Here is a 56,560-nt window from a genome sequence, read left to right on the forward strand (position 1 = left end):
GAACCCTCCGAACAGGATGTTCGGAGGGCGCGAGCACCTGGGGTGCCCTTCTCTTTGGTCACTTTCTCTTGGGCAAGCAAGAGAAAGTGACCCGGCCGCCGGCAGGCGGACGGAACATCCGGCGCGTAGCGCCGGCCAGATCGCGAGAAGCCGCAAGCGCACGAAACCCCGGCGCGCAGCGCCGGCCAAATCGCGACAAACCCGCAGGCAGGCGGAACTCCCGCCTGAAAGGCCAGCCAGATGAAGCCGCAGACGCACGGAACACCCGACGCGCAGCGCCGGCAGGTCGCGACAAACCCGCACGCCGCAGAGGCTATTCGCGCAGCACGCAGCGGGCGCGTTCTTCCAGCGCGGCCAGGTCGAGGATCTCGACCTCGCGCCGATCGACGCGGATCAGGCCTTCGTCCTGGAAACGGCGGAACACGCGGCTGACCGTCTCGGCCGCCAGCCGCAGGTAGTTGGCGATGTCGGTGCGCGCCATGGTCAGCGCGAAACGGGTCGGCGAGAAGCCGCGCACGGCGTAGCGGCGCGAGAAGGTGATCAGGAACGCGGCCATGCGCTCGTCGGCGCTGTAGTCGCCGGCCAGCAGGGCGGCCTTGCCGATGTCCTGGCTGAGCAGGCGGAACAGCAGGGTCTGCAGGCCGGGCATGCGCTGGGCCAGCGTCGCCATCATCGGGAACGAGAAGCGGCAGAGCGTGACCGTGTCCAGCGCCACCGCGTTGCAGGGGTACTTGGCCTGGTGGATGGCGTTCAGGCCGATCACCTCGCCGGGCAGGAAGAAGCCCAGCACCTGCTCGCGGCCGGCCGGATCGGTGACGTAGGTCTTGACCGTGCCGGCGCGCACGGCCGCGATCGCGTTGAACGGCTCGCCCTCGCGGAACACGTGCTCGCCGTCGTGGAACGGGCCGACGTGTTCGACCAGGCAGTGCAGCTCGCGCAGGGCGCTCTTGTCGTAGCCCTGCGCCAGGCACACCGCCGAGAACGCGCAGGTGCTGCAGAAGCGGAACTCGTCGCCGTCGTCGGCGATCGGGTTCGGGCGCGGGCTCACGCGCGGGTTCACGCGAGCGGGCGCGGGTCGCTTGAGTTCGTTCATCGCTCGGCCGTGGGGCGCCGGCTCAGATCGCCCGGGAATAGCGGGCGGGCTGTGCCTGCGGCCGCTGCAGGTACCTGTCGAAACACATCGCGATGATACGCAGCAGCAGGCGGCCGCGCGAGGTGGCGTCGATGTAGCGCGGACCGATCGCGACCAGGCCGTCGGCCACCAGCGGTTCGAGCTGGGCCAGGGCTTCGGCGAAATAGATATTGAAATCGATGTTGTGGCGATCCTCGGTCAGCGCCTTGTCGATGCGCCCCTGGCACATCAGCTGCTGGATCACGTCGGCGCGCAGCAGATCGTCGGAGTTCAGCCGCAGGCCACGCCAGACCGGCAGGTGGCCGGCGTCGAGCGCGGCCTCCCAGCTTGGCAGGTCGCGGTGGTTCTGGCTGAAGCAGTCGCCGATGGCGCTGATCGCGCTCACGCCCATGCCGATCAGGTCGGTGTCGGCATGGGTGGTGTAGCCCATGAAGTTGCGTTGCAGGCCGCCACGTTGCTGGGCGATCGACAGGTCGTCCTCGGGCAGCGCGAAGTGGTCCATGCCGATGTAGCGGTAGCCGGCAGCCGAAAGCTTCTCGATCGCGAGCTGCAGCAGGCCGAGCTTGTCCTCGGGCGAGGGCAGCAGCTCGGCGTCGATCTGCCGCTGCGGCTTGAACAGCTCGGGCAGGTGCGCGTAGCTGTACACCGCCAGACGGTCCGGACGCATGGCGATGACGGTGTCCAGGGTGCGGGCGAAGCCCTCGCGGGTCTGCTTGGGCAGGCCGTAGATCAGGTCGATGTTGACCGAGCGGAAGCCATGCGCGCGGCAGGCGTCCACCACCGCCTGGGTTTCCTCGACGCTCTGGATGCGGTTGACCGCTTTCTGAACCTCGGGGTCGAAATCCTGCACGCCGAGGCTGGCGCGGTTGAAGCCGAGCTTCGCCAGCGCGGCGATGCCGTCGGCATCGACATGGCGCGGATCCAGCTCGATCGAGAAATCGCGCTGCGCGGAGCCGGACAGGTGGAACTGCCGCGCCAGACAGTGCATCAGGTCGCCGAGCTGGCCGGGGCTGAGGAAATTGGGCGTGCCGCCGCCCAGGTGCAGCTGGATCACGTCGCGGTCGCGGTCGAACAGCGGCGCGACGCGCTCGACCTCGCGCAGCAGCCGCAGCAGGTAGGCCTCGCCCTTGGCGGTGTCGCGGGTGATCACGCGGTTGCAGCCGCAGTAGAAGCACGGGCTGTGGCAGTAGGGGATGTGCAGGTACAGCGAGAGCCGGCGCGGGATCGGGTCCTCGTTGCTGCGCTGGGCGCAGGTGCGGAACTCGGCCTCGCCGAAATCCAGTCCGAACTGCGGCGCGGTCGGGTAGGAGGTGTAGCGCGGGCCGGGCCGGTCATAGCGGCGCAGCAGCTCGGCGTCGAAGGGCGGAATCGTGTTCATGGGGCGCAGTCTGGCGGCGGCCTTGGCCGGGCGCCTTGACACGCATCAATTCCGGGCGAACCATCCAGGACGCGGGTACGCGGTGTATCGCGGCGACCATGCGTCCGGTTTCCGGTGGTCCTTTCCGGGAGTCCGGCATCGCAGGGGAGGTCGTATGGCAGAGGCGAAACCGTGAGCGGGGGCGAGGCCGGTGCAACCAGGCTCACGGCCTCGCTGGCCGCGCGGGCCCGTCGCGGCCTCTTGCTGATCGGCCTGCTGGCGGTCCTGCTTTCCGGCGTCCACCTGCTGTGGACCCACTACCAGCTGCGGTTGGCCGCCATGGCCGGGACCCTGGCGATGGTCGCCGAACTGAGCGCCGAGCATGTCGACGACACGCTGCAGCATCATCTGGCGGCGGTGGCGGTGCTGGGGGCCCTGGCGCCGGTGGAGTCGGACTGGCCGCGCTACCTCGGCGAGGTGCGGACGCGCTTCCCGGCCTTCGTGACGATGCTGGTGGCCGACGCCCGCGGCGATGTGCTGGCCAGCGTGCCGGCGCTGCCTGCAGGTTCGCGGCAGAACGTGGCCGACCGCGCCTACTTCAGCGAGCCGATGCGCCACGGTCGCCCGTACGTCTCCGATGTGTTTCGCGGGCGCGGACATGGCAACGAGCCGATCGTCGCGGTCAGCGCGCCGCTGTTCGATGCCGAGGGCCGCATGGCCGGTGTCGTCGAGGGCTCCATGCTCAGCGACGACGTGGTGCGGATCCGTACCGGGCTGATGGCGCGCGGCGACCTCGCGCTGTTGCTGCTCGATGGCGCCGGCCAGGTGGTGCATGCCAGCGCCGGACTGCCGTTCGCGCCGCTGGACCGCCTGCCGCCGGACCGTCTGCGAACCGTGCTGGAGCAGGCCGACGGGCGGACCCTGCACCGTCTCGCCGGCCTGTACGCGGATGGTGCCAGCGGGCTGCTGGTGGCGACGGTCACGCCCCTGGGCTGGCGCATCGCCGTGATCGTGCCGGAGGCGAGGCTGCGCGGCGAACTGCTGCTCGATCTGTTCAAACTGCTGCTACCGGCGCTGCTCGCCGTGGTGGCGGTGTGGTGGGTGTCGGCGCGGGTGGCGCGGCGCTTCGTCGATCCGCTGCGCGAAGTGATCGCCCGCCTGCGGCTGTTCGCCTTCCACGCCGACCCGCAGCCGATCCGGCTGGCCGGCGCGCCGCGCGAGCTGGCCGAGCTGGCCGAAGCCTTCAATCACCTGATCGACCGGCTCGGCCGCGCCTTCCGCGACGTCAATCAGGCGCTGGCGGTGCAGAAGCGGCTGCGCGAGCAGCTGGAGCGGGTCGTCGCCGAGCGCGAGCAGGAAATCGCCCGCCGCACCGAGGAGCTGCGGCTCGCCGTGGACGCGCTGCGCGAGGACAGCCTGACCGATGCCCTGACCGGGGTCGGCAACTACCGCGGCTACCGGCTGGCGCTGGACCGCCTGTGGGCACAGGCGCTGGAGCGCGGCATGCCGCTGGCGGCGCTGGTGATCGATATCGACTACTTCAAGTTCTACAACGACAGCCTCGGCCACCCCGAGGGCGACCAGTGCCTGCGGGCGGTGGCGGCGATCCTGCGCGACCTCGCCCGGCGCGAGCGCGCCGAGCTCGGCCGCAGCGGCGGCGAGGAGTTCGTGCTGCTGTTGCCGGACCGTGACAGCGCCGCCGCCGCGCGGGTGGCGGAGCAGGTCCGCCGTGCCGTCGAGACGGCGGCGATGCCGCATCCTGACTCGCCGTCCGGTCGGGTCACGGTGAGCGTCGGCTATGCCAGCCGGGGGCCCGGCGACGAGAGGGGAGCCGAAGCGCTGATCGCCGCCGCCGACCAGGCGCTGTACCGGGCCAAGCGCGAGGGCCGCAACCGGATCGCCGGCGCCGCTTGAGGTCACCGCCGCATGCGTGTCGCCGTCGGATTTGAAAGCGGCGTGGTGTACCCGGACAATGCGCGGCCTCCCTTCCCACCGCATCCGCCGCAGGAGTCCGTGATGAGCATCCTCCGCATGACCGACCTCGACCTTTCCGGCAAGCGCGTGCTGATCCGCCAGGACCTGAACGTGCCGGTGAAGGACGGCCGGGTGACGTCCGACCAGCGCATCCTCGCCTCGATCCCGACGCTGAAGGCCGCGCTGGAGCAGGGCGCGGCGGTGATGGTGATGTCGCACCTGGGGCGGCCGAAGGAGGGCCAGTGGAGCGCCGAGGACTCGCTGGCGCCGGTGGCGCGGCGGCTGGGCGAGCTGCTCGGCCGCGAGGTGCCGCTGCTGCGCGATTACCTCGACGGCGTGGAGGTGGCGCCCGGCCAGCTCGTGCTGCTGGAGAACTGCCGCATGAACGTCGGCGAGGGCAAGGACGACGAAGCGCTGGCGCGGAAGTACGCCGCGCTGTGCGACGTGTTCGTGATGGACGCCTTCGGCACCGCGCATCGCGCGCAGGCATCCACCCATGGCGTGATCCGCTTCGCCGCCATCGCCTGTGGCGGCCCGCTGCTGATGGCCGAACTGGACGCGCTGGCCAAGGCGCTTGAGAACCCGGCGCGGCCGCTGATCGCGATCGTCGGTGGGGCCAAGGTCTCGACCAAGCTGGAGCTGCTGTCGAGCCTGCTGTCGAAGGTGGACCAGCTGATCGTCGGCGGCGGCATCGCCAACACCTTCATCGCCGCGGCCGGTCATCCGGTCGGCAAGTCGCTGTACGAGGCCGACCTGGTCGAGACCGCGCGGCAGATCCTGGCCGACGCCCGGGCGCGCGGCGCCGACATCCCGATCCCGTCCGACGTGGTGGTGGCGCCGGAATTCAGCGCCAGCGCGCCGGCGACGGTGAAGCAGGTCGAGGAGGTCGGCCCCGACGACCTGATCCTCGACATCGGCCCGCAGACCGCGCAGCGCTATGCGCAGATGATCCGCGCCGCCGGCACCGTGGTGTGGAACGGCCCGGTCGGCGTGTTCGAGTTCGACGCCTTCGGCAAGGGCACCGAGACGCTGGCGCATGCCATCGCCGAATCCGGCGCGTTCTCCATCGCCGGCGGTGGCGACACCCTGGCGGCGGTGGACAAGTACGGCGTGGCCGACGGCATCTCCTACATCTCCACCGGCGGCGGCGCCTTCCTCGAATTCTGCGAGGGCAAGAAGCTGCCCGCGGTCGCCGCCCTCGAGGCGCGCGGCTGAGTGCGGCAGGCGCGGCGTGAGCCGCGAGCGGCAATGCCTTGGCTTGTCCGGTCGCGGCCTGCCGCGCGCCTGCGGGGGCCGGAGGCGGTGACGGGTATGCTGCGCCGGTCTCCTCACACGGAACGGGCATGACGCGGGCCGGCGCCGGCCCGGCCCTGCTGGGACTGTTCGTCGTCTCCGGCGTCGCCGGGCTGATCTACCAGTCGATCTGGTCGCACTACCTGGGGCTGACGCTGGGCCACGCCGCCCATGCGCAGACACTGGTGCTGGCGATCTTCATGGGCGGCATGGCGCTGGGCGCCTGGCTGGCCAGCCGCTGGGGCGGGCGCTGGCGCGATCTGGTGCTGGCCTATGCGGTGGTCGAGGCGGTCATCGGCGTCGCCGGGCTGGGCTTCCATCCGCTGTTTCTGGGCTACACCGCGTTCTCGCAGCACACCGTGCTGCCGGCGCTGTCCGGCGGTGGGGTGACGGCCTGGCAGTGGCTCAGCGCGACGGCGCTGATCCTGCCGCAGTGCGTGCTGCTCGGCGCGACTTTCCCGCTGCTCAGTGCCGGCTGGTTGCGGCTGGCGCCGGCGCAGGCCGGACGGGTGCTGGGCGGCCTGTATTTCGCCAACAGCCTGGGCGCGGCGCTGGGCGCGCTGGCGGCGACCTTTGTGTTGTTGCCGCGGATCGGCATGCCCGGCGCGGTGCAGGTCGCCGGCGGGCTGAACCTCGCTGTCGCGGCGGGCGCGGCGCTGCTGGCATGGTCGCTGCGCCGCGCCGCTACGCGCGGGGGCGGCGCAAGCCGTGACCAGTGCGATCCAGACGGCGATGCGGACAGTGCGCGCTCCGGACCCCGTCCCCTCGCCCCTTCGCCGGCGGCAAATGGGCAGCCGTCGGCGGCAGCGCTTTCGCGGCTGGTGCTGTGGGCCACCGCCCTCTCCGGTGCCGCCTCGTTCGTCTACGAGATCGTCTGGGTGCGCCTGCTGCATCAGGCGCTGGGCACCACGCTGCACGCGTTCGAATTGATGCTGGCCGCGTTCATCCTCGGCCTGGCCTGCGGGGCGTGGTGGGTGCGCGGCCACGGCGGACGGATCGCCGATGCATTGCGTTATGCGGGCATCGCGCAGGTGGCGATGGGCGTGGCGGCCTTGCTGTCCACACCGGTATTCGCGCAGAGCTTCGTCTGGGTCGGCTGGCTGGTCGGCGCGCTGCCGCGCGATGACGGTGGCTATGCGCTGTTCAACCTCGGCAGCGCGGCGATCGCGCTGGCGGTGATGTTCCCGGCGGCGTTTTTCGCCGGCATGACCCTGCCGTTGTTCACCCTGGCGCTGCTGCGCCGCGGCATCGGCGAAGCGGCGATCGGGCGGGTGTACGCGGCCAATACGCTGGGCGCGATCGTCGGTGTGTTCGCCTGCGTGCACCTGCTGGTGCCGTGGCTTGGCCTGCATGGCGCGCTGGTCTTGGCGGCGCTGGTGGACGCGGGGCTGGGGCTGGTGCTGCTGCGCATCGCCGGCCCCGTGCGGCTGCTGCGCCCGACGCTGGCGGTCCTGGCCGCGCTCGCCATCGCCTTCACGCTCGGCCGTCCCGACCCGCTGGCGCAGTTGTCGGGCGTGTTCCGCACCGGCCAGGCGCGCGCCGACGCCGAGGCGCGGGTGGCCTACCTGCGCGACGGCAAGACCGCGACGGTGGCGGTGGCGGTGTACCCTTCCGGCGCGGCGATGATCGCCACCAACGGCAAGCCCGATGCCAGCCTGATGCTGCGGCTGGAGGACGCGCCGATGCCGGACGAGATCACCATGCTGATGGCCGGCGCGCTGCCGCTGGCCCTGCATCCGGCGCCGCGCGAGGTGGCGGTGATCGGCTGGGGTTCGGGTCTGACCACGCACACCCTGCTGGGCAGCCCCTTGCCCGTGCGTGTCGAATCGATCGAGATCGAGCGGGCGATGGTGGAGGGCGCGCGCGTGTTCGGCGCACGGGTCGCGCGGGCCTACGACGATCCGCGTTCGGTGCTGCGCATCGACGACGCCCGCACGCATTTCGTCGCCGGACGGCGGCGCTACGACGCCATCGTCTCCGAGCCCTCCAACCCGTGGGTGAGCGGGGTCGCGCACCTGTTCACCGAGGAGTTCTACGCGCTGCTTCACCGGCATCTGGCCGAACAGGGCGTGCTGGTGCAGTGGTTGCAGTCGTACGAGATCGACGATGCGCTGCTGGCGCGGATGGTGACGGCGCTGCTCACGCGCTTTCCGCAGGCCGAGGTCTACCTGACCAACGACTACGATCTGCTGCTGGTCGCCCGGCGCGACGGCGGCGTGGCGGCGCTCGACCTCGGGCGGCTCGACCATGCGCCCTTGCGCGAGGAGCTGGCGCGGGTCGGGCTGGCCGGCGAGGCCGACTATCGCCTGCGACGGATCGGCGGGCCACGCGTGCTGGCGACCTTCTCGCGGCTGATGGGCGGCGCCGGGCATTCGGACTTCCATCCGGTGGTGGCGCTGGACGCGCCGCGCACGCGCTTCCTCGGCAGCCGTTCGGAATTCCTGCAGTACCTGGTGGACAACGGCCTGCCGGTGCTGGACCTGCTCGATGGTCGGGTGCCGCCGGCACGCGCCGAAGGCGTGAGCCAGGTCGAGCCGAGCCGTTTCGCCTATGCGCATCGCATCGCCGCCGAGGTCACCGCGATCCTGGAAGGCGGCGAGACCAGCGGTTGGCTGCGCGAACGCCTGCCGCTGCAGGCGCAGACGGTCCAGCGCCTGCTTGCGCAGTCGGCGCGGCCGCTGGACGAGGACGGGCTCGGGGCATGGAGCGCGGATGCGGCTGCCATCGCCAAGCTCACGCTCGGGCTGCTGCCGGCGGCCGATCATGCCGCCAGTTGGGTCGAACCACGCTGGCTGGCGGAAGGTCAGCCGCGCCTGATCGGCGAACTGATGGCCGCCTGGTCCGCCGCCGCCCGGCGCGCACCGGCGGCGATGTTCGATGCCGCGGTGGCGGTGCTGGAGTCGCGCGACGCGCGGCTGCCGGTGGAGGTGCGCGAACAGATGCTGGTGATCGCCCAGCTCGGTGCGCTGGGGCTGGGCGACGCCGACGCTGTGACACTGCTGGAGACGCGCTACGGTGACTACGTGCCGCGCACGCGCAACTTCGACGGCATCCGCCATTTCCTGCGTGTCTGGGCGGCAGGCTGACGGCGCAAGCCGCGACCGGAATGCAGCAGCGGAGATTCAGCCACGGATCTGTGCGGACAAGCGCGGATGGAGCCAGGTCAAAGTCTTGTCCGCGGCCGAACGCTGTTGCCGTTCGCGGGTATCCGGTCGCGACTGAAGCCGCTGCTGCGGAGAAAGCCGCGGCGCGGGCTCGGAGCCTGTGAAAAATTCGCCCGCCGTCGCGAGACCGTCGCCGGGCGTTCGTGGCAAGGTCCGCTGCGTGAAATTCTGGGGAGTTGGGTGAACCCAATGACTCAGAATTTCACGTGGCGGGCCGCCGCCACGGGCGGCCGGAGGCGGTCGCAGTAGGCGGGCGATTTTTTTCACAGGCTCTCAGTCGATGTCCAGCTTCTTGAGCTTGTAGCGCAGCGCGCGGAAGGTGATGCCCAGGTGCGCGGCGGTCTTGGTCTTGTTGTAGCGGTTGGCTTCGAGCGCCTTGATGATCGCCTCGCGCTCGATCTGTTCCAGCGCGTCCGGTAGCGGGGCGCTGTCGGCCGGCAGCCTCGCCGGTTCGACCACCGGACGCGGGGCGGCGACCGGCCCGCCCTGCTCGCCGCCGGGCTGCGGCGGCGTTTCCGGCAGGTGCAGGTCGGCGGCGGTGATGCGATTGCCGTCGCACAGAGCCACGGCGCGTTCGAGGATGTTCTCCAGTTCGCGCACGTTGCCGGGGAAGGGATAGCGGCGCAGCGCGTCGAGGGCGTCGTCGCTCAGCGTGGGCACGGCCTGGCCGAGCGCCTCGGTCAGCCGGCGCAGGATGTGTCCGGCCAGGGCCGGGATGTCCTCGCCGCGGCGGCGCAGTGGCGGCACCGGCAGCTCGATGACGTTGATGCGGTAGTACAGGTCGTGGCGGAACTTGCCCTGCTCGACCAGCGCGGCGAGGTTCTTGTGGGTGGCCGAGAGGATGCGCACGTCCACCGGCACCTCGGTCGCGGCCCCGACCGGGCGCACCGATTTCTCCTGGATCACGCGCAGCAGCTTGACCTGCATGTGCAGCGGCAGTTCGGCGACCTCGTCGAGGAACAGGGTGCCCCCCTGCGCGGCCTGGAACAGCCCCCCGCTGTCGGCATGGGCGCCGGTGAAGCTGCCCTTCTTGTGGCCGAAGAACTCGCTCTCCATCAGTTCGGTGGGGATCGCGCCGCAGTTCACCGGAACGAAGGGGCCGCCGGCGCGCGGGCCCTGCTCGTGGATCAGCCGGGCCACCAGCTCCTTGCCGACGCCGGATTCGCCGCTGATGTAGATCGGCGCCTGGCTGCGGGCGAGCTTGGCGATGGTCAGGCGCAGCTGCTGCATGACCGGCGAGTCGCCGATCAGCCGCTGCGCCGATGGCGCGGCCACGCGGCGCTGCTCGTTGAGCTGCAGGGCGTGCTGAACCAGCCGGCGCAGCACGGCCAGGTCGACCGGCTTGGTGACGAAATCGAAGGCGCCGGCCTTGAGCGCGCTCACCGCGGCCTCGACGCTGCCGAAGGCGGTGATCATCGCCACCGGCGTGTCCGGGTAGCGGCCGGCGATGTGCTCGACCAGTTCCTGGCCGTTGCCGTCGGGCAGGCGCATGTCGGTCAGGCACAGGTCGTAACGATCCTGGGCGAGCAGCGCACGGGCACTGGCGAGATCGGCGGCGGTGTCGACCCGAAGGCCCATGCGGCCCAGCGTGAGCACGAGCAGTTCGCGGATGTCCCGCTCATCGTCCACGACCAGTGCGCTGCGCAGATTGCCCATGCCGTTCCGGAAAGGAGGGACCGCCGCTCACCTTAGCTCAAGCCATGCAGGCGGCCAAGACATGCCGGCGCATGCCGCCCCGAGTGCGGTGCGACCCCGGCCTGCACCTTCGCTCCGCTCCCAGCCGGCAGCGATTCGAACGCTGCCGGGTCGCAGCAGGCCAGGGGTCGAGCCCAGCCCCACTTCGTCCACGATGCACCATGCGGCTGTCGCTTCAGGCGTCGGCCTTCAACGCCAGCGTCAGCTCGTGGTCGTCCAGGCTGGTCGCCAGCAGCGCCAGCAACAGCAGTGCGAACCCCATGACGATCGCTGCGGCGATGGTCGTGATGCCCAGCAGTTGCGGCCAGGGCAGGTCAGGCCAGAGCCGGCCCAGCAGGGGCGGGATCAGTGCGGCGGCCAGCACGGGGGCCAGCAGCAGGCTGCGGCCCAGGTGGCGTCGGGCCAGGTCGCGGACGATGCGCAGGCGGCCGGCGCCGAGTGCCCGCATCACCGCGATGTCGCGACGGTATTCGAGCAGCAGGTGCGAGCCGGCGTTGAGCAGCACCAGCGCCGCCAGGGGCAGCGCCAGCAGCAGCACCGCATACAGCGCCTGCCGGCGCAGGCGCTGCTCGGACAGTGCCCGTTCCAGTTCCGAGCGCAGGCCGCCCTGGGGGCGGATCTGCCAGTCCGGCGCCACCGTTTGCAGCGCGGCCGTCAGCCGTTGCCCGAGCTCGGCCTGGCCGGCGCCGAAGACCATCACGGCCATCAGATCGCTCACCCGCTGCAAGGGCAGATAGACCACCGGAATCGGGCCATGCCGCGGATCCAGGTAATGCGCGTCGTCAACGACCCCAAGGATGCGGAACGATTTGGACACGCCGGGAAAGCTGGCATCGGCCAGCGTGATGCGCTCGCCCACGACCTGTTCGCGCCCGAACAGTTGCCGCGCCTGGCTGCGGTTGACGATCACGCCATCATCGCGGTCGGCCTGGGTCTGGAAGCCGTGGCCATGCAGCAGACGGATGCCCAGGCGGCGGAAGTAGTTGTCGGAGACGGCGTTCAACACGACCGGATGCAGACCTCGGCTGAGGGCGTCCGGCGCGTTGCCGCGCTCCAGGTTGATGATGCGGCCGACACTCAGGGGCGAGGACGAGGCCAACACCACCTGGTCCGGATTGATGCCGGGCGACAAGGCCGCCAGTAGCGCCGCGATCTCGGTGTCGGCGCTTTGCTGGGACAGGCGGCGTTCCAGACCGGCACGATTCGATTCGGTCCGGTACTCCAGGATCTGGGCCTCACCGAGATCGAAGCCCAGGCCGACCCGGGCCCAGTGGCTGATCTGCCAATGACCGGCCAGCGCAGCCGCCATGATTTGCGCGATCAGCAGCAGCGCCGCCACGATCACCAGCGCGCGCAGGCGCCGCTCGCTGCCGGGCAGCCGGTTGCGGGGCAGGTCCCGGCGCCACAGCGAGGGCGCTCCCAAAAGCGGCAGCAGCAGCAGGACCAGCAGCAGGAGCAGCACGATTCCGCCCTGCTTGAGCAGCGAGTGCAGCAGCAGGGCCGGGGTGAGCCCGGCGTCCTGCAGCAGGGAGCCCAGCCACAGGTCGCTGCGCGCCAGCAACAGGGCGGCGGCGGCGGCCGTGATCGCCACCCAGAGCGTCAGCTCGCGGCCGCCTTCCACCAGGACGCGCCGCAGGGTGAAGGCGGGCGATTCGCCCAGACAGCGCCGCAGCGCCAGTTCCGGGCGCCGCCGTGACCAGTGCAGCCAGCGATCGAGCAGATAGGCGCAGACCACCAGCACCGCCAGCAGGCTGCTGCCCAGCTGCAGCGCGGCCACCATGGCACTGAGCCGTTGCCGTGCGCGCGGGTCCAGACTGGCGCCGTGGGCCAGCTGCACCAGTCCCTGACGGGCATGCCACAGGCCGCGCCGCGCCGCATCGGCATTGAGCCGGTCCTGGAGCGCCGTCAGGGTGTCGTCGCCGACGGCGATCGCCACGAAGCTCTGGGCCCGTGACAGCGCATGGCTGGCCTCCTGGTCGGCCGGCAGCAGGATGTCGGGCCAGTCCGGCCATGCCAGCCAGGCTTGCTCCTCGACGCCGAGCCGGGCGCCGACGAAGCCGGGGGCGGTGACGCCGATCAGTCGCAGGTTCAGCGCAGCACGGTCCGTGCCGCGGGCGAAGCCGTCGGAGATCAGCGTGCTGCCGATCGGCGGCGCGCCGAGCCGTTGCCAGAGCGCATGGCTGAGCACGATCTCGCGCCGCGCTGCGCGGGTAGTGCCGAAGTCCGGCGCCTGAAACAGCTCGCCGACCTGTGGCCGCACCCCCAAGAGCTGGAAGTAGGGGCCGCTGACCAGTGCGGCGAGGGCCTGGGACACGGCGTGCTCGCCGTGGCGGAGGTCGATCCGCGCGCCGACGCTGCCGATGGCGCGCGCGGCCAGCGGATTGTCCTGGAACAGGGCATCCAGCAGGGCGCGGGAGCGGCCGTCGTTCTGCAGCGGTGAGGGTGGGCGCCACCGGATCTCCAGCGCCGCCAGTGCGCTGGGCGGGTTGGTGCCGGGCGGCACCGGGCGCTGGATCGCCTGCTGCAGGGCCGCGGCCAGGACCAGCCCGAGCAGGCCGAGCACGAAGCACAGCCGGGTGCTCAGGCCGGCCAGCCGAAGCGCAAGGGGGCGTCGCATCAGGGATGGGATGGATGTCGCCTGGGGCTGCCGGCTCAGGATCCGTATTCCAGCTCGACTTCGAGAATTTCGGCCTCGACCTCAAACGCCTGCAGCCGCTCGGCCATCCGCGCCGCGGCGGTGGCGCAGGGGGGGCAGAAGGCTTTGGCCATGGGAGGGTAGAGCAGCACCACGGTCGGCCTGCCCTCGTCCAATTCGGGCCTGTTTCCGGTCAGCGCCTCGATCTGTGCCAGCAGCTTCGGGCGCGAGTAGTCCCGCACCTCGATGCCACGCTCGCCGAGCAGGTCGGACAGCGGCGGCGCTTCGGCGAACAGGTCCTGGATCGGCTTGCCATGGGCGCTCAGCAGCCGGCCGTCGCCGGCATAGACGAGTACGGTCGGGGCGGCGATCGCACGGCGGCCATCGGGACTGATGGAGGAGTGGCTGTCCGTGGCGGCGATCAGCGCATTGCCCCAATCCATCGGGACCCGCCAGGGTTCCGCGGCATGGGCAAGGGGCAGGCCGAGCAGGCCGAGAAGCAGGACGAGAACGAGGCGGGCGTACAGGGTGTGGGTCTGGCGCATCGCGTGTCGGGTGTCGTGGCAGCGTTGGAAGGAGTTACGGGGGGCGACTCGATCCGGCACGGGATTATCCATGGCCGCGGCGTCGAGCCAAGCCGGGGGCCGGGATCCGGCCCCCGGCGGTCATGGCGGGCCGGGGTGGGTCAGCGTTCCTGCTCGGCCGGCCGGAAGTAGCAGAAATTTCCGACGCAGCAATAGTCGCCGATTCGTGCCTGACCTTCCTTTGATCGTTGTGATTGGATTCGACGGCAGTGCCCAAGCCAGCCCCGTGACGCCACCGCTTGCCCTCGGCGGGCGGCGCGCAAGCTGACTTTTTTTTGTCAAACTTTCGGGTCCGCGCTGCCGTCACGGACGGCGACGCCTGCAGGTTTGCCGTCCCTTCAGGCACTACGAACTTAAAGTCATGGACATCCAGCGCCCCGATCTGCAACGCAAAGCCCGCCTTCGTCGTCGCCTGCAACTCGGCGTGGCCGGGGCCGTGCTGCTGCTGCTGGTCATGATCGTGGCCGGGATGCAGCCGGCCATGCCGCGCGTTCCCCGGGCCGAGGCCTGGCTCGACACCGTGCAGCGCGGCGAGCTGGTGCGCGAGGTGCGCGCCCCGGGATCGCTGCAGCCGCGCGAACTGCGCTGGATCGCGGCCGAGACCGCAGGCAGGGTGGAGCGGATCCTGGTCCGTCCCGGCGCGCGGGTGAGTGCCGACACCGTGGTGCTGGAGCTGGTCAATCCCGAGCTGATCGAGCAACAGCTGGCAGCGGAAGCCGCGCTCAAGGCGGCCGAGGCCGAGCTGGTCGCCCGCGAGATCAGCTTGGGCGCCCAGCTCATCGATCATCGCGCCGAGCTGGAACGGGCCCAGAGCGAGTATGAATCGGCGCGGCTGCAGGCCGAGGCCGAGCGGCAACTCGCCGAAAGCGGCATCCTGTCGCGCATCCAGGCGCAACGCAGCGCGCTGGCTGCCGAGCAGTGGCAGCGGCGGGTCGAGCTGGAGCGGCAGCGCATCGCCAACTTCGAGCGCACGCTGCGGGCGCAGCTCGAGGCGGAGCGGGCGCGGTTGCAGCAGACCGCCGGCACCGCCGAGCTGCGCCGGCAGCAGGTGGCGGCGCTCCAGGTGCGTGCCGGCATCGACGGCGTGCTGCAGCAGATCGCGGTGGAGGAAGGTCAGCAGGTGAGCGCCGGCAGCAACCTGCTGCGGGTGTCGCGGCCGGATCAACTGATCGCGGTGCTGCGGGTGCCGGAGACCCAGATCGGCGAGGTGGCACTGGATCAACGGGTGCGAATCGATCTGCGCGGCACCGAGGTCGAGGGCCGCATCCTGCGCATCGACCCGGCGGTGAGCAACGGGGCGGTCCAGGTCGATGTCGCCTTCGAAGCCCCCTTGCCGTCAGGCGCCCGTCCGGATTTGTCGGTCGATGGGGTGATCGAGATCGAGCGCCTGAGCGATGTGCTGTACGTGGGGCGGCCGGCCTATGGCCAGGAAGGCGCGGAGGTGCCGCTGTTCCGGGTCGATGAGGCGCGCGGCATCGCCGAGCGCGTGCGGGTGCGCCTGGGGCGCGCCTCGCTCGGCAAGATCGAGGTGCTGGCCGGGCTCGAGGCCGGCGACCGGGTACTGCTGTCCGATACCACCCCATGGAATGAACATGAGCGCATCCGTATCGAGTGATGTCCCGACCCCGGCGAACGCCGGGCCGCTGCTGCAGCTTAAGCAGGTCGGCAAGGTGTTCTTCACCGAGGATCTGGAGACGCATGCCCTGCGCGGGGTCGATCTTTCGATCGGCCGGGGCGAGTTCGTCGCCATCGCCGGGCCGTCGGGCTGCGGCAAATCGACCCTGCTCTCGGTGCTCGGCCTGCTGGACGTGCCGAGCAGCGGTCAGTATCGGCTCAACGGCGTTCCGGTGAACGAGCTGGCGGCGGCCGAACGCGCACGGCTGCGCAATCGCGAGATCGGGTTCATCTTTCAGTCCTTCAATCTCATCGCCGACCTGTCCGTGCTGGAGAACGTCGAACTGCCGCTGAGCTACCGCCGTGGCCTGGGGCGCAGCGAGCGTCGCCAACGCGCGCAGCAGGTGCTGGAGCGGGTCGGCATGGCGCATCGCACCCGGCACTATCCGGCGCAGCTCTCCGGCGGCCAGCAGCAGCGCGTGGCGATCGCGCGCGCCTTGGTCGGAGAGCCCTCGCTGCTGCTGGCCGACGAGCCGACCGGCAACCTGGATTCGGAAAACGGCGAGGCGGTGATGCAGCTGCTGGGCGAACTGCACCGCGCCGGCACGACCATCTGCATGGTCACCCACGACAGCCGGCATGCCGCTTTCGCCCAGCGCCGGGTGCAGATGCTCGACGGCCGCATCGTTGCCGCGGCGGGGACCGAGTGCTGACCGCTGCCCGCGGCCGCAACGGTACGCCCAGGCGACGGTTCAAGGACTGCCGCCACTGTGAGCCCGAGGAAGGGCGCCAGGCAGGATCCTTAGCAGCAGGGAACGACTCTCGGGGGCGGAGCGGGCAGTGCTGGCAGAGCATGCTCTCAGTCCGCGCTGGCGGATCCGACCAGCACGTGCACGCGCGGCAGGGTGATGCGGAAACAGCTGCCGCTGCCGGGCACGCCGTGGTGGCTGAGTATGGCCTGGTTGGCCTCGCACAGCTGGCGGGCGATGTACAGCCCGAGTCCGGTGCCGTGGGGGTTGGTGGTGAAGAACGGATCGAAGATCGCCTCGGCCACCTTGGGCGGGATGCCGGGGCCGCGGTCGATCACCTCGACGATCGGCACGCCGCGCTCGTCGGCGCGCACCGCCAGGGTGACCCTGGCCGCCTCGCCGGGCAGCCGCCCGTAGGTCAGCGCGTTGTGGACCAGGATGGTGAGCACCTGCTGCAGATGGCTCGGGTCGACCATGGCGTGGATGCGCGGCTGCGCGCAGACCACGGCGATCTCGTCGTTCTCCAGCGGATGGCTGATGCGGTAGTCGTCGGCGAAACGGCGCAGCCAGGGCGGCAGGTCCAGCGCCTCGGGCTGGGCGCGCTCGCGGCGGGCGATGCTGAGCACGTTCTGGATGATGCCGTTCATCCGCTGGCATTGGGCGTTGATGATCTCGACCAGCCGGCGGTCCGGTTCGGGCAGCGACTCGCATTCCTCCAGCAGCTGGGCCGCGTAGCTGATGGCGGCCAGCGGATTGCGGATCTCGTGGGCGATGCTGGCCGAGAGACGGCCCAGCGTGGTCAGGGTGAGCTCCTCGGCGCGGCGCGAGTACAGCGTGGTGTCCTCCAGGAAGATCAATACCAGATCCTCGCTGGCCGACAGGCGGGTGAAGCGCGGGATCACCTCGGGCACGTCCTCGGCCAGCGCCACCGGCTCCATGCTCACCGGTTTGTCGTGCTGCCAGTGCCACAGCCGGCGTGACAGCTCGGGCGCGATGTCGCCGAGCCGGCGCTTGTCCGGGCTCGGGCTGCCGAGCAGGTGCCAGGCGGCCTCGTTGAACAGGCGCACCTGGTTGTCGCCGTCCACCACCAGCAGGCCGGTGCGCATGCGGCGGATGATCAGTTCGTTGATCTCGGCGAGGTTGGCCACTTCGGCGCCGCGCTGCTCGGCCAGTTCCTGGGTGGCGCGCATCTGCCGGCCGAGCAGGTGGGTGAAGACGGCGGTGGCCAGGTAGGTGACCGCGAACATCACCGGCTCGGCTGCCGGGCGGGCGTTGGTCTGCTGAAAGCCGGAGAGCACGTACTCGCCCATGACCATCGCGGCGGCGGCGACCGCGAAGCCCAGCCCGGCGCGCAGCGGCAGCAGCAGCGCGCCGGCGCCGATGTTGAACAGCAGCAGCAGCGACACCCCGGCTTCCAGTCCGGTCAGGCTGTTGAGCGCGATGGCGGCCGCGACCAGGTCCAGGCCGAGGCCGGCCATCACCTGCCGGCGCAGGTCGAAGCGCGGCACACGCCCGGCCAGCAGCAGGGCGCTGGACAGCAGCAGGTAGACGACGGCGGCGGTCTGCGCCAGCAGCGGGTGGCGCAGCTCGGTGAAGGCGGCGCCGAACGGGCTGAAGGCGAGGAAGGCGAGGATGCCGGCCTCGAGGATGCGGTAGAGGGTGAAGAAATACAGCTCGCGGCGGAGGGCGGACTCGCCGCTGTGGTCGCCGCCGTTGCCGACATCGTTGGATCGATACCTGCGCTCGGCCACGAGGCTCCTCCTGGGGCTGGGGGCAGTATAGGGCGGCGCGGGCCGGGCAGGCCCTCCCCGGTTTCCGGCGTCCCTGCACCGCCGCTCCGGTCTTTTTTGCTTCACGGCCCCCCATCCGCCAAAATACGCGGCCTGCCCCGGCCCCCGCGGTCCCGGCGGCCCGCTCCGGCGCGTGTTCCGCGCCGTCCCCCCCTGTCATCAGGTGTCGCATGAACTTTCACGAGTATCAGGCCAAGGAACTGTTTGCCGAATACGGCATTCCCGTCCCCGCCGGGCGCATCGCCCGCACTGCCGAGGAGGCGGTCGATGCCGCCAAGGCCCTCGGCGGCGACTTCTGGGTGGTCAAGGCGCAGATCCATGCCGGCGGCCGCGGCAAGGCCGGCGGCGTCAAGCTGTGCAAGTCGCTGGACGCGGTGAAGGAGGCCGCCGGCGCCATGCTCGGCACCCGGATGGAAACCTACCAGACGGCCGGCCGCGCGCTGCCGGTGGACACGGTGCTGGTCACCGAGGCCAACGACATCGCCAAGGAGCTGTACCTGTCGGTGCTGGTGGACCGTTCCGCCAAGGCCATCACCTTCATCGTCTCCGCCGAGGGCGGCGTCGAGATCGAGAAGGTGGCCGAGGAGAATCCCGACGCCATCCACGTCGTCACGGTCAACTACGTGCAGGGCCTGCAGCCCTACCAGTGCCGCCAGGTCGGCTTCGCGATGGGCCTGAACCCCAAGCAGGTCAACCAGCTGACCAAGATCATGCTGGGTCTGTTCAGGCTGTTCAACGAGCGCGACCTCTCGCTGGTCGAGCTCAACCCGCTGGCCATCGTCAAGAGCGGTGATCTGGTCGCCCTCGACGGCAAGATCAACTCCGACGACAACGCCGACTTCCGCCAGCCCAGGCTGGTGGCGATGCGCGACATCCGCCAGGAGGACGAGACCGAGGTGCTGGCCAGCCAGCACAACCTCAATTACGTGACCATGGACGGCACCATCGGCTGCATGGTCAACGGCGCGGGACTGGCGATGGCGACCATGGACGTCATCAAGCTCCACGGCGGCGAGCCGGCCAACTTCCTCGACGTCGGCGGCGGCGCCACCAAGGAACGCGTCACCGAGGCGTTCAAGCTGATCCTGTCCAGCGACAAGGTGAAGGCGATCTTCGTCAACATCTTCGGCGGCATCGTCCGCTGCGACATGATCGCCGAGGGCATCGTCGCGGCGGTCAAGGAAGTGGGCGTGAAGGTGCCGGTGATCGTGCGCCTGGAAGGCACCAACGTGGAGAAGGGCAAGGAGATCCTCAAGAACTCCGGCCTGGCCATCCAGCCCGCCGACGACATCAACGACGGTGCGAAGAAGGCCGTCGCCGCGGCCGCCTGACACAAGCCAGCCCGACGTGGCCGGATGCAGGCGCATGGCGCCAGGATCCGGGAGCGACATGCCACGCGATTGCCCCGGATTCCGCTTTCGCTCCATCCGGGCCACGAAAACCAGGAAATCCCAATGAGCGTATTGGTCAACAAGAACACGAAGGTCATCGTCCAGGGCTTCACCGGCCAGCAGGGCACCTTCCACGCCGAGCAGATGCTCGAATACGGCACCAAGGTCGTCGGCGGCGTCACCCCCGGCAAGGGCGGCACGCAGCACATCGGCCTGCCGGTGTTCAACACCGTCGTCGATGCGGTCGCCGAGACCGGCGCCGACGCCTCGGTCATCTACGTGCCGCCGCCGTTCGCCGCCGACGCGATCCTCGAGGCCGCCGACGCCGGCATCCACGTGATCGTCTGCATCACCGAGGGCATCCCGGTGCTGGACATGCTGCGGGTCAAGAACACCCTGGCCGGCTATGGCGACGTGACCCTGATCGGCCCGAACTGCCCGGGCATCATCACCCCGGGCGAGTGCAAGATCGGCATCATGCCGGGCCACATCCACCAGCCGGGCAAGGTCGGCATCGTCTCGCGCTCGGGCACGCTGACTTACGAAGCCGTCAAGCAGACCACCGATGCGGGCCTGGGCCAGTCGACCTGCATCGGCATCGGCGGCGACCCGATCCAGGGCATGAACTTCATCGACGCCCTGCGCCTGTTCCAGGACGATCCGCAGACCGAGGGCATCATCCTGGTCGGCGAGATCGGCGGCAGCGCCGAGGAAGAGGCCGCCGAGTTCATCGCCGAGCACGTCACCAAGCCGGTGGTCGGCTTCATCGCCGGCGCCTCGGCGCCTCCGGGCAAGCGCATGGGCCATGCCGGCGCGATCGCCTCCGGCGGCAAGGGCACGGCGGAAGGCAAGTTCGCCGCGCTGGAGAAGGCCGGGGTCACCACGGTCAAGTCGCCCGGCGACCTCGGCAGCGCCATTGCCGCGCGACTGAAGGGCTGAGCCCCGGGCCGTGGCCTCCGCCACGGCGTCCCGGCAAAGGACAGGGCCGCCTCCGGGCGGCCTTTTCCGTGCCGCTCGCCATGCCGGCATACGAATGCAGCGCGGTGCGTCGCGTCGCGGCGTCGTGCTAGCGTGTCCGGGTTGAACACGGGACATGCCATGACAGCCCCTTTGCGCCGCACCAAGATCCTCGCCACCCTCGGCCCCGCCACCGACACGCCGGGCCGCATCGAAGAGCTGCTCCGCGCCGGCGTGAACGTCGTGCGCCTGAACTTCTCCCACGGCACGTCCGAGCAGCACGCCGCGCGCGTGCGCAGCGTCCGTGAGGCCGCCGGGAAGCTCGGCCTGGAAGTCGGCGTGCTGGCCGACCTGCAGGGACCGAAGATCCGCATCGAGAAGTTCGCCACCGGCCGTGCCGAGCTCCGTGCCGGCCAACGTTTCGACCTGGTCTGCCGTGCCGACGCGCCGCCCGGCGATACGCGCAGCGTCGGCGTGAGCTACCTTGGTCTGGTCGACGACGTGCGCGCAGGCGACACCCTGCTGCTCGACGATGGCCTGGTCGCGCTGCGGGTGGAGGCGGTCGAGGGCGACACCATCCGCACCACCGTGCTCACCGACGGCGTGCTGTCCGACCGCAAGGGCCTCAACCGCCTCGGTGGCGGCCTGTCGCTGGGCGCGCTCACCGATGCCGACCGCGAACACATCCGCGTCGCGGTGGGGCTGGAGGTGGACTTTCTCGCCGTCTCCTTCTGCCGCTCGGCCGAGGACATCCACGAAACCCGCCGCCTCGCCGCCGAGGCCGGCGGCCGGCCGCACCTGGTGGCCAAGATCGAGCGCGCCGAGGCGATCGCGAACCTGCGCGAGATCGTCGACGCCGCCGACGCGGTGATGGTGGCGCGCGGCGACCTGGGGGTGGAGATCGGCGACGCTGAGCTGCCCGGCCTGCAGAAGAAGATCATCCGCGAGGCGCTGGAGCGCAACCGCGTGGTGATCACCGCCACCCAGATGCTGCAGTCGATGGTGGACAACCCGATCCCGACCCGGGCCGAGGTGCTCGACGTCGCCAACGCGGTGATCGACGGCACCGACGCGGTGATGCTGTCGGCCGAGACCGCCTCGGGCAGCTACCCGGTCAAGGCGGTGGAGGCGATGGTGCGCATCTGCCTCGGCGCCGAGCGCCAGTTCGACCACGACACCGATTTCGAGGCCGCCCCGCGCGGCCTGGCGCGCGCCGACCAGGCCATCGCGATGGCGACCATGTTCCTGACCGAGCACATCGACGTGCGCGGCATCGTCGCCCTGACCGAGTCCGGCGGCACCGCCCGCTACCTGTCGCGTTTCCGTTCCAACGTGCCGATCTACGGCCTGTCGCGGCACGCCGCGGCGCGCCGGCAGATGGCGCTGATGCGCGACGTCTACCCGGTGGCCTTCGACAGCCGCGGCCTGTCCTCGCGCGAGGCGGCCGGCAACGCCGTGCGCGAGCTCTTCGCGCTCGGTCTGCTGGCGGTCGGCGACCGGGTCGTGGTGACCAGCGGCGACAGCATGGAGTCCAAGGGCGCCACCAACACGCTGCGTCTGCTGGAAGTGGGCGAGGGCGGCGTGGCGGTCGGGCTGGGCGATCTCTGAGCGGTGTCACGGCCGGGGGCGCCGCGGACGGAGGAAATGACCCCGGCTGCTCAGCGACCTATAATGCCGGGCTTACCTTCCCACACCGCACAACGGATCCCCTCATGAGCATCGAGCAGCTGGAAGAGACCGCCCGCGCCATGGTCGCCCCCGGCAAGGGCATCATCGCCATCGACGAATCCACCAACACCATCCGCAAGCGCTTCGATGCGGTCGGGCTGGAGTGCACCGAGGAAAACCGCCGCGCCTACCGCGAGATGCTGCTGACCACGCCGGGCCTGGGCGAGCACATCTCCGGCGCGATCCTCTACGACGAGACCATCCGCCAGAAGACCCGCGACGGCGTGCCCTTCACCCAGGTGATGATGAAGAACGGCATCATCCCGGGCATCAAGGTCGACAAGGGCACCTTCCCGCTGGCCGGGTGCCCGGGCGAGGTCGTGACCGAGGGCCTGGACGGCCTGCGCGACCGCCTCAAGGAGTACTACGCGCTGGGTGCCCGCTTCGCCAAGTGGCGCGCGGTGATCAACATCGGCGACGACATCCCCACCGGCACCTGCATCGAGGCCAACAGCCACGCGTTGGCGCGCTACGCCTCGCTGTGCCAGGAGAACGGCCTGGTGCCGATGGTCGAGCCGGAAGTGCTGATGGACGGCAGCCATGACATCGAGACCTGCTACGAGGTCACCGAGGTGGTGCTGCGCTCGCTGTTCGGCGCCCTGTACGACTTCGACGTGATGCTCGAGGGCACCATCCTCAAGGCCTCGATGGTGCTGCCGGGCAAGGACTGCGCCGAGAAGGCCAGCGTCGAGGAAGTCGCCGCCGCCACCGTGCGCTGCCTGAAGTCCAGCGTGCCGGCGGTGCTGCCGGGCATCGTGTTCCTCTCCGGCGGCCAGTCCGACGAGGAGGCCACCGCCCACCTGGACGCGATGAACCGCATGGGGCCGCACCCGTGGCCGCTGAGCTTCTCCTACGGCCGCGCCATGCAGTCGGCCGCGCTGAAGCTGTGGGCCAAGGACATGGCCGGCAACTACGCCGCCGCGCAGAAGACCGTCGCCCAGCGCGCCAGGGAAAACGGCCTGGCCGCCCTGGGCCAGTGGACGAAGGCCGCGTAAGCGCCGCCCGAGCCAACGCTGCAACGACGGACGCCGGCCTCGGGCCGGCGTTCGTTTTTCCGGTTCGCGGCAGGTGTCACGGAACGAACGAAGCCACGCTTCGGTGCGGGAGCCGTTGTCCCGCGGCGCAGCGGCTCCTGCCGTGACCCGGGAGAGCGGAGGAGTGAGTGAAGAGGAGCGAGAAGTGAGAGAGGAGCATGGCTTCGAGACGCCGGCGCATCCCCTCGTTTCCCACTCCTCTTCACTCATTCCTCTTCACGCACTTCTCGCCTCCCCGGTCGCTGCTGAAGCCGTCAGCCTCGGCAGGCGACGAGGTCGTTCCTGCAAAGAGCGTTGCCTGCGGCTTCCGTGGCGGGCTTACCGCGCCTGCAGCGCCGTGCGATACACCTGCGCCATCCCGGCGCCGAAGCAGCAGAACAGCACGCGCTCCGGGAGCGCATGCGTCGCCAGCCAGTCGCGGACCGCATGCACCGCGACCTGCACGGCCAACTCGGGCGGATAGCCGTACACGCCGCAGCTGATCGCCGGGAACGCGATCGAGCCGATGCCGTGCGCCTCGGCCAGCCGCAGCGATTCGTGGTAGCAGGCGGCGAGCAGCTCGGGTTCGCCCGACGCGCCGCCATGCCACACCGGGCCGACGGTGTGGATCACGTATCGCGCCGGTAGCCGATGGCCGCCGGTGATGCGTGCCTGTCCGGTGGGACAGCGCACGCCGGGCCGCACTTCCGGCACCGCGCGGCAAGCTTCGAGCAAACCCGGCCCCGCCGCGCGATGGATCGCGCCGTCGACGCCGCCACCGCCCAGCATCCGCTCGTTGGCGGCGTTGACGATCGCGTCGACCGTCAGCCGGGTGATGTCGCCCTCGACCACTTCGATACGCACGCGTGGATGATACGCCCAGGGTATGGACACGACTGCGTCGCCGGCGCATGCGTTCTTCTCCACCAATGCCGCGAGACGGGTCGTACGATTTGCTGCGCCGCAAGATTGGCCTGCCATGCGTGTCGGGGCTATCCTCGAAACCCGTCGCCGTCCACGCCGGCACCGACCAGTCCTCCGCTGAAGGAGACGACGTGTCCGCCACGCCGCCTGACGTCAACCGGCGCCGCCGGGAACTGTGGGTGTTCGTGTTCCTGACTGTGGTGCTGTTCCCGCTGCTGGCGGTGGGGATCGTCTCGGGCTACGGATTCGTGGTCTGGATCTGGCAGATCTTCACCGGCCCACCCGGGGTGTGAATATGCCCACGCCGGCCGTCCCCGACCCCTCGCGTCGTGCCTTCCTGCGCGGCCGGCCGCGCCCGGCGCCGACGGTGCGGCCGCCGTGGGCGCTGGCGGAAGGCGGCTTCCTGGATGCCTGCACGCGCTGCGCCGAATGCGTCCGCGCCTGTCCCGAGCGCATCCTGAAGCTCGGCGACGGCGGCTATCCGACGGTCGATTTCTCCGCCGGCGAGTGCACCTTCTGCCAGGAGTGCGTGGTGGTGTGCGAGCCGCGCGCACTCGACCTGACCCGAGTCCACATCCCGTGGCACTGGGTCGCCGGCATCGCCGACACCTGTCTGGCTCGCCAGGGCATCGTCTGCGAGGGCTGCCGTGACGCCTGCCCAGAACATGCGATCCGCTTCCCGCCGCTGGGCGCGGTGGCGCGGCCGGTGCTCGATGCCGCGCTGTGCACCGGCTGCGGCGCCTGTCTGCGGGTCTGCCCGCCTGGCGCGATCGCTTTGCGCGACCGGCACGGAGAGGCTGCATGAGCGCACTGTTGCACATCGCCAGTTTCGTCGTCCACCACCGCCCGGAGGCCGCCGCGGCGCTCGACGCCGCGCTCGCCCGCCTCTCTGGCATCGAGCTGGCGCTGCGCGGGGACGGGCGCAGTGTGCTGCTGTGCGAGGGCGACAGCGAGACCGCGCTGCTCGATCGCGTCGAGGTGCTGCGCGCGCTCGATGGCGTGATCGGCGTGAGCCTGGTCTACCACCACGCCGAACCGTGCGAAGCCTTGATCAGGGAGATCGCCGATGACCACGCGCCGTGACTTCATCCGCCAGTCTGCCGTCGCCACCGCCGCCGCGGCGGCCGGCATCGGCCTGCCCGCCGCGGCGCAGAACGTGCTGCTGGAGCGTCCCGCCACCGAGATGAAGTGGGACAAGGCGCCGTGCCGTTTCTGCGGCACCGGCTGCGGCATCAACGTCGCGGTCAAGGACGGTCGCGTGGTCGCCACCCACGGCGACATTCACGCCGAGGTCAACCGCGGCCTGAACTGCGTCAAGGGCTATTTCCTCTCCAAGATCATGTACGGCAGCGACCGTCTGACCCGCCCGCTGCTGCGCAAGAAGAACGGCGTCTACGACAAGAACGGCGAGTTCGAGCCGGTCGGCTGGGACGAGGCCTTCGACGTGATGGCCGCGCAGTTCAAGCGCGTGCTCAGGGAGAAGGGGCCGGAAGCGGTCGGCATGTTCGGCTCCGGTCAGTGGACGATCTGGGAGGGCTACGCCGCCAACAAGCTGTTCAAGGCAGGTTTCCGCAGCAACAACATCGACCCCAACGCACGCCACTGCATGGCTTCGGCGGTGATGGGCTTCATGCGCACCTTCGGGATGGACGAGCCGATGGGCGTGTACGACGACATCGAGCACGCCGACGCCTTCGTGCTGTGGGGTTCGAACATGGCCGAGATGCACCCGATCCTGTGGACACGGGTGGCCGACCGCCGGCTCTCGCATCCGCACGTCAAGGTGGCGGTGCTGTCCACCTTCGAGCACCGCAGCTTCGACCTGGCCGACCTCCCGATCGTCTTCAAGCCGCAGACCGATCTGGTCATCCTCAACTACATCGCCAACCACATCATCCAGGCCGGCCGGGTCAACCGCGACTTCGTCGACCGGCATACCCGCTTCATGCGCGGCAACGACGACATCGGCTACGGCCTGCGTCCCGGGCATCCGCTGCAACAGGCGGCGAAGAACGCCGCCGACCCGGGCGGCGGCCAACCGATCGGGTTTGAGGAGTTCGCCGCCTTCGTGCGGCCTTACACGCTGGAACACACGGTACGCATGACCGGCGTCGACCGCGGTTGGCTGCAGCAGCTCGCCGAGCTGTACGCTGACCCGAAGACGAAAGTGACGAGCTTCTGGACCATGGGCTTCAACCAGCACACGCGCGGCGTGTGGGCCAACAACATGGTCTACAACCTGCACCTGCTGACCGGGAAGATCGCCACGCCCGGCAACAGCCCGTTCTCGCTCACCGGCCAGCCATCGGCCTGCGGCACCGCGCGCGAGGTCGGCACCTTCTCGCACCGGCTGCCGGCCGACATGGTGGTGACCAACCCCGAGCACCGCAGGAAGGCCGAGGACATCTGGAAGTTGCCCCCCGGCACCCTCCAGGAAAAACCCGGCCTGCACGCCGTCGAGCAGAACCGCGCGCTTCGCGACGGCCGCCTCAACGCCTACTGGGTGATGGTCAACAACAACCTGCAGGCGGCGGCGAACATCAATGAGGAGGGGCTGCCGGGCTACCGCAACCCGGACAACTTCATCGTTGTGTCCGAGGCCTATCCGACCGTCACCGCACAGGCTGCCGATCTGATCCTGCCGGCCGCGATGTGGGTGGAAAAGGAAGGCGCCTACGGCAATGCCGAGCGCCGCACCCAGTTCTGGCACCAGTTGGTGAAGGCGCCCGGCGAGGCGCGCTCGGACCTGTGGCAGCTGATGGAGTTCTCCAAGCGCTTCACCACCGACGAGTGCTGGCCGGAGGAACTGCTCGCCGCCCATCCGGACTATCGCGGCAAGACCCTGTTCGAGGTGCTGTTCCGCAACGGCCAGGTCGATGCCTTTCCGTTGAGCGACATCGCGGCAGGCTACGACAACGACGAGTCGCGCGCCTTCGGCTTCTACGTGCAGAAGGGCCTGTTCGAGGAATACGCCCGCTTCGGCCGCGGCAAAGGCAAGGATTTCGCCGACTTCGACACCTACCACCGCGTGCGCGGTCTGCGCTGGCCGGTGGTGGGCGGCAAGGAGACGCTGTGGCGCTACCGCGAGGGCAGCGATCCGTACGTGAAGGAAGGCGAGGGCTGGAGGTTCTACGGCAACGCCGACGGCAAGGCGGTGATCTGGGCGCTGCCCTACGAGCCGCCGCACGAGTCACCCGACGCCGAGTTCGACCTGTGGCTGGTCACCGGCCGCGTGCTCGAGCACTGGCATTCGGGCTCGATGACCATGCGCGTGCCCGAGCTGTACCGCAGCTTCCCGCAGGCACCGGTGTTCATGCACCCCGACGATGCCGCCGCGCGCGGCCTGCGCCGCGGCGACGAGGCGCGGATCCAGTCGCGGCGCGGCGAGATCGTCGCCCGCGTGGAGACGCGCGGACGCAACCGGCCGCCACGCGGGATGGTGTTCGTGCCCTGGTTCGATGCCAGCGTGCTGGTCAACAAGCTGTTGATCGATGCCAACGACCCGATCTCGCGGCAGACCGATTTCAAGAAATGCGCCTGCCGCATCGCGCGGGCCTGAGGGAGGGAGACCGATGCTGCTTCGACCGCATTGCGCCTTGCCGCTCGCCGCCGCCGTGCTGCTGGCCGCTGCCGCCTTCGCCCAGGACCCGGAGGCCGACGCGCCGGCCCCGCCCGAGCGCCCCTACCAGTCGATCGACGCTCTGCGCCGCGGCGCGCCGCTCGACACCGAGCCGCCGGCGGCGCCGATGGCGCGGGTCGAGAACATCGACCTGCGCCGCGCGCGCGGCTGGCCCGAGCAGCCGCCGACCATCCCGCACAGCATCGACGGCTACCAGCTTGACATCAACTCCAATCGCTGCATGGTCTGCCATTCGCGCGCCGGCGCCGAGCGCTTCCAGGCGCCGATGGTCAGCATCACCCATTTCATGGACCGCGACGGTCAGGTGCTGGCGCAGATCTCGGCGCGGCGCTGGTTCTGCACCCAATGCCATGTGGTGCAGACCGATGCGCGGCTGCTGATCGGCAACGATTTCATCGACGTCGACACCGTGATCGCCACCCGGCGGGGGGACTGACGCCATGTTCGAACGCTTCCGCGACGCCCTGCGCGCCGGCTGGGAGACGCTGCGCTCGCCCAGCGTCCACTTCAGCCTCGGCTTCCTCACGCTGGGCGGCTTCCTCGCCGGCATCGTCTTCTGGGGCGGCTTCAACACCGCGCTGGAGATCACCAACACCGAGAAGTTCTGCGTCTCCTGCCACGAGATGCGCGACAACGTGTTCGAGGAGCTGAAAAGCACCATCCACTACACCAACCGCTCGGGCGTGCGCGCCACCTGCCCGGACTGCCACGTGCCGCACGACTGGACCCACAAGATCGCCCGCAAGATGCAGGCCTCCAAGGAAGTCTGGGGCAAGATCTTCGGCACCATCGACACCCGCGAGAAGTTCCTCGACAAGCGACTGGAGCTGGCCATGCACGAGTGGGCCAGGCTCAAGGCCAACGACTCGCTGGAATGCCGCAACTGCCACAACTTCGAGTACATGGACTTCACCCGCCAGTCGCCGCGCGCCGCCCAGGTGCACGCGCGCTGGCTGGAAGGCGGCCAGAAGACCTGCATCGACTGCCACAAGGGCGTGGCCCACAAGCTGCCCGACATGCGCGGCATCCCGCAGGGCTGAGCCGCCGCCCCGCCGACGCGGCGTCTTCACGCCGCCTGCCCGGGGGGACGGGGTTAAAATCGGGTCCCGACCCCGCGAGTGGCCACCATGACCGAGTCGCGCCCGCTCCGATCCGCTCCGTTCGCCGTGAAGGTCGAGGCCGGACGGACCTACTGGTGGTGCGCCTGCGGCCGCAGTGCCAATCAGCCGTTCTGCGACGGAAGTCACCGCGGTACGGCGTTCCACCCGGTGCGATACGTGGCCGAACGGCGCGAATGGCTGTGGTTTTGCGGCTGCAAGCACACGGCCAGCCAGCCGTTCTGCGACGGATCGCACCGCACATTGGCCGATCCGCCGGGAACCTGACCACCGCCGCGCGGTCTAGCCCGGATCACGCAAGGAAAGCCTCCCCATCATGCGCAATACCGCCACGCGCCTCGCCGCGCTCTTCTCCCTCGCCCTGTTCCTGATCGCCTGCGGTGGCGGCAACGGCAACGGCCGCGGCCCGGGCGCCGGGCTGACCGTGGTCACCACGGTGGTCGCGCCGGTGCAGTGGCGCGACACCCTGGAAGCGCTGGGCACCGCCCGCGCCAACGAATCGGTGGTGATCACCGCCAAGGTCAACGAGACGGTCGAGCGGGTGAACTTCGACAGCGGCGACTACGTCGAGGCCGGCCATGTGCTGGTGGACCTGTCCGGCCGGGTCGAACTGGCCGGGCTGGAAGAGGCGCGCGCCGCCTACCGCGAGGCCGAGCAGCAGCTCAGGCGCGGCGAGGAACTGGCTGCCCGCCAGCTGATCCCGGCCAGCCAGCTCGATACCCTGCGCGCCACCCGCGATGCCGCGCGCGCGCGCATGGACGCGATCCGCGCCCGGTTGTCCGACCGCGTCATCACCGCGCCGTTCGACGGCGTGCTCGGCCTGCGCCAGGTCAGCCCCGGCAGCCTGCTCACGCCGGGCGCGCCGATCACCACGCTCGACGACATTTCGGTGATCAAGCTCGACTTCTCGGTGCCCGAGAGCTACCTGTCGGTGCTCACGCCGGGGCAGGAAGTGACCGCCGCCAGCGTGGCCTGGCCGGGGGTGGAGTTCCGCGGCGTGGTGCGCTCGCTGGACTCGCGCGTCGACCCGGTCACCCGCGCCATCACCGTGCGCGCCGAGCTGCCCAATCCCGAACGCAAGCTGCGGCCCGGCATGCTGCTGACCGTGAACGTGGCGCAGCCGCCGCGCGAGGCCTTGGTGGTGCCGGAGCTGGCGCTGGTGCAGGTCGGCCGGCAGGCCTACGTGTACCGCGTCGACGCCGAGAACCGCGTGGCGCAAGTGCCGGTGACCACCGGCGTGCGCCGTCGCGGCGAGGTCGAGATCGTCGAGGGGCTGTCGGCCGGCGACCGCATCGTGGTCGAGGGCACGGTCAAGCTGCGCCCGGGGGTGCGCGTGGTCGAGGCCGGCGCCGGCAGCGACGGCAGTCTCGCCAGCGGAGGCTGAGCCGATGAGACTGTCCGACCTGTCGATCCGCCGCCCGGTCTTCGCGACCGTGGTGAGCCTGCTGCTGGTGGTGCTGGGCGTGCTCAGCTTCACCCGCCTGCCGTTGCGCGAGCTGCCCAACATCGACCCGCCGATCGTCTCGGTGGACGTGAACTACCCTGGCGCCTCGGCGGCGGTGGTCGAGAGCCGCATCACCCAGGTGCTGGAAGACGCGGTCAGCGGCATCGAGGGCATGCAGACGCTGGAGTCGCGCAGCCGCAACGGCCGCGCCAGCCTCACCCTGGAGTTCAGCCTCAACCGCGACATCGAGAGCGCCACCAACGACGTGCGCGATGCCGTCAGCCGCGTGCTCTCGCGCCTGCCCGACGAAGCCGACCCGCCGCAGGTGGCCAAGGTCTCCGGCGACGCCGAGGTCATCCTCTGGCTCAACCTCAATTCGCCGACGATGGACTCGCTGGCGCTGACCGACTACGCGCGTCGCTACATCGTCGACCGGCTGTCCTCGATCGACGGCGTCGCCCAGGTGCGCGTCGGTGGCGAGCAGCGCTACGCGATGCGCATCTGGCTCGACCGCCAGGCGCTGGCGGCGCGCGGCCTGACCGTGGCCGACGTCGAGGCGGCATTGCGGCGGGAGAACATCGAGCTGCCCGCCGGTTCGATCGAGTCCGAGACCCGCGACTTCCTGCTGCGCATGGAGCGCGGCTACGCCTCGGCCGAGGAGTTCCGCCAGCTCGCCCTGACCAAGGGCGCCGACGGCCACGTGGTGCGGCTGGGCGAGGTGGCGCAGGTCGAGCTGGAGTCGGCCGACCGCCGCGCCTACTTCCGCGGCAACGGCCTGCCGCAGATCGGCCTGGGCGTGGTCAAGACCTCCACTTCCAACAGCCTGGAGGTGGCCCGCGCGGTCAAGGACGAGGTCGAGCGGCTGCAGCGGGTGCTGCCCGAGGGCATGAACCTCACGGTCGCCTTCGACTCCACTGTGTTCATCGACGTCGCCGTGGACCGCGTCTACAAGACCCTGATCGAGGCGATGGTGCTGGTGCTGGCGGTGATCTGGCTGTTCCTGGGCAGCGCCCGCGCCGCGCTGGTGCCGGCGGTGACGGTGCCGGTGTGCCTGGTCTCGGCCTTCATCGCGCTGTACGCCTTCGGCTTCTCGATCAACCTGCTCACCCTGCTGGCGCTGGTGCTGTGCATCGGCCTGGTGGTGGACGACGCCATCGTGGTGCTGGAGAACTGCCAGCGCCGCGCCGACCTGGGCGAGCCGAAGGAGGTCGCCGCCATGCGTGGCACCCGCCAGGTCGCCTTCGCGGTGATCGCCACCACCGCCGTGCTGGTGGCGGTGTTCCTGCCGGTGGCCTTCCTGGAAGGCAACAACGGCCGCCTGTTCCGCGAACTGGCGGTGGTGATGGCCGGCGCCATCGCCATCTCCGCCTTCGTCGCGCTCAGCCTGACGCCGATGATGTGCTCGCGGCTGGTGCGCCCGCACCAGGCCCGGCCGACCGGCTTCAACGGCTGGGTGGACCGCCGCCTGCAGGCGCTGGCCGCCGCCTACCGTCGCCTGCTCGCGCGCGTGGTCGGCCGCCCGCTGCTGTTCACCGGCGTTCTGCTGGCCACCCTCGCCGCCAGCGGGCTGATGCTCAACCTGGTGCCGCGCGAGCTGGCCCCGCCCGAGGACCGTGGCGCCTTCTTCGCCATGATCGTCGGCCCCGAGGGCGCGGGTTTCGATTACACCGTGCAGCAGATGGAGCAGGTCGAGCGCCGGCTGCTGGCCTACGCCGGTGAGGACGGGCCGGTGGACCGCGTCAACACCCGCGTGCCCGGCGGCTTCGGCGCCAGCGAGGAGATGCACACCGGCCAGGCCATCGTGCTGCTCAAGCCGTGGAACCAGCGCAGCATCTCCACCGCCGAGCTGGTCGAGATGGTGCGCGCCGACCTCGCCGACCTGCCCGGCGTGGTGGCGCGTCCGACGGTCCGCTCCGGCCTGGTGCGCAGCGGCGGCCAGCCGTTCCAGGTGGTGCTGGGGGGTGCCAACTACGAGGAACTGGTCGAGTGGCGCGACCGCCTGCTGGCGCGGATGGAGGAGAACCCCGGCCTGTTCGGCGCCGACTCCGACTACAAGGAGACCCGCCCGCAGCTGCGCGTGCAGATCGACCGCGAGCGCGCCGCCGATCTCGGGGTGTCGGTCGGCGACATCGGCCGCACCCTGGAGACCATGATGGGCTCGCGCCGCGTCACTACCTTCGTGCAGGACGGCGAGGAGTACGACGTGATCCTGCAGGCCCGCCTGCAGGACCGCACCGAGCCGGCCGACCTCAACAACCTCTACGTGCGCGCCCGCGGCGGCCAGCTGGTGCCGCTGGCCAGCGTGGTCACGCTGAGCGAGGTGGCCGAGCCTGGCACGCTCAACCGCTTCAATCGCCTGCGTGCGATCACGCTCAGCGCCGGCATCGCGCCGGGCTACACCCTGGGTGCGGCGCTGGACTGGATCCAGAAGGTCGCCGAGGAAGAGCTGCCGGAAACCGCCGTGCTCGACTACAAGGGCGAGTCGCGCGAATACATCCAGTCCGGCAGCGCGGTGCTGTTCACCTTCGCGATGGCGCTGCTGGTGGTGTACCTGGTGCTGGCGGCACAGTTCGAGAGCTTCATCCATCCGTTCGTGATCATGCTGACCGTACCGCTGGCCGTGCTCGGCGCCCTGATCGGCCTGGCGGTGACCGGCAACACGCTCAACCTGTTCAGCCAGATCGGCATCGTCATGCTGGTCGGCCTGGCGGCCAAGAACGGCATCCTGATCGTCGAATTCGCCAACCAGCGCCGCGATGCCGGCCGCAGCGTGCGCGAGGCGATCCTGGATGCGGCCGAGGTGCGCCTGCGACCGATCCTGATGACCTCGATCGCCACCATCGCCGGCGCCATTCCGCTGGTGATGGCCACTGGCCCGGGTTCCAACAGCCGCGCCGCGATCGGCGTGGTGGTGGTATTTGGCGTCGCCTTCTCCACGCTGTTGTCGCTGTTCGTGGTGCCGGCGTTCTACGCGCTGCTGGCGCGCTACACCCGTTCGCCGGACGCCTTGGCACGCAAGATCGCGCAGATGGACGAAAACACCCGGGACGTCGATGGCCGCGCGCACGCCTGAGCGCGACCGCGCCCGCCCACCCGTGCGGCGCGCGTCGGAAGTGCGCCTGTACGGGCTCAATGCCTGTCTGGCCCTGTTCGCCCGCCGCCCGCAGGACCTGCGCAAGCTGTGGCTGAGCGAATCGCGCATCGGCGCGCTCAAGCCGGTGCTGGCCTGGTGCGTGAAACAGCGCATCGGCTACCGCGTGGTGGCCGACGAGGATCTGGCGCGGCTGGCCGGCAGCAGCCACCACGAAGGCGTGGTGTTCGACGCGTTGCGCCGCGAGGAGCCGACGCTGGAGGCCTGGCTGCGCGGCTTGCCGCTCGAAGGCCCGGTGCTGGCGTTGTGGCTGGACGGCGTTGGCAATCCGCACAACCTCGGCGCGATCCTGCGCTCGGCGGCCCACTTCGGCGTGGCTGGCGTGCTGCTGCCGCACGGCAGCGGACTGGGGCTTTCCGGCGCCGCCGCACGGGTGGCCGAGGGCGGCGCCGAGGCGGTGCCGCTGGTGCGCCTGCCGGCGATGCGCGAGGCGTTGCAGCGGCTCGCCGCGGCCGGCTTCGCGCTGGCCGCCACGGTGGTGCGCGACGGCACGCCGCTCTACGCCGCCGAACTGCCGGCGCGGCTGGTGCTGGTGATGGGTGCCGAAGGCGAGGGCGTCGATCCGGCGCTGGCCGCGGCCTGTGCACAGCGGCTGGGCATTCCCGGCACCGGTGCGGTCGAGAGCCTCAACGTCGCCGCCGCCACGGCGGTGTTCCTCGGCGAATGGTGGCGCCGACACCGCCAGCCGTACCCGCTGGATCGGTAGCAGCAGGAGCAACGGACCCGGCCAGGCAAGGCAGGGCAGCCGGCACCACGCGCCGACCGGGTCGCTGCAGGATCGCCGCCCTGCGCAGCCCATCGGCGCTGATGCCGCCAGTTGTCGCAAGTTCACCCGCGCCCGGGCATCATGTCCGTCCTTTCAACGACCCAAGTCCGGCCGATGCGTGAACGCATCCTGATCGCCTGCGTCCTGCTGCTGCTCGCCCTGCCGGCACTGGCCGCCAAGCGCAGCAGCTACGACGTCGACTATCTGGTCGAGTTCCTGCCCGCGGAGAAGGTCGCGGCGGTGACGATCAGCGTGCGCCCGGGCACGGGAATGGCCAACAGCTTCGACTTCCGCATGGACCCGAGGCGCTACACGCAGATCGAGGGCGACGGCACGGTCGAGCGCGATGGCGACCGCCTGCTGTGGGATCCGCCGGCCACGGGCGGTGAGCTGCGTTACCGCTACCGCATCGACAAGCGCCGCCGCGGTGGCGGTTACGACGCGCGCATCACCGAGCACTGGACGATCGTGCGCGGCGATCACCTGATTCCCTCCGCGGTGGTGCGCACCACGCCGGGCGCCGATTCGCGGGCGAGGTTGCGCTTCAAGCTGCCCGAAGGCTGGAGCGTCGACACGCCGTGGAAACTGGCCAGCGACGGCAAGAGCTACGTCATCGTCAACCCCGAGCGCCGTTTCGACCGGCCGACCGGCTGGATGATCGCCGGCGACATCGGCATCCGCCGCGAGCAGCTGGACGGCATGGAGGTCGCGGTCGCCGCGCCGCGCGGCGAGGCGATGCGGCGCAACGAGGTGCTGGCGATGGTGCACGTCAGCTATCCCGAGCTGCAGGCCGCGTTCGGCAAGCTGCCGAGCAAGATACTCATCGTCGGTGCCGGCGACCCCATGTGGCGCGGCGGCCTGTCCGGGCCGCGCTCGCTGTACATGCATGCCGCCCGCCCGCTGATCAGCGAGAACGGCACCAGCACCCTGATGCACGAGCTGGTGCACGTCATCACACGCATCCAGGGCACCCACGAGCCGTGGATCGCCGAGGGCATCGCCGAGTACTACTCGCTGAGCCTGCTGTACCGCTCGGCGCTGATCAGCGAGGCGCGTTACCAGCGTGGTCTGGAGTGGATGCGCAACCACGGCCGCAGCGTGAGGACGCTGCGTGGCGTACGCTCGCACGGCCCGGTGACGGCGCGTGCGGTAACGCTGTTTGCCGAGCTCGACGCCGAGATCCGCGAGCGCAGCGGGGGCGAGCGCGACCTCGACGACGTCGTGCAGGCGCTGATGAAGATCCGCCGGCCGACGCTGGAGGATCTGCGCCGTGCCGCCGAGGACGCGATCGGCGCCCCGTCGAAGACCCTGCAGTCGCGCGTGCTGGACTAGCTGGCCGTCGGAGAACGGCCCGCCGCCCGCCAGCCCGCCCGGCCCTCGGCGCGTCGCACGAACTTGGCGCGGAGGCTGGTGCGGTGGGGCGTGCCCCGGTCAACGGTTTTGCACGGCCTCGCGCGGCGCGCTGCCGAAATCGCCCTCGGCCTCCGCCGCCAGGTAGGCGAAGGCGGCGTAGGCGGCGACCTGCTGGTCGAGCGCCTCGGGGTCGATCTTGTCGAGGGTGTCGTCCGGGGTGTGGTGGTAGTCGAAGTAGTCGCTGCCGTCCTGGGCGAGCTGCGCCCAGGCCATGCCGCGCTGCGCCAGCGGGATGATGTCCGGGCCCGGGCCGCCGACGCCGCGCTCGGTGACGATGCCCAGCGGCGCCAGTACCTGGCCGATGCGCTCGATCGCGTCCCAGGCCGAGTCCTTGACACCGGCGCGCAGGGCGTAGATGCGCCCGGCCCCGAAATCGCTCTCGGCGCCGATCAGGTGCCGGGTGATCGCGTCGGCATGGCGGGCGGCGTAGGCGTAGGCGCCGAGCAGGCCGATCTCCTCGGCGCCCCAGGCGATCACCCGCACGCTGCGACGCGGCCGCTGCGTCTTGTCGAGCTGGCCGATCAGCGCGCCGGCGGCCATGGTGATGGCGATACCGGCGCCGTCGTCGAGCGCGCCGGTGCCGAGGTCCCAGGAGTCCAGGTGGGCGCCGATCACCACCACCTCGTCGGGGCGCTCGCGTCCGGTGATCTCGCCGATCACGTTGTGGGTGGTGTGTTCGCCGATCGTGCCGGCCTCGAAGTCCAGCCGCAGCCTGACCGGCTGGCCGCGCGCGAGCAGGCGCAGCAACTGGTCGGCGTCGGGGTTGGACAGGGCGGCGGCCGGGATCTTCGGTACGTCGTCCACGTAGCGCATGTTGCCGGTGTGCGGGAAGCGCGCCGAGTTGGTGCCGATCGAGCGGATGACGATGGCCTTGGCGCCGAGCCGGGCCGCTTCCACCGCGCCGTTGCTGCGCGCGACCACCGCCGGGCCGTAGCCGCTGCCGTCGATGAAGCGTTCCATGCGGTTGCTGATGAAGGCGATCTTGCCTGCCAGGCTGCCCTCGGGCGCCTCGCGCAGCGCCTGCAGGGTGGGGAACTCGGCGATCTCCGCTTCCAGCGCGCCGTCGGTGCCCACGCTGCCGCCCAGGGCGGTGATCACCAGCGGCTGGGCGAAGGCGCCGACCACCTCGGCGCGCGCGTGACCACGCCGCCAGACCGGGATGGTCACCGGCTCGGTCCAGACCCGGTCGAAACCCAGCGCCTTGAACTTCGCGACCGCCCAGGCCACCGCGCGGGCATCGGCCTGGCTGCCGGGCAGGCGCGGGCCGACGGTGGTGGTCAGGTCCTCGACGATGTCGAAGGCCGGCGTGCCGGCCAGCGCCCTGTCGCGCAGCGCCTCGGCGATCGGGATGGCGCGCTCGGGGATGCGGGTGGGCGTGTCCGCCGCGGCGGTGGCGGCAGTGAGGACCAAGGCCAGGCCAAGCATGCGCAGCATCGACGAGCTCCTGGAAAAACGAACGCCGGCATCTGCCGGCGTTCGCGAGTGTAGCCCATGCCTGCGGGCCGGGACCGGTGACGAAAGACACACTCCGGGCCAGCGCCGGGACAATGCCGGACGGGCCTGGCCCGCTCAGCGCGACTTGAGCGCGTCGCGGATCTCGGTGAGCAGCCTGACCTCGGCGCTGGGCTCGGGCGGCGGCGCGGGCGTGGCTTCCTCCTTGCGCTTGAGGCGGTTCATGACCTTCACCACCACGAAAATGGCGAAGGCGATGATCACGAAGTCGATCACCGTCTGCAGGAAGGCGCCGTAGCGCAGCAGCACCGGCTCGCCGCCATCCACGCCCTCGCGCAGGGTGATGGCGAGGTCGCCGAAGTGCACGCCGCCGACCAGCAGGCCGATCAGCGGCATCAACAGGCCGTCCACCAGCGACGAGACGATCTTGCCGAACGCGGCGCCGATCACGATGCCGACCGCCAGGTCGACCACGTTGCCGCGCATGGCGAATTCCTTGAACTCCTTCATCAGGCTCATGGTGCTCCCCTCTCGGATCCGGGCCGGGTTGCCCGTGGGCGGCAATCTACATGGCCGGCACGCGGCGTGACGATGCTCGCTGCGGGAGGGGGTGAGACGCGACCGGCCGCCGCGGGGTCTTCCGGGGCACGGCTTATGCCGTCTGCGCAAGCCTCAGGCGGCGAAGCCGCCGGCGAACTCGACCAGCCCGTCGATGCCGGCGCGGAAGCGGTCGCCCGGCCGCAGCGCGGCGACGCCGGCCGGGGTGCCCATGAAGACGAGATCGCCGGCCTTGAGGTCGTACAGCGTCGACAGCGCCTGGATCACCTCGGCCACGCCGAACACCATCCGGTCCAGCGTCGCCTGCTGGCGCAGCTCGCCGTTGACCTCCAACCACAGCCGCCGCTGTGCGATTGCGCCGGCCTCGGTTGCCGGCACGATCTCGCTCACCGGCGCGGAGCGGTCGAAGCCCTTGGCGGTGTCCCAGGGCAGGCGCTTGTCCTTGGCGATAGCTTGCAGGTCGCGGCGGGTCAGATCCAGGCCGACGCCGTAGCCGAACACCAAGTCGAGCGCGGACGCGAGCGGTACCTCGCCGTCGGCGTCGCGGCCCAGCGCGACCACCAGTTCCACCTCGTGGTGCAGGTCGGCAGTGCCGCGCGGGAAGGGCATGTCGCCGCCGCCGGGCACCACCGCATCGGCCGGTTTCATGAAGAAGGTGGGCGTGCCGCGCTCCACGCTGGCGCCCATCTCCTTCGCATGCTCGGCGAAATTGCGGCCCACGCAGTAGATGCGGTGCACCGGAAAGCGTGCGGCGGTGCCGCGCACGGCAAGGCTGGGGATGGCGGGGGCGGGAAAGAGGTAGCGGCTCATCCGTCAGGGCGGGACGGCAGGGCGGGACGGGCGGGGGCGCCCGGGGCGGCGACCGGTCGAGGCGAGCGCGACCGCGGCAGGACGACGGCTCAGCGCGAGGCCAGCGGCGGGTGGTGCTTGCGGACGACGGTGTACTCGCCGTCGATCACGCCACCCTCGGCGGCGGCCGGACGGCTGCGGCGGAACAGGGCCCCGCCGATGCGCCAGAGCGCGGCGGCGGCCAGCATCGCCAGCCCGAGGAACAGTCCGCCGACCACCAGCAGCGCCAGCACGCCGACGCCCACCAGCCCCAGGAACACGCGCAGCAGCGGGTGGCGGGGCTTGCGGAACTCGAAGCGGGTCCAGGTGGATTGGAATCGCGACATGGCGGCTGACCGGCTGTGGGACAATGGCGCGCCCCGGGTGGGGCGTCGCGCGGACCCCGAATGCTACAGAGTGATGACGAGGCAGTCGTGAGAACTTCGTTAAGCGCCATCGATCAGATTCCGGACGGCGGCGCGACCGAAGTCGAGGCCGAGGTGCAGGGCGTGCCCGAGTCGCTGATCCTGGTCCGCGAGGGGATGCAGGTGGCGGCCTTCCTCAACATCTGCCCGCATGCCGGCCGCCGGCTGGACTGGGCGCCGGGGCGCTTCCTGATCGACAAGGGGCGGCTGGTCTGCGCCGCCCATGGCGCGACCTTCGAGCGGATGAGCGGCGAGTGCGTGGCCGGGCCTTGTCGCGGCCAGTCGCTGCGCGCGGTCGCGGTCGAGGTGCGCGACGGCCAGATCTGGCTGGCCGAGCCGCATGCGCGGTAAACCCGGCCCAGGTCCTGCTGGCAGGGTGTCCGCGCCACATCGCGGCGCAGGCCAGGCCCGGCGTTTCAGAACATCAGATTGACCACCAGCAGCACCACCGCCAGGTAGAGCAGGGTCAACGGCAGGCCGACCCGCAGCAGGTCGCGCGGCCGGTAGCCGGCCGGGCCGGCGATCACCGACAGCACCGGGTTGGAGGCGCTGAGGAAGTTGTTCGATGCCGACAGCGCGACGATCAGCGCGAACACGGTCGGATTGCCGCCGACCGCGATGGCGAAGTTGATCGCCATCGGCACCATCACCACGGTGGCGCCGACATGGGTGATGACCAGTGCGAACAGCGTGGTGAGCAGACCGACCGCGGCCTCCAGCACCCAGATCGGCCAGTCGCCGCCCAGCCGGGTGAGCACCTGCTGCGACACCCAGGCCGCGGTGCCGGTGGCGTCCATCGCCCAGCCGAGCGGAATCAGCGAGGCCATCAGGAAGACGGTCTTCCAGTTGATCGCGCTGTAGGCCTCGTCCATGTTCAGCACGCCCAGCACCAGCATGCCGACCGCGCCGGTCATCAGCGCCACCGGCACCGGCAGCTCGGCCGACAGCGCCAGGCCGAGCGCCACGGCGAACACCAGCAGCGCGTGCCAGAGCTTGTGCGGTCGCTGCTCCTCCTTGGGGTAGTCGGTGACCACGACGAAGTCGCGGCTCTCGGCGGCGGCGGCCAGGTCCTGCCAGATGCTGTGGAAGACCAGCATGTCGCCGGCCTTGATCGGCATGTGGCGGATGTCTTCGCGCCAGACCTGGCCGTCGCGGTTGATCGCCAGCAGGCTCAGGCCGAACCGCTTGCGCAACTGCAGCTCGGCCTGGGTCTTGCCGATATAGCGCGAGGTCGGCGGCACCACCGCCTCGGAGATGCCGGCGCGGCTGGGGTTGAACAGGTCGCCGAAGTGGCGCAGCCGTGGCGACACGCGCAGCAGGTTGTTCTGCGCGTAGTCGTTGATTTGCTCGCGGGTGCCCATCACGCCGAGCACGCTGCCGACCCAGATCATGGTGTCGGCCGGCGGCGCCAGCCGCGACTCGTTGCCGCTCTTGATCGCCAGGAACAGTGGCGCGCCCTTCTGTGCCTCGGCCTCGCCCACCGACATGCCGACCAGCGGGCTCTCGGAGGTGACGGTGAGCTCGAACACATCGCCCTCGATGCCGTAGGCCTGGGCGAAGTAGCTCTCGGTGCGTGCCGGGGTGACGTTCTTGTCCTCGCCGACCAGCCACTTGCGGCCGACCAGGCGGAAGAACAGCAGGCCGAGCAGCAGCAGGGCGAGGCCGATCGGGATCGGCGCGAACATGGTGAACGGCTGCAACGTGGCCACGCCCGGCGGCAGGTTGCGGTTGGCCGAGAGCAACAGGTCGTTGAGCATGATCAACGGCGAGTTGCCGACCATGGTCAGGCTGCCGCCCATCACGATCGCCACGCCGATCGGCAGCAGCAGGCGCGACAGGGCGATGCCGGTGCGCGCCGACAGGCGTGAGGCGACCGGCAGGAACAGCGCCGCCGCGGAGGGGTTCTGCATCACCGAGGAGACGCCGCCGGCAATCGCGGAGGTGAGCAGGATCAGCCGCTCCTCCATGCCCCGGGACACGCGCAGCAGCCACACCGCCAGGCGGTTGAGCGCGCCGGTGCGGTCCAGGCCGGCGCCCAGGATCATCGTGGCGATCACCGAGATGACCGCGTTGCCGGCGAAGCCGTCGAACAGCTGGTCGGCCGGGACCAGGCCGAGCAGGCCGAGGGCGACCAGGACGATCAGCGCGGTGACGTCGGGCCGCAGCTTCTCCACCATGAACATCACCATGGTGAAGCCCACCAGCCCGAGCACCAGCATCATCTCGGTGGTGAGCGCCAGGCCGGCGGGGCCGATGTCCAGGCCGATCTCCATGGCGTTGCCGCGCGTGCCTCCCCCGGTTCGGTTGCGTCAGATGCGGTCGTAGAGCAGATCCCACACCCCGTGGCCCAGCCGCAGCCCGCGCGCCTCGAAGTGGGTCTGCGGACGCCACGGCGGCCGCGGCAGGTGGCCGCCCGGGCCGGCCCGGTTGCGCAGGCGCGGCTCGGCGTCGAGCACCTCCCACATGTGCCGGGCATAGTCGGCCCAGTCGGTCGCCAGGTGCAACAGCCCGCCCGGACGCAGCCGTTCTGCCAGCAGCGCGGCGAACCCGGGCTGAATCAGCCGGCGCTTGTGGTGGCGCTTCTTGTGCCACGGGTCGGGGAAATAAATGCGGATCTCGTCGAGGCTGCCGGGCGCGATCTCCTGGCCGAGCACCTCGACCGCGTCGTGGCAGTACACGCGCACGTTGTGCAGGTCGGCTTCGGCCAGCGCGTTGAGCAGGCGGCCCACGCCGGGGCGGTGCACCTCGACGCCGATGAAGTCGCGCGCCGGCTCGTGCTCGGCGGCATGGCGCAGCGCCTCGCCGTTGCCGAAGCCGATTTCCAGCACCCGCTCGGCGTGGCGGCCGAAGACGGCGTCGAAGTCGCGCGGCCGGCCGGTGTAGTCGAGCCCGTAGCGCGACCAGTGCGTCGCGAAGGCGCGCTCCTGCGCCCCGGTCAGCCGACCCTGGCGCAGCACGAAGCTGCGTACCTGGCGGCGGCCGGGTTCGCCGGTGAAGGGCTTCTTCGGGCCGTCGGGCGGGGTGCTGGACTCGTCGGCGGACATCCGTGTCGTCCGCCTCAGAAGAAGGTGCCGTCGAGCGGCGACGAGGCGCTGGCGTGGCGCTTGCGCGGAATGCGGCCGGCGAGGAAGGCCTCGCGGCCGGCCTCGACCGCCTTCTTCATCGCGCTCGCCATCAGCACCGGGTGCTTCGCCCCGGCGATGGCGGTGTTCATCAGCACGCCGTCGCAGCCCAGCTCCATCGCGATGGCGGCGTCCGAAGCGGTGCCGACGCCGGCGTCGACCAGGATCGGCACCTTGGCGTTCTCGACGATCTCCAGCAGGTTCCACTTGTTCTGGATGCCCAGGCCCGAACCGATCGGCGCGGCCAGCGGCATCACTGCCACACAGCCGATCTCTTCCAGCCGCTTGGCGACGATCGGATCGTCCGAGGTGTAGACCATCACCTGGAAACCCTCGGCCACCAGCGTCTCGGCGGCCTTGAGCGTCTGCACCACGTCCGGGAACAGGGTCTTGGGGTCGCCCAGCACCTCCAGCTTCACCAGCGCATGGCCGTCGAGCAGCTCGCGCGCCAGCCGGCAGGTGCGCACCGCGTCCTCGGCGCTGTAGCAGCCGGCGGTATTGGGCAGCAGGGTGTATTTCGACGGCGGCAGGACGTCGAGCAGGCTGGGCTGGTCCTTGTCCTGGCCGATGTTGGTGCGGCGGATGGCGACGGTGACGATCTCGGCGCCGGCGGCCTCGGTGGCCAGGCGGGTTTCCTCGAAATCCTTGAACTTGCCGGTGCCGGTGAGCAGGCGAGAACGGTAAGTCTTGCCGGCGATCACCAGCGGGTCGTGCGGGGCGTTCTGATTCATGTTTGTGCAGCGCGGGGCAGGCGTCCATGGTACCAGCGCCGCCCATCCGCTGCCCACGCGCCGTTCGTCGGCAACGGACGATCCCGCGCTTGTGGCGATGGCCGGGCTGGCGTTGTATTCGCGTCTACCTGAAGCGGGTGGTTCCGACAAAGGGCAAGGCCGCAACGGCCGCGCAAAGCCACGGGCCGGGAGCGATCCCGACGGCCGGGCTGCCTGAACCCTCACCAAGGTGGCGCGGCGTCCCCGCGCGGTCGACAAGGCACACCCGGCGCGAGCCGGGGCCGCAAAGCCAAGGGTCCTGGAATCCGATGTCCCCCTGTTCCCAGGACAGCCCGGCTCCCGAATCCGCCGGAGACGCGCGCGTCTCGGATTAGGTCTCGTCAAGAGCACACCCGGCGTGAGCCGGGGCCGCAAAGCCGACGGATGCTCCCCGACCCCCGGGGGGGATGGCCGGGCTGCCGAGCGTGGAACAGGGGTTCCGGGGCGGCACAAACCACGCACCCGGACTCCGCGTAAGGAGTCCTGAGACCATGAAACTTCCCAAACTGACCCATGGGGCGCTGGCGGCCGCATTGGCCGTGTTCGCACTGGGCACGGGCAGCGCGTACGCCACCCATGTGGATCCCATTCTCGTGGCCGGCAATCCCAACTGCCCCAGCCAGGGCTTCGGGATCGGCTTCAAGCCCCAGCCCGAGCCGCCACCGGCCGGCACCTACACCATCCCGGGCACCAGCCACACTCTCACCATCACCTACGTCAGCACCTCGTCGGGCCAGACCTTCGACTGGACCTCGACGCTCGGCATGGACGCGGTGATCGTCAAGGGCGGCCCCAACGCCAACCTCTACGTCTACAACCCGCCGGCGGCCAGCCTGGGCGACACCGGGCTGCATGCGCCGGTGAACCCGAACGGACAGTACGCTGGCGTCAGCCACATCGAGTTCTGTCTCGGTGAGGAACTCGAGCCCAACATCGTCGCCGACAAGCAGATGAGCGGCGAATGGGAGCGCGAGTGGACCTGGGAGCTCGAGAAGACGGTCAGTCCGAACGTGCTCGACCTGTTCGTCGGCGACAGCCACCAGGTCAAGTACACCATCACGACCAGCGCCGAGGCGGCGGTGACCTATCGCCTGAGCGGCACCATCGTGGTGACCGACAGCACCACGCCCAGCCAGGTGCAGAGCTTCGCGGCCTTCGCCGACGTGCTGACCCTGTACGACGCCGCCGACAACGTCGTGGCCACGCTGGACACCACCGGCGGGTCGGCGCTCGACCAGAAGTTCGCCGCCGCGCACAGCGGCTGCGACCAGCTCAGCATCTCGGGCACGCAGATCTTCAGCTGTTCGTTCGCACTGGAGCTGACCGAGGCCGATATCGCCAACCTGGCCGACGTCCGTCGTGCCGCGAACGAGGCGGTGGTCGAGTTCAACTTCCCGAGCGGCGTCCTGGGCGCGAGCGACACGGCCGAGTACACGTTCAATGCCAGCCCGGACATCGAGATCGACGAGCAGCTGAACGTCGTCGATCCGGATCTGCCGGCGCTGAACCACGTGGCCAATGCCCCGGCCGGCAGCGAAGTCTCGGCGAACGCGACCTACACCTGCGACGCAGGCGACCGCCGCGTGACCAACACCGCGACCGGTACCGCCAACGACAGCGGCGACGAGGTCAGCGACAGCGCGCACGTCGACATCTACTGCCGCGAGGTCAGCATCGAGAAGACCGCCGATGCCAAGTTCGACCGCACCTACCGCTGGGAGGCCGACAAGTTCGTGCTCATCTCGGCCGCCAAGTTCGCCGAGCTGGATGCCGAGTACGCCGACACCTGCGAGCTGATCGAGGGCGGCGACCACGACGGCAAGTACAAGTGCGAGAAGAGCCTGGTCACGCTGGGCAACAGCCAGACCCTGGGCGTCGAGTACCTGGTGGAGGTCGAGCCGTTCATCGACTTCGACGACAACTACCGGATCACCGGCAACATCGTCATCAGCTGGCCGCAGGCGCAGCATGGCGGTGCGGGCCCGGATCTGCTGCTGCCGCCGAGCGACGTGATCACCTTCCTGGGCGGCGCGACGGTGAATCCGAGCGTGAACTGCGGCGACCCGGTGCTCGACGCGGGCATCTTCACCCGGACCTGCAGCTACGAGTACCAGAGCGACACCGTGCCGGCGCTGAGCGGCCAGAACGCCGCCACCGTGACGCGCAACGTGAAGTGCTACAACGATCAGGGTGTGGCCAGCAACTGCGGCACGCAGGCCATCGGCCCGGCGACGGCGAACTTCACCTTCGCGCTGGACGGCACCACCAACGCCTGCGTCGAGGTCGTGGATTACTTCAACAACGACCTGGTGGGCGACGTGATCGACGCCAACGTCTGTGCGGCCAGCTCCTTCGTGGTGAGCCTGTACAGCGTCAGCGCCAACGATGTCGACGACTACGCGGTGAGGGACGAAGAGAATTGCCTGTGGACCGTGCCCAACATCGTCATCCTGTTCAGCAAGGACAGCGACGACGAGTGGGTGTCCAGCCAGGCGGACATCGACGTCTCCGTGCCGAGCCTGTGCCAGACCGGTTGCACGCTCACCCCAGGCTACTGGAAGACGCACTCGGTCTACGGGCCGGCGCCGTACGACGCCACCTGGGCGCTGATCGGCGAGGACACGCCATTCTTCCTGTCCGGCCAGACCTGGTACCAGGTGCTGTGGACGCCGCCGACGGGTGGCAACGCCTACTACATCCTGGCGCACGCCTACATCGCGGCCACGTTGAACACGCTCAACCTGAGCAACCCGGCGATACTCTCGGGCGACCAGCTGGCCGCGTACAACTTCGCGACCTCGGTGTTGAGCAGCAATACGCCTGCCCAGATCGGCGCGCTGCGCGGCAACAGCGCGCTGCGCAACCAGATCATCGCGGCCGCCGGCGTGCTCGACGCCTGGAACAACGGCATCACCGGCCCCGGCCACTGCGACGAATGACATCCTGTTGACTTTGCGCACGTGACCACGTGTGCCCCCAGCCCCGGCGACGCCAGTCGCCGGGGTTTTTTTCGTGTGGTGCCGTGCGCTTTCTGCCGGCGCCCCTGCCAGGCCGCCTCACCCGCCGCCGATGGCGTGCACGATCTCCACCCGGTCGCCGTCGGCGAGGCGGTGCTCGGCGTGGCGGCTGCGCGGGACGATCTCGCGGTTGACCTCGACCGCGACGCGGCGCTCGGCCAGGCCTTCGCTGGCCAGCAGTTCGGCGATGGTGGGGGCGGCGGGCCATTCGCGCGCCTGGCCGTTGAGGACGATCTGCATGGGGTTCCTGCCGGTGCTGCGCCGCGTTGCGCGGCCCCTGGCCCGCTGGGCATAATCGCCGCATCGCGGGTGTCGTCTAATGGTAAGACAACAGCTTCCCAAGCTGTGAACGTGGGTTCGATTCCCATCACCCGCTCCAGATGCGACGGCGACCCGGTGGGGTCGCCGTTTTTCGTTGGCGCAGGCACGGGGCTGACATGGCCGCAGGCGCAGGGACGGGATTGATCGTGCTGGGCTGGCGCGAGTGGGTCGCGCTGCCGGCGCTGGGCATCGCGGCGATCCGCGCCAAGGTCGACACCGGCGCGCGCTCGTCCTCGCTGCACGTGGACAGGCTGGCGACCTTCGAGCGTGACGGCACCGAGTGGGTGCGTTTTTCCATCGACACCGGCGTCGACGGTGCGCCCGAGGCCAGCGCCGAGGCTCCGGTCGCGGACCGCCGGCCGGTGACCGATTCGGGCGGCCACACCACCCGGCGCATCTTCATCCGCACCCGGCTGGCGCTGGCGGGCGCGGATTACGAGATCGAAATCAACCTGACCAACCGGCGCAACATGCTGTTTCCCATGCTGCTCGGCCGTACCGCGCTCGCCCGGCGCTTCCTGGTCGATGCGGCGCATTCCTTCCTGCAGGGCGATCCTCCGCCCCTCCGGTGATCCGGTGTGAAACTCGCCATCCTCTCCCGCAACGCCACCCTGTACTCCACCCAGCGCCTGGTCGAGGCCGCGCGCGGGCGCGGCCACAGCGTGCGCGTGCTCGACCCGCTGCGCTGCTACCTGCGCATCGCGCCGGACGGCTTCCAGATGCATTACAGGGGCCGCGAACTGGCCGACTACGATGCGGTGATCCCGCGCATCGGCGCCTCGGTGACCTTTTACGGCACGGCGGTGCTGCGCCAGTTCGAGATGATGGGCAGCTACACGCCCAACTCTTCCGACGCCATCCTGCGCGCCCGCGACAAGCTGCGTGCGCACCAGCTCCTGGCCAAGGCGGGCATCGGTCTGCCGGCGACGGTGTTCGGTGACAACCCGGACGACATCGCCGACCTGCTGCGGATGCTCGGGCCCCCGCCGCACGTCATCAAGCTCAACGAGGGCACCCAGGGCAACGGCGTGATCCTGGCCGAGCGGCTCAGCGCCTCGCGCAGCGTGATCGAGGCCTTCAGCGGCCTGTACGCGAACTTCCTCGTGCAGGAGTTCATCGGCGAGGCCAAGGGGGCCGACCTGCGCTGCTTCGTGGTCGGCGGCAAGGTGGTGGCGGCGATGCGGCGCAAGGCGAAGAAGGGCGAATTCCGCTCCAACCTGCATCGCGGTGGCAGCGCCAGTGCGGTGAGTCTCAGTCAGGACGAGACGGAAACGGCCGTTCGGGCCGCCAAGGCGATGGGCCTGAACGTGGCCGGCGTCGACCTGATCCGCTCCCGGCGCGGTCCGCTGGTGTTGGAGGTCAATTCCTCGCCCGGCCTGGAGGGCATCGAGGGCGCCACCGGACTGGACGTGGCCGGGGCCATCATCGACTACGTGGCCTATCGGGTGAAGCGGCAGAAGGCGCCCCGCTGAACTCCGGTTCCGGCATCGCCCGGTCAAGGAAGGCCTGAACGAGTCCATCCTGGACTTGCCAGCCCACGCCGCGTCCGGCGCATGTCCGGACGCGGCTACGACGAATCAAGCACTTGCGTGCTTGATCCGCGGGCCGGCCATCCCTGGCCGGCGGAACCTCTGAATTGATCAGAGGTTCCTTAACGAAAGCATGCACCGGGTTTAACGGGGTTTTAAGTGGTCGCTGCGTAACCTGCGCGGGCTGTGAGTTCTGTTCGACCCTCCTAGATCCCAGGTTCGGCGCCGACAGACTACGGTAATCGGGGCAGTAGCTTTCGGCCCGGGTGAGGAGCGTTCCCCAATCACGCCTCCCCGGGCCGTTTTTCTTTGTGCGCCCGTCTTTGTGCCGCTTTGTGCCGCGGCCTGCGGCTCTGGCAGAATCCCCCCATCTCCCTTCGAGCCATCGCCGCATGCGCATCCTGGTGATCGAGGACAACCGCGACATCGCCGCCAACCTGGGCGATTACCTCGAAGATCGCGGCCATACGGTGGATTTCGCCGCCGACGGCGTCACCGGCCTGCACTTGGCCGTGGTCAACGACTTCGACGCCATCGTGCTCGACCTCAACCTGCCGGGCATGGATGGCCTGGAACTCTGCCGCAAGCTGCGCGAGGACGCGCGCAAGCAGACCCCGGTGCTGATGCTCACCGCCCGCGACTCGCTCGACCAGAAGCTCGAGGGCTTCGAATCCGGCGCCGACGACTACCTGATCAAGCCCTTCGCGCTGCAGGAGGTCGAGGCGCGGCTGAACGTGCTCGCCCGCCGCGGCAAGGCGGCCCAGCCGCGCGTGCTGCACGTGGCCGATCTCGAGTACAACCTCGACACGCTGGAAGTACGCCGCCAGGGCAAGCTGCTGCAGCTCAATCCGACCGCGCTCAAGATCCTGCAGGCGCTGATGGAGGCCTCGCCCGCGGTGGTCACGCGCCAGGATCTGGAAACCCGCGTGTGGGGCGAGGAGCTGCCCGACTCGGACAGCCTGCGCGTGCACATCCATGGTCTGCGCGCCGCGGTCGACAAGCCGTTCGAGAAGCCGCTGATCCACACCCGTCACGGCATCGGCTACCGCATTGCCGACCCCGATGCAGTATCGGCATAGGCTGCGCAGCCGCATCATCGTCTCCTTCCTGCTGTTGGGCTTCGGCCTGACGGCCTTGTTCGCCGCGTCGGTGCTGTTCCTGCGCGCCGAGATGGAGGACGAGCTGGTCGAGTCCTGGCTGCGCCGCGAGGCGCAGAACTTCGCCGAGTTCAAGCGCGAGAATCCCGACCCGAACGCGCCCTACGAGCTCAGCGCGCAGGGCATCGAGATGTCGGTGTTCCGCCCCGACAGCCCGCGCATTCCGTTCGAGTGGCGCGACCTGCCCACCGGCGTCTACGACTACAAGGACCCGCTGGTGCCCGGCCGCGCCGGCCACTTCAAGCTGGCGGTCGAGCGCTACGACGACATGGTGGTGTTCGTCCGTTACGGCTACGGCAGCCGCACGCTCGACCAGCAGCAGCTCTACGTCACCCTGGCGGTGTCGATCGTGCTGTTCTCGGCGGTGGCGCTGGCCTTCGGGCTGTGGCTGTCGTCGCGGGTGATGCGGCCGGTGACCGATCTGGTCTCGCGCATCCGCGCCTACCGCGGCAGCGAGATGCCGGAGAAGCTCGCCCCGCGTTTCGCCGACGACGAGGTCGGCGAGCTGGCCGCCGCGCTCGACGAGTACGCCGAGCGGCTGACCGAGCGGGTCCAGCGCGACCGCGAGTTCAACGCCGACGTCAGCCACGAGCTGCGCACGCCGCTGGCGGTGATCCGCGGCGCCACCGAGCTGATGCTGTCCAACCCGGACCTGGCACCGAAGATGCGCGAGCGGCTCGAACGCATCGCCCGTGCCGAGCAGCAGTGCACCCACCTGATCACCGCGCTGCTGATGCTCTCGCGCAACGAGCGCGGCAGCGGCCGCACCAACCTGTTCCAGCTCGCCGAACAGCTGGCCGAGGCCAACCGCATCCAGCTTGCCGGCAAGCCGGTGGCGATCCGCGTGGAAGGCGACCGCGAGGCCACGATCGACGCGCCCGAGGCGGTGGTGTCGGTGGCCCTGGGCAACCTGCTCGGCAACGCCTGCCGGTACACCGCCGAAGGCGAGGTGGTGGTCCGCGTCGCGGCCGACCGGATCGAGATCGAAGACACCGGCCCGGGGCTCTCGGCCGAGGACGCCGCGCGTCTGTTCGAGCGCGGCTACCGCGGCTCGGCGGCGGGCAACACCAAGGGCGGCGGCATCGGCCTGTCGATCGTCAGCCGGCTCTGCACCCTCTACGGCTGGCAGGTCGGCATCGCGCCGCGCCAGGACCGTACCGGTGCGGTGGCGACGCTGGTGTTCCAGGTCTCCAGGTCGCCGGACGGCGCCTGAGGCCGGGGCGGCTCAGGCCGGCTCCAGCCAGCCCCAGCGGTCCTCGCTGCGGCCGTCGAACAGACCGAAGAACAGCGCCTGCAGGCGGCGGGTGAGCGGGCCGGGGCGGCCTTCGCCGACCGGCCGGCCATCGACCGCGCGCACCGGCGTGATCTCGGCGGCGGTGCCGCACAGGAAGACCTCGTCGGCGAAGTACAGAGTCTCACGCGGCAGTCCGCACTCGATCACCTCGATGCCATCGCTGCGGGCCAGGGTGATCAGCGTGTCGCGGGTGATCCCGGGCAGGATGCCGGCGCGGACCGGCGGGGTATGCAGCCGGCCGTCCAGGACCAGGAACAGGTTCTCGCCGGCGCCCTCGCTGAGCAGGCCGTCGACGGTGAGGGCGATTCCCTCGCCGAAGCCGAGCCGGCGGGCCTCGCGCGCGATCAGTTGGCCGGACAGGTAGTTGCCGCCGGCCTTGGCGCCGGTCGGGATCGTGTTCGGCGCCGGGCGCTGCCAGCTCGACACGCAGGCATCGATGCCGGTTTCCAGCACGCCGGCGCCGAGGTAGGGGCCCCATTCCCAAGCGGCCACCGCGACCTCGGTCGGGCAGTCGGCGCCGAGGCCGAAGCCGCCCAGGCCACGGAACGCGATCGGCCGCAGGTAGGCGTTGCGCAGTCCGTTGGCGCGGATCACCTCGCGGCTGGCCGCCTTGAGCTGCTCGACCGTGTACGGCATCGCGATGTCGTAGACCTTGGCCGACAGCCGCAGCCGCTTCATGTGGTCGGTAAGGCGGAAGATCGCCGGCCCGCTCGGCGTGTCGTAGCAGCGGATGCCCTCGAACACCGACGAGCCGTAGTGCAGCGCGTGCGCCATCACGTGCACGGTGGCCTCGGCCCAGGGCTTGATCGCGCCGTTGTGCCAGATGAAGGGAGGATAGGCAGGACTCATGGCGGCTCCGGTCGGGAGGGCGGCGGACAGACAACGGGGTGCGGGTCGGCGTGCAGGCCGAAGGGCAAAGCCCGGGACAGAGCATCGAAGCATCGCCCTTCCGGCGCAAGCCGGCAGGTGTGGGGTCGCCAAGGCGGCCCGGGCCGTCCACGCCAGGATCGCGACCGCACCCGCACGTCTCCGCCCAGGCCGCTCCGGTCAGGCTTGCCCGCCGCTCAGTGGCGAAGCCACCAGCACCCGGCATGCCGCGCGACGGCGAAGCGGGTGACGCCGGCGGGTTGCTGGAGTATCAGCGCAACCGGTGGCGGTGGGTCGGGCCCGGTCCTCGCGACGGGCGGTACCGGCCCGGGCTCGGCGACCAGTTCCGTCAGCGGCTGCGCGGCGAGGCGTTCGAGCTCGGCCATCACCGCGCGGGCGGTGTGCTGCGTGGTGCCGGGCCAGTGATACAGCGCGGCCAGCGCATTGACGTCGCCGGCGTCGATGGCCAGGCGCAGGCGTGCGTGCAGTTCGGCAGGGGTCGTGGCGCAGCCTGGTAGCGGGTCCTCACGCGCTTCGGGCGTCGCCGGCGCGCCGCGCTCGCGCGCGCCGAGATCCGCGCAGGCGCGGTCGGTGTAGATCGTGACGCCGTCGGCGCCGAGGCAACGGTTCAGGCGGTGCTGCGTCGAGGCCGGCGTGGCCGGCAGCATGAGCGCGAGCGCGAGCAGCGGCGGCAGGAGCCCGGGCATGGCGCCAGCCTAGCCCGAAGCCGCCCGCCGGTCAGCCCAGGCGCGCGAGCACCGCCTGGGTGGGCCGGGCGAGATTGAGGGTGTAGAAGTGCAGTTCCGGCGCGCCGCCGTCGACCAGGCGCCGGCACAGGTCGGCGACGAAGTCGGCGGCGAAGTCGCGGATGCTGTCCACGTCGTCGCCGTAGGCCTGCATGCGCTTGAGGAACCAGCGCGGGATCTCGGCGCCGCATTGCTCCGAGAAGCGCCGGATCTGGCCGAAGTTGGAGATCGGCATGATGCCGGGCACGATCGGCTGGGTCACGCCGATGGCGCGCGCTGCCTCGACGAAGCGGAAGTAGGCGTCGGCGTTGTAGAAGTACTGGGTGATGGCGGCGTCGGCGCCGGCATCCATCTTGGCCTTGAAGTGGCGCAGGTCGGCGAAGGCATCCTCGGCCTGCGGGTGCATCTCCGGATAGCAGGCCACCTCGATGCGGAACCAGTCGCCGTGCTCGGCGCGGATGAACTCGACCAGCTCGGCGGCGAAGCGGAAGTCGCCGCTGCGCGCCATGCCCGAGGGCAGGTCGCCACGCAGCGCCAGGATGCGGCGGCAGCCGAGGGCGCGGTAGAGCTTGAGCAGCTTGCGGATCTCCTCGCGGCTGCCGCCCATGCAGCTCACGTGCGGGGCGGCATCCAGGACGAATCGCTCACGCAGGCGGCGCACCGTTTCCGGCGTGTAGCTCAGCGTCGAGCCGCCGGCGCCGAAGGTCACCGAGACGAAGCTCGGGTCGTGCCGCCGCAGTTTCCCGGCGGTGCGGTCGAGCTGTTCGCGCTGTTCGTCGGTCTTGGGGGGGAAGAATTCGAAGCTGATCGGCGTCATCGTGCGGCGTCGCGGTGGCGTGACCGAAACATATCGCTTTATCCGGATGAAATAAAAGTAATCGGCGAGAGGTCCACGCTGCTTACAGCGGTGCGTCGAGGAGGGCGTCGAGGTCGCCGGCCAGTGCCAGCACGTCGGCATCGGCTTCGATCGCGACGGAAACGTGGCCGTCGCGGAGAGGGCGGACGAACTGGAAGAAGCGGCCGTAACGGATCAGCACGTAGCGCATGCCGCCGCAGTCGATGTCGCCGCGCTGGCGGACCAGCGTGAGCAGGGTCGGGTTCACAAGCAGTTCTTCGTAGCGGTCGCTCTCGCTCGCGCTGGCGTCGGCGATGCCGGCGCGCTCGCGCATCGTCACGCCGTCCGCCGCGCGCACGGCGACGTAGCGGATCTGCGAAGAGAGGGCGAACAGGCGGTCGATCAGTGCATTCGCATCCATGGCACTCAGGCTTCGTTGGTTTCAAAGCGCGATGGGCGGCCAGTGGCCGCCCATCGGGTCGATCAGTAACGGTAATGCTCGGGCTTGTACGGCCCATCCACCGGCACGCCGATGTAGGCGGCCTGCTCGGGGGTGAGGCGGGTGAGCTTGACGCCGATCTGCTCCAGGTGCAGGCGGGCGACTTCCTCGTCGAGCTTCTTGGGCAGGCGGTAGACGGTCTTCTCGTACTTGTCCCGGTTCTGCCACAGGTCGATCTGCGCCAGGGTCTGGTTGGAGAACGAGTTGGACATCACGAACGACGGGTGGCCGTGGGCGCAGCCCAGGTTCACCAGCCGGCCCTCGGCCAGCAGGTAGAGCGAGCGGCCGCTGTCCCTGAAGGTGTAGCGGTCCACCTGCGGCTTGATGGTCTCGCGGCTGGCACGGCCGGCGGCGACCTCGGCGTTGAGGCGGTCGACCTGGATCTCGTTGTCGAAGTGGCCGATGTTGCAGACCAGCGCGTTGTTCTTCATCCCGCGCATGTGCTCGAGGGTGATCACGTCCTTGTTGCCGGTGGTGGTGACGAAGATGTCGGCCTCGTGCAGCACGTCCTCGACGGTCTTGACCTCGAAGCCCTCCATCGCCGCCTGCAGTGCGTTGATCGGGTCGATCTCGGTGACGATCACGCGCGCGCCGAAGCCGCGAAGCGAGTGCGCCGAGCCCTTGCCGACGTCGCCGTAGCCGCAGACCACCGCGACCTTGCCGGCGATCATCAGGTCGGTGGCGCGCTTGATGCCGTCGGCCAGCGATTCGCGGCAGCCGTAGAGGTTGTCGAACTTGCTCTTGGTGACCGAGTCGTTGACGTTGATCGCCGGCACCAGCAGCTTGCCCTGCTCGGCCAGCTGGTACAGACGGTGCACGCCGGTGGTGGTCTCCTCGGAGACGCCCTTCCAGTCCTTCGCCACAGTCTTCCAGAAGCCCGGGCGCTCGGTACGCGTGCGCTTGAGCAGATCCTTGATCACCTGCTCCTCGTGGTTGGCGCCGGGCTGGTCGACCCAGTCGTCGCCGTTCTCCATGTCCACGCCCTTGTGGATCAGCAGGGTGGCGTCGCCGCCGTCATCGACGATCAGCTCCGGGCCTTTCATGCCGGGGTGGGTGAGCATGTCCAGGGTGCACTGCCAGTATTCCTCCAGCGTCTCGCCCTTCCAGGCGAACACCGGGATGCCGGCGGCGGCGATGGCGGCGGCGGCGTCGTCCTGGGTCGAGAAGATGTTGCAGCTCGCCCAGCGCACCGAGGCGCCGAGCGCGACCAGGGTCTCGATGAGGACCGCCGTTTCCTTGGTCATGTGCAACGAGCCGGACAGGCGCACGCCGGCCAGTGGCTTGAGCGGTGCGTACTTGGCACGGATCTGCATCAGGCCGGGCATTTCCTCCTCGGCCATGCGGATGCGCTTGCGGCCGAGTTCGGCCAGCGCGATGTCGCGGACCTTGTAATCGGTGAAGGAGGGATCTTTGACGACTGCGTTCATGGCGTGTGCTCCGTTCGTTGGCGGGCCCGCGGGACAGTGCGGACGCGATGCGCGTGATGCGCGGCGGCAACGGGCGCCGTTGAATCTTCGTCCCCGCCGAGCCTGGCCGTGCCTTGCGCACGGTCGCAGCGCCCCTCGGCGAAGGCGCGGCGGGAGGCATCGCGCCTCCCGCCGTGTTGCGGGATTACTTCTTGAGCTTGGCGTCGGCGCGCAGGGCGTCGGCGCGGTCGGTCTTCTCCCAGGAGAAGGCGGTGAACTTTTCGCCGTTCGGCAGGGCGACCTCATACGGCTTGCGGCCGAAGTGGCCGTAGGCGGCGGTGGCCTGGTACATCGGGTGCACCAGGTCGAGCATCTTGATGATGCCGTACGGGCGCAGGTCGAAGTGCTTGCGGATGAGCTTCTCGATCTGTGCGTCGGGGATCTTGCCGGTGCCGAAGGTGGTGACCGAGATCGAGGTCGGCTCGGCCACGCCGATGGCGTAGCTCACCTGCACCTCGCAGCGGTCGGCCAGGCCGGCGGCGACCACGTTCTTGGCGACGTAGCGCGCGGCATAGGCGGCCGAGCGGTCGACCTTGGACGGGTCCTTGCCGGAGAACGCGCCGCCGCCGTGACGGGCCCAGCCGCCGTAGGTGTCGACGATGATCTTGCGTCCGGTCAGGCCGCAGTCGCCCACGGGCCCGCCGATGACGAACTTGCCGGTCGGGTTGATGTGGTAGCGGGTGCCCTTGTGCAGCCACTTTTCGGGCAGCACCGGCTTGAGGATGTGCTCGCGCACCGCCTCGATCAGGTCCTTCTGCTTGATGCCGGGATCGTGCTGAGTGGAGAGCACGACCGCGTCGATGGCGACGGCCTTGCCGTCCTCGTAGCGCAGGGTGACCTGCGACTTGGCGTCCGGGCGCAGCCACGGCAGCGGCGACTTCTTCGCCTTGCGCACCTTGGCCTGCTGCTCGACCAGACGGTGCGAGAGGTGGATCGCCGCCGGCATGAAGGTCGGGGTCTCGTTGGTGGCATAGCCGAACATCAGGCCCTGGTCGCCGGCGCCCTGTTCCTCGGGCTTCTTGCGGTCCACGCCCTGGTTGATGTCGGGCGACTGCTTGCCGATCAGGTTGAGCACGCCGCAGGTGGCGCCGTCGAAACCGACGTCGGAGCTGTCGTAGCCGATGTCCAGGATCACCCGGCGCACCAGGTCTTCGAGGTCGACCCAGGCCGAGGTGGTGATCTCGCCGGCGACGATGGCCACGCCCGTCTTCACCATGGTTTCACAGGCCACACGCGCGCGCTTGTCCTGCGCCAGGATGGCGTCGAGCACGGCGTCGGAGATCTGGTCGGCGACCTTGTCCGGATGGCCTTCGGACACCGATTCGGAGGTGAAGAGGTAGCTGCTCATCGTGGGGTTATATCCTTTGATTCGGATGAAAGGATTTCGTGGGCGGCAAATGATACACGCAGTCGCGGGAGTATGCATCCGCCCCGGTTAAGCCGGTGTTGCTCGGCGGTGCCGTCCGGGGCCGCTACCATCACGGCATGGATTCACTGACCCAGATCGTCCTCGGCGCCTCGGTCGCCGCGCTCGCCGTCCCCGCCGCCCACCGCCGCCGTGCCCTGTTGGCGGGCGCGGCGCTCGGCACGCTGCCCGACCTCGACGTGATCCCGTTGGCCCTGCTCGGCGTCGATCCGGTGACCAACATGACCTGGCATCGCGGGCCGTCGCACTCGTTGCTCGTCCTCGCACCGCTGGGCTGGCTGCTGTGGCTGTGGCTGAAACGGGTGTGGGCGCCGGTGCGTGAGGCGCCGCGGGCGTGGCTGCTGGCGATCCAGCTGGCATTGCTGACCCATCCGCTGCTCGATGCCTTCACCGTCTACGGCACGCAACTGCTCTGGCCGCTGCCGCTGCGGCCGACGATGTGGTCGAGCCTGTTCATCATCGACCTCGGCTACACGCTGTGGCTGCTGCTCGGCGTGATCGTGGCATGCTGGCTCGGCGCGCGGCCGGCGGCGCGGACCTGGCTGCTGGCCGGGGTGGTGCTCAGCACCGTTTACCTGGGCTGGTCGCTGGTCGCCAAGGCGCTGGTCGAGCGCGAGGCGGCGCGGTCGCTGGCGGCGCTGGGCCTGGCGGACGCACCGCGCTTCTCGGTGCCGATGCCGTTCAACACCCTGCTGTGGCGGGTGGTGGCGATGACG

At 70.1% G+C, this 56,560-nt stretch carries 48 protein-coding genes, 1 tRNA gene and 4 riboswitches (1 of these 53 cut by a window edge); of the genes, 28 read left to right on the top strand and 21 right to left on the bottom strand.

What is annotated here, in order from left to right:
- Positions 1-313 precede the first annotated feature (313 nt).
- Complete coding sequence (locus HNQ58_RS04500) at positions 314-1,093, bottom strand: helix-turn-helix domain-containing protein (protein WP_183947604.1); 780 nt, start codon at positions 1,091-1,093, stop codon at positions 314-316.
- Between the two features lie 22 nt (positions 1,094-1,115).
- Positions 1,116-2,510, bottom strand: a complete 1,395-nt coding sequence (gene hemN / locus HNQ58_RS04505) for an oxygen-independent coproporphyrinogen III oxidase (RefSeq protein ID WP_183947605.1) — start codon at positions 2,508-2,510, stop codon at positions 1,116-1,118.
- Positions 2,511-2,681: 171 nt separating this feature from the next.
- On the opposite strand from hemN, the gene HNQ58_RS04510 reads away from it, so the two are divergent.
- The 3 genes from HNQ58_RS04510 (at position 2,682) to HNQ58_RS04520 (ending at position 8,842) form a co-directional block, all read left to right on the top strand.
- Positions 2,682-4,403: a diguanylate cyclase gene (locus HNQ58_RS04510; protein WP_183947606.1), complete on the top strand. Its 1,722-nt coding sequence runs from the start codon at positions 2,682-2,684 to the stop codon at positions 4,401-4,403.
- Between the two features lie 102 nt (positions 4,404-4,505).
- Positions 4,506-5,678, top strand: coding sequence for a phosphoglycerate kinase (locus HNQ58_RS04515; protein ID WP_183947607.1), 1,173 nt, complete (start codon positions 4,506-4,508; stop codon positions 5,676-5,678).
- 128 nt (positions 5,679-5,806) lie between these two features.
- Positions 5,807-8,842 carry a fused MFS/spermidine synthase gene (locus tag HNQ58_RS04520; protein ID WP_183947608.1) on the top strand — a complete coding sequence of 1,012 codons (3,036 nt, stop codon included), beginning with the start codon at positions 5,807-5,809 and terminating at the stop codon, positions 8,840-8,842.
- 351 nt (positions 8,843-9,193) lie between these two features.
- On the opposite strand, the gene HNQ58_RS04525 is transcribed toward HNQ58_RS04520, so the two are convergent.
- From HNQ58_RS04525 to HNQ58_RS04535, 3 genes are all read right to left on the bottom strand, one after another.
- A complete protein-coding gene (locus tag HNQ58_RS04525; protein WP_183947609.1) occupies positions 9,194-10,576 on the bottom strand; it encodes a sigma-54-dependent transcriptional regulator in 1,383 nt (460 codons plus the stop codon).
- 214 nt (positions 10,577-10,790) lie between these two features.
- Complete coding sequence (locus tag HNQ58_RS04530) at positions 10,791-13,232, bottom strand: ABC transporter permease (RefSeq protein WP_183947610.1); 2,442 nt, start codon at positions 13,230-13,232, stop codon at positions 10,791-10,793.
- Between the two features lie 35 nt (positions 13,233-13,267).
- A complete protein-coding gene (locus HNQ58_RS04535) occupies positions 13,268-13,795 on the bottom strand; it encodes a hypothetical protein (protein ID WP_183947611.1) in 528 nt (175 codons plus the stop codon).
- A gap of 400 nt (positions 13,796-14,195) precedes the next feature.
- On the opposite strand from HNQ58_RS04535, the gene HNQ58_RS04540 reads away from it, so the two are divergent.
- Entirely contained in the window at positions 14,196-15,449 is a 1,254-nt protein-coding gene (locus tag HNQ58_RS04540; RefSeq protein WP_183947612.1) for an efflux RND transporter periplasmic adaptor subunit, read from the top strand.
- Positions 15,427-16,161, top strand: a complete 735-nt coding sequence (locus HNQ58_RS04545) for an ABC transporter ATP-binding protein (protein ID WP_183947613.1) — start codon at positions 15,427-15,429, stop codon at positions 16,159-16,161. Before HNQ58_RS04540 ends, HNQ58_RS04545 begins: the two co-directional genes overlap by 23 nt.
- Positions 16,162-16,307: 146 nt before the next feature.
- Here the strand turns inward: HNQ58_RS04545 and HNQ58_RS04550 are convergent, their stop codons facing one another.
- Positions 16,308-17,948 carry an ATP-binding protein gene (locus HNQ58_RS04550; protein ID WP_183947614.1) on the bottom strand — a complete coding sequence of 547 codons (1,641 nt, stop codon included), beginning with the start codon at positions 17,946-17,948 and terminating at the stop codon, positions 16,308-16,310.
- A gap of 209 nt (positions 17,949-18,157) precedes the next feature.
- Here HNQ58_RS04550 and sucC point away from each other — a divergent pair, with 209 nt between their 5' ends.
- From sucC to HNQ58_RS04570, 4 genes are all read left to right on the top strand, one after another.
- Positions 18,158-19,318, top strand: a complete 1,161-nt coding sequence (sucC, locus tag HNQ58_RS04555; protein ID WP_183947615.1) for an ADP-forming succinate--CoA ligase subunit beta — start codon at positions 18,158-18,160, stop codon at positions 19,316-19,318.
- Positions 19,319-19,441: 123 nt separating this feature from the next.
- Positions 19,442-20,317, top strand: a complete 876-nt coding sequence (sucD, locus tag HNQ58_RS04560) for a succinate--CoA ligase subunit alpha (protein ID WP_183947616.1) — start codon at positions 19,442-19,444, stop codon at positions 20,315-20,317.
- A 159-nt stretch (positions 20,318-20,476) separates the two neighbouring features.
- On the top strand, positions 20,477-21,943 hold the full coding sequence (gene pyk, locus HNQ58_RS04565; RefSeq protein ID WP_183947617.1) for a pyruvate kinase: 1,467 nt from the start codon (positions 20,477-20,479) through the stop codon (positions 21,941-21,943).
- 104 nt (positions 21,944-22,047) lie between these two features.
- The gene (locus tag HNQ58_RS04570) at positions 22,048-23,058 is read left to right on the top strand and encodes a class I fructose-bisphosphate aldolase (RefSeq protein ID WP_183947618.1); all 1,011 of its coding nucleotides are present in this window, start codon (positions 22,048-22,050) and stop codon (positions 23,056-23,058) included.
- Between the two features lie 357 nt (positions 23,059-23,415).
- On the opposite strand, the gene HNQ58_RS04575 is transcribed toward HNQ58_RS04570, so the two are convergent.
- Entirely contained in the window at positions 23,416-23,940 is a 525-nt protein-coding gene (locus HNQ58_RS04575; RefSeq protein WP_183947619.1) for an O-acetyl-ADP-ribose deacetylase, read from the bottom strand.
- A 191-nt stretch (positions 23,941-24,131) separates the two neighbouring features.
- On the opposite strand from HNQ58_RS04575, the gene napE reads away from it, so the two are divergent.
- From napE to HNQ58_RS04630, 11 genes are all read left to right on the top strand, one after another.
- Positions 24,132-24,293, top strand: a complete 162-nt coding sequence (gene napE / locus HNQ58_RS13330; RefSeq protein WP_343057185.1) for a periplasmic nitrate reductase, NapE protein — start codon at positions 24,132-24,134, stop codon at positions 24,291-24,293.
- A gap of 2 nt (positions 24,294-24,295) precedes the next feature.
- Positions 24,296-24,805 (top strand): ferredoxin-type protein NapF, encoded by a 510-nt coding sequence (napF, locus tag HNQ58_RS04585; RefSeq protein WP_183947620.1) that lies wholly within the window; start codon positions 24,296-24,298, stop codon positions 24,803-24,805.
- A complete protein-coding gene (locus HNQ58_RS04590; protein ID WP_183947621.1) occupies positions 24,802-25,083 on the top strand; it encodes a chaperone NapD in 282 nt (93 codons plus the stop codon). Before napF ends, HNQ58_RS04590 begins: the two co-directional genes overlap by 4 nt.
- Positions 25,067-27,559, top strand: coding sequence for a periplasmic nitrate reductase subunit alpha (napA, locus tag HNQ58_RS04595; RefSeq protein ID WP_183947622.1), 2,493 nt, complete (start codon positions 25,067-25,069; stop codon positions 27,557-27,559). Before HNQ58_RS04590 ends, napA begins: the two co-directional genes overlap by 17 nt.
- A 13-nt stretch (positions 27,560-27,572) precedes the next feature.
- Positions 27,573-28,076 carry a nitrate reductase cytochrome c-type subunit gene (locus HNQ58_RS04600; RefSeq protein WP_183947623.1) on the top strand — a complete coding sequence of 168 codons (504 nt, stop codon included), beginning with the start codon at positions 27,573-27,575 and terminating at the stop codon, positions 28,074-28,076.
- A gap of 4 nt (positions 28,077-28,080) precedes the next feature.
- Complete coding sequence (locus HNQ58_RS04605) at positions 28,081-28,680, top strand: cytochrome c3 family protein (RefSeq protein ID WP_183947624.1); 600 nt, start codon at positions 28,081-28,083, stop codon at positions 28,678-28,680.
- Positions 28,681-28,767: 87 nt separating this feature from the next.
- Entirely contained in the window at positions 28,768-29,025 is a 258-nt protein-coding gene (locus HNQ58_RS04610; RefSeq protein ID WP_183947625.1) for a CDGSH iron-sulfur domain-containing protein, read from the top strand.
- Positions 29,026-29,074: 49 nt separating this feature from the next.
- On the top strand, positions 29,075-30,142 hold the full coding sequence (locus HNQ58_RS04615; protein WP_183947626.1) for an efflux RND transporter periplasmic adaptor subunit: 1,068 nt from the start codon (positions 29,075-29,077) through the stop codon (positions 30,140-30,142).
- A gap of 4 nt (positions 30,143-30,146) precedes the next feature.
- Entirely contained in the window at positions 30,147-33,275 is a 3,129-nt protein-coding gene (locus tag HNQ58_RS04620; RefSeq protein ID WP_183947627.1) for an efflux RND transporter permease subunit, read from the top strand.
- Positions 33,256-34,059 (top strand): TrmH family RNA methyltransferase, encoded by an 804-nt coding sequence (locus HNQ58_RS04625; protein ID WP_183947628.1) that lies wholly within the window; start codon positions 33,256-33,258, stop codon positions 34,057-34,059. The genes HNQ58_RS04620 and HNQ58_RS04625 overlap by 20 nt, the downstream gene beginning before the upstream one ends.
- A 174-nt stretch (positions 34,060-34,233) precedes the next feature.
- Positions 34,234-35,451 carry a hypothetical protein gene (locus tag HNQ58_RS04630; RefSeq protein WP_183947629.1) on the top strand — a complete coding sequence of 406 codons (1,218 nt, stop codon included), beginning with the start codon at positions 34,234-34,236 and terminating at the stop codon, positions 35,449-35,451.
- 99 nt (positions 35,452-35,550) lie between these two features.
- Here the strand turns inward: HNQ58_RS04630 and HNQ58_RS04635 are convergent, their stop codons facing one another.
- The 4 genes from HNQ58_RS04635 to HNQ58_RS04650 all read right to left on the bottom strand — a co-directional run bounded on the left by HNQ58_RS04635 (position 35,551) and on the right by HNQ58_RS04650 (position 38,717).
- On the bottom strand, positions 35,551-36,963 hold the full coding sequence (locus tag HNQ58_RS04635; protein ID WP_425504152.1) for a M28 family peptidase: 1,413 nt from the start codon (positions 36,961-36,963) through the stop codon (positions 35,551-35,553).
- A gap of 138 nt (positions 36,964-37,101) precedes the next feature.
- A complete protein-coding gene (gene mscL, locus HNQ58_RS04640) occupies positions 37,102-37,503 on the bottom strand; it encodes a large-conductance mechanosensitive channel protein MscL (RefSeq protein WP_221301148.1) in 402 nt (133 codons plus the stop codon).
- Positions 37,504-37,656: 153 nt separating this feature from the next.
- Positions 37,657-38,352 carry a fumarylacetoacetate hydrolase family protein gene (locus HNQ58_RS04645; protein ID WP_183947631.1) on the bottom strand — a complete coding sequence of 232 codons (696 nt, stop codon included), beginning with the start codon at positions 38,350-38,352 and terminating at the stop codon, positions 37,657-37,659.
- Positions 38,353-38,441: 89 nt separating this feature from the next.
- On the bottom strand, positions 38,442-38,717 hold the full coding sequence (locus HNQ58_RS04650; RefSeq protein WP_183947632.1) for a hypothetical protein: 276 nt from the start codon (positions 38,715-38,717) through the stop codon (positions 38,442-38,444).
- Between the two features lie 60 nt (positions 38,718-38,777).
- On the opposite strand from HNQ58_RS04650, the gene HNQ58_RS04655 reads away from it, so the two are divergent.
- Positions 38,778-39,146 (top strand): Rieske (2Fe-2S) protein, encoded by a 369-nt coding sequence (locus HNQ58_RS04655; RefSeq protein WP_183947633.1) that lies wholly within the window; start codon positions 38,778-38,780, stop codon positions 39,144-39,146.
- A 65-nt stretch (positions 39,147-39,211) separates the two neighbouring features.
- Here HNQ58_RS04655 and HNQ58_RS04660 read toward each other — a convergent pair whose 3' ends face one another.
- Genes HNQ58_RS04660 through HNQ58_RS04670 form a run of 3 tightly spaced genes read right to left on the bottom strand, consistent with a single transcriptional unit; the run spans position 39,212 to position 42,648 of the window.
- Positions 39,212-41,068, bottom strand: coding sequence for an SLC13 family permease (locus tag HNQ58_RS04660; protein WP_183947634.1), 1,857 nt, complete (start codon positions 41,066-41,068; stop codon positions 39,212-39,214).
- Positions 41,069-41,104: 36 nt separating this feature from the next.
- Positions 41,105-41,839 carry a tRNA (guanosine(46)-N7)-methyltransferase TrmB gene (gene trmB / locus HNQ58_RS04665; RefSeq protein ID WP_183947635.1) on the bottom strand — a complete coding sequence of 245 codons (735 nt, stop codon included), beginning with the start codon at positions 41,837-41,839 and terminating at the stop codon, positions 41,105-41,107.
- 14 nt (positions 41,840-41,853) lie between these two features.
- Positions 41,854-42,648: a thiazole synthase gene (locus HNQ58_RS04670; RefSeq protein WP_183947636.1), complete on the bottom strand. Its 795-nt coding sequence runs from the start codon at positions 42,646-42,648 to the stop codon at positions 41,854-41,856.
- Positions 42,649-42,790: 142 nt separating this feature from the next.
- Positions 42,791-42,865, top strand: a riboswitch (cyclic di-GMP riboswitch).
- Between the two features lie 31 nt (positions 42,866-42,896).
- Positions 42,897-42,992: riboswitch (cyclic di-GMP riboswitch) on the top strand.
- Positions 42,993-43,023: 31 nt separating this feature from the next.
- Positions 43,024-43,111: riboswitch (cyclic di-GMP riboswitch) on the top strand.
- Between the two features lie 67 nt (positions 43,112-43,178).
- Between HNQ58_RS04670 and HNQ58_RS04675 the strand changes: the two genes are divergently transcribed.
- Positions 43,179-45,626: a hypothetical protein gene (locus tag HNQ58_RS04675; protein ID WP_183947637.1), complete on the top strand. Its 2,448-nt coding sequence runs from the start codon at positions 43,179-43,181 to the stop codon at positions 45,624-45,626.
- 117 nt (positions 45,627-45,743) lie between these two features.
- Here the strand turns inward: HNQ58_RS04675 and thiS are convergent, their stop codons facing one another.
- Positions 45,744-45,944, bottom strand: coding sequence for a sulfur carrier protein ThiS (thiS, locus tag HNQ58_RS04680; RefSeq protein ID WP_183947638.1), 201 nt, complete (start codon positions 45,942-45,944; stop codon positions 45,744-45,746).
- A gap of 65 nt (positions 45,945-46,009) precedes the next feature.
- On the opposite strand from thiS, the gene HNQ58_RS04685 reads away from it, so the two are divergent.
- From HNQ58_RS04685 to HNQ58_RS04705, 5 genes are all read left to right on the top strand, one after another.
- A tRNA-Gly gene (locus HNQ58_RS04685) sits at positions 46,010-46,083 on the top strand.
- 58 nt (positions 46,084-46,141) lie between these two features.
- Positions 46,142-46,597: an ATP-dependent zinc protease family protein gene (locus HNQ58_RS04690; RefSeq protein WP_183947639.1), complete on the top strand. Its 456-nt coding sequence runs from the start codon at positions 46,142-46,144 to the stop codon at positions 46,595-46,597.
- A gap of 6 nt (positions 46,598-46,603) precedes the next feature.
- Positions 46,604-47,497 carry a 30S ribosomal protein S6--L-glutamate ligase gene (rimK, locus tag HNQ58_RS04695; protein ID WP_183947640.1) on the top strand — a complete coding sequence of 298 codons (894 nt, stop codon included), beginning with the start codon at positions 46,604-46,606 and terminating at the stop codon, positions 47,495-47,497.
- A gap of 449 nt (positions 47,498-47,946) precedes the next feature.
- Complete coding sequence (locus tag HNQ58_RS04700) at positions 47,947-48,633, top strand: response regulator transcription factor (RefSeq protein ID WP_183947641.1); 687 nt, start codon at positions 47,947-47,949, stop codon at positions 48,631-48,633.
- Positions 48,617-49,924, top strand: a complete 1,308-nt coding sequence (locus tag HNQ58_RS04705; protein WP_183947642.1) for a sensor histidine kinase — start codon at positions 48,617-48,619, stop codon at positions 49,922-49,924. Before HNQ58_RS04700 ends, HNQ58_RS04705 begins: the two co-directional genes overlap by 17 nt.
- Before the next feature lie 12 nt (positions 49,925-49,936).
- Here the strand turns inward: HNQ58_RS04705 and HNQ58_RS04710 are convergent, their stop codons facing one another.
- The 6 genes from HNQ58_RS04710 to metK all read right to left on the bottom strand — a co-directional run bounded on the left by HNQ58_RS04710 (position 49,937) and on the right by metK (position 55,766).
- Positions 49,937-50,854 carry a branched-chain amino acid transaminase gene (locus HNQ58_RS04710; protein ID WP_183947643.1) on the bottom strand — a complete coding sequence of 306 codons (918 nt, stop codon included), beginning with the start codon at positions 50,852-50,854 and terminating at the stop codon, positions 49,937-49,939.
- 215 nt (positions 50,855-51,069) lie between these two features.
- Entirely contained in the window at positions 51,070-51,579 is a 510-nt protein-coding gene (locus tag HNQ58_RS04715; protein WP_183947644.1) for a hypothetical protein, read from the bottom strand.
- A 31-nt stretch (positions 51,580-51,610) separates the two neighbouring features.
- Positions 51,611-52,435 carry a methylenetetrahydrofolate reductase [NAD(P)H] gene (gene metF / locus HNQ58_RS04720; RefSeq protein ID WP_183947645.1) on the bottom strand — a complete coding sequence of 275 codons (825 nt, stop codon included), beginning with the start codon at positions 52,433-52,435 and terminating at the stop codon, positions 51,611-51,613.
- Positions 52,436-52,517: 82 nt separating this feature from the next.
- Positions 52,518-52,874 carry a hypothetical protein gene (locus HNQ58_RS04725; RefSeq protein WP_183947646.1) on the bottom strand — a complete coding sequence of 119 codons (357 nt, stop codon included), beginning with the start codon at positions 52,872-52,874 and terminating at the stop codon, positions 52,518-52,520.
- A gap of 62 nt (positions 52,875-52,936) precedes the next feature.
- A complete protein-coding gene (gene ahcY, locus HNQ58_RS04730; RefSeq protein WP_183947647.1) occupies positions 52,937-54,379 on the bottom strand; it encodes an adenosylhomocysteinase in 1,443 nt (480 codons plus the stop codon).
- Between the two features lie 64 nt (positions 54,380-54,443).
- A riboswitch (S-adenosyl-L-homocysteine riboswitch) is annotated at positions 54,444-54,522 on the bottom strand.
- Between the two features lie 41 nt (positions 54,523-54,563).
- Positions 54,564-55,766 (bottom strand): methionine adenosyltransferase, encoded by a 1,203-nt coding sequence (gene metK, locus HNQ58_RS04735; protein WP_183947648.1) that lies wholly within the window; start codon positions 55,764-55,766, stop codon positions 54,564-54,566.
- 137 nt (positions 55,767-55,903) lie between these two features.
- On the opposite strand from metK, the gene HNQ58_RS04740 reads away from it, so the two are divergent.
- Positions 55,904-56,560: the 5' portion of a metal-dependent hydrolase gene (locus HNQ58_RS04740; protein WP_183947649.1), read on the top strand. Its footprint extends 372 nt past the window's final position; the window shows 657 of its 1,029 coding nt (coding positions 1-657); it begins with the start codon at positions 55,904-55,906; the stop codon falls past the right edge of the window.

The sequence above is a fragment of the Rehaibacterium terrae genome, from assembly GCF_014202935.1.
In the GTDB taxonomy this organism is placed as follows: domain Bacteria; phylum Pseudomonadota; class Gammaproteobacteria; order Xanthomonadales; family Xanthomonadaceae; genus Rehaibacterium; species Rehaibacterium terrae.

Coding starts and splice junctions, on each gene's coding strand:
- HNQ58_RS04705 (WP_183947642.1), top strand. CDS start 48,617: ATGCAGTATCGGCATAGGCTGCGCAGCCGCATCATCGTCTCCTTCCTG.
- HNQ58_RS04645 (WP_183947631.1), bottom strand. CDS start 38,352: ATGAGCCGCTACCTCTTTCCCGCCCCCGCCATCCCCAGCCTTGCCGTG.
- HNQ58_RS04540 (WP_183947612.1), top strand. CDS start 14,196: ATGGACATCCAGCGCCCCGATCTGCAACGCAAAGCCCGCCTTCGTCGT.
- HNQ58_RS04500 (WP_183947604.1), bottom strand. CDS start 1,093: ATGAACGAACTCAAGCGACCCGCGCCCGCTCGCGTGAACCCGCGCGTG.
- metF (WP_183947645.1), bottom strand. CDS start 52,435: ATGACGCCGATCAGCTTCGAATTCTTCCCCCCCAAGACCGACGAACAG.
- napA (WP_183947622.1), top strand. CDS start 25,067: ATGACCACGCGCCGTGACTTCATCCGCCAGTCTGCCGTCGCCACCGCC.
- HNQ58_RS04625 (WP_183947628.1), top strand. CDS start 33,256: ATGGCCGCGCGCACGCCTGAGCGCGACCGCGCCCGCCCACCCGTGCGG.
- HNQ58_RS04675 (WP_183947637.1), top strand. CDS start 43,179: ATGAAACTTCCCAAACTGACCCATGGGGCGCTGGCGGCCGCATTGGCC.
- HNQ58_RS04515 (WP_183947607.1), top strand. CDS start 4,506: ATGAGCATCCTCCGCATGACCGACCTCGACCTTTCCGGCAAGCGCGTG.
- HNQ58_RS04610 (WP_183947625.1), top strand. CDS start 28,768: ATGACCGAGTCGCGCCCGCTCCGATCCGCTCCGTTCGCCGTGAAGGTC.
- HNQ58_RS04530 (WP_183947610.1), bottom strand. CDS start 13,232: ATGCGACGCCCCCTTGCGCTTCGGCTGGCCGGCCTGAGCACCCGGCTG.
- HNQ58_RS04710 (WP_183947643.1), bottom strand. CDS start 50,854: ATGAGTCCTGCCTATCCTCCCTTCATCTGGCACAACGGCGCGATCAAG.
- mscL (WP_221301148.1), bottom strand. CDS start 37,503: ATGAGCCTGATGAAGGAGTTCAAGGAATTCGCCATGCGCGGCAACGTG.
- HNQ58_RS04655 (WP_183947633.1), top strand. CDS start 38,778: ATGCTACAGAGTGATGACGAGGCAGTCGTGAGAACTTCGTTAAGCGCC.
- HNQ58_RS04690 (WP_183947639.1), top strand. CDS start 46,142: ATGGCCGCAGGCGCAGGGACGGGATTGATCGTGCTGGGCTGGCGCGAG.
- napF (WP_183947620.1), top strand. CDS start 24,296: ATGCCCACGCCGGCCGTCCCCGACCCCTCGCGTCGTGCCTTCCTGCGC.
- HNQ58_RS04605 (WP_183947624.1), top strand. CDS start 28,081: ATGTTCGAACGCTTCCGCGACGCCCTGCGCGCCGGCTGGGAGACGCTG.
- thiS (WP_183947638.1), bottom strand. CDS start 45,944: ATGCAGATCGTCCTCAACGGCCAGGCGCGCGAATGGCCCGCCGCCCCC.
- HNQ58_RS04630 (WP_183947629.1), top strand. CDS start 34,234: ATGCGTGAACGCATCCTGATCGCCTGCGTCCTGCTGCTGCTCGCCCTG.
- HNQ58_RS04600 (WP_183947623.1), top strand. CDS start 27,573: ATGCTGCTTCGACCGCATTGCGCCTTGCCGCTCGCCGCCGCCGTGCTG.
- pyk (WP_183947617.1), top strand. CDS start 20,477: ATGACAGCCCCTTTGCGCCGCACCAAGATCCTCGCCACCCTCGGCCCC.
- HNQ58_RS04700 (WP_183947641.1), top strand. CDS start 47,947: ATGCGCATCCTGGTGATCGAGGACAACCGCGACATCGCCGCCAACCTG.
- sucC (WP_183947615.1), top strand. CDS start 18,158: ATGAACTTTCACGAGTATCAGGCCAAGGAACTGTTTGCCGAATACGGC.
- HNQ58_RS04650 (WP_183947632.1), bottom strand. CDS start 38,717: ATGTCGCGATTCCAATCCACCTGGACCCGCTTCGAGTTCCGCAAGCCC.
- HNQ58_RS04620 (WP_183947627.1), top strand. CDS start 30,147: ATGAGACTGTCCGACCTGTCGATCCGCCGCCCGGTCTTCGCGACCGTG.
- trmB (WP_183947635.1), bottom strand. CDS start 41,839: ATGTCCGCCGACGAGTCCAGCACCCCGCCCGACGGCCCGAAGAAGCCC.
- sucD (WP_183947616.1), top strand. CDS start 19,442: ATGAGCGTATTGGTCAACAAGAACACGAAGGTCATCGTCCAGGGCTTC.
- HNQ58_RS04660 (WP_183947634.1), bottom strand. CDS start 41,068: ATGGAGATCGGCCTGGACATCGGCCCCGCCGGCCTGGCGCTCACCACC.
- HNQ58_RS04715 (WP_183947644.1), bottom strand. CDS start 51,579: ATGCCCGGGCTCCTGCCGCCGCTGCTCGCGCTCGCGCTCATGCTGCCG.
- ahcY (WP_183947647.1), bottom strand. CDS start 54,379: ATGAACGCAGTCGTCAAAGATCCCTCCTTCACCGATTACAAGGTCCGC.
- HNQ58_RS04590 (WP_183947621.1), top strand. CDS start 24,802: ATGAGCGCACTGTTGCACATCGCCAGTTTCGTCGTCCACCACCGCCCG.
- HNQ58_RS04670 (WP_183947636.1), bottom strand. CDS start 42,648: ATGAATCAGAACGCCCCGCACGACCCGCTGGTGATCGCCGGCAAGACT.
- hemN (WP_183947605.1), bottom strand. CDS start 2,510: ATGAACACGATTCCGCCCTTCGACGCCGAGCTGCTGCGCCGCTATGAC.
- HNQ58_RS04520 (WP_183947608.1), top strand. CDS start 5,807: ATGACGCGGGCCGGCGCCGGCCCGGCCCTGCTGGGACTGTTCGTCGTC.
- HNQ58_RS04725 (WP_183947646.1), bottom strand. CDS start 52,874: ATGGATGCGAATGCACTGATCGACCGCCTGTTCGCCCTCTCTTCGCAG.
- HNQ58_RS04545 (WP_183947613.1), top strand. CDS start 15,427: ATGAGCGCATCCGTATCGAGTGATGTCCCGACCCCGGCGAACGCCGGG.
- HNQ58_RS04615 (WP_183947626.1), top strand. CDS start 29,075: ATGCGCAATACCGCCACGCGCCTCGCCGCGCTCTTCTCCCTCGCCCTG.
- metK (WP_183947648.1), bottom strand. CDS start 55,766: ATGAGCAGCTACCTCTTCACCTCCGAATCGGTGTCCGAAGGCCATCCG.
- HNQ58_RS04535 (WP_183947611.1), bottom strand. CDS start 13,795: ATGCGCCAGACCCACACCCTGTACGCCCGCCTCGTTCTCGTCCTGCTT.
- HNQ58_RS04570 (WP_183947618.1), top strand. CDS start 22,048: ATGAGCATCGAGCAGCTGGAAGAGACCGCCCGCGCCATGGTCGCCCCC.
- HNQ58_RS04525 (WP_183947609.1), bottom strand. CDS start 10,576: ATGGGCAATCTGCGCAGCGCACTGGTCGTGGACGATGAGCGGGACATC.